Annotated in this window: 39 protein-coding genes (2 of these 39 running past the window's edge); 21 read left to right on the plus strand and 18 right to left on the minus strand. The window is 41.3% G+C overall.

The window, feature by feature from the left end; all coding sequences use genetic code 11:
* Positions 1 to 294 carry the beginning of an arginase gene (locus tag FQ608_RS05945; RefSeq protein ID WP_158856902.1) on the minus strand. It extends 657 nt beyond the left edge of the window, so only the first 294 of its 951 coding nucleotides appear in the window; the start codon lies at positions 292 to 294; the stop codon falls past the left edge of the window.
* 283 nt (positions 295 to 577) lie between these two features.
* Here FQ608_RS05945 and FQ608_RS05950 point away from each other — a divergent pair, with 283 nt between their 5' ends.
* Positions 578 to 1912 carry an aminotransferase class V-fold PLP-dependent enzyme gene (locus FQ608_RS05950; protein ID WP_158856903.1) on the plus strand — a complete coding sequence of 445 codons (1335 nt, stop codon included), beginning with the start codon at positions 578 to 580 and terminating at the stop codon, positions 1910 to 1912.
* Positions 1913 to 2034: 122 nt separating this feature from the next.
* On the opposite strand, the gene FQ608_RS05955 is transcribed toward FQ608_RS05950, so the two are convergent.
* From FQ608_RS05955 to FQ608_RS05990, 8 genes are all read right to left on the minus strand, one after another.
* Positions 2035 to 3579: a bifunctional metallophosphatase/5'-nucleotidase gene (locus tag FQ608_RS05955; RefSeq protein WP_234364085.1), complete on the minus strand. Its 1545-nt coding sequence runs from the start codon at positions 3577 to 3579 to the stop codon at positions 2035 to 2037.
* A gap of 83 nt (positions 3580 to 3662) precedes the next feature.
* Positions 3663 to 4106, minus strand: a complete 444-nt coding sequence (locus FQ608_RS05960; protein WP_158856905.1) for a hypothetical protein — start codon at positions 4104 to 4106, stop codon at positions 3663 to 3665.
* 12 nt (positions 4107 to 4118) lie between these two features.
* Entirely contained in the window at positions 4119 to 4526 is a 408-nt protein-coding gene (locus FQ608_RS05965) for a DoxX family protein (protein ID WP_158856906.1), read from the minus strand.
* 671 nt (positions 4527 to 5197) lie between these two features.
* A complete protein-coding gene (locus FQ608_RS05970) occupies positions 5198 to 5428 on the minus strand; it encodes an acyl carrier protein (RefSeq protein WP_158856907.1) in 231 nt (76 codons plus the stop codon).
* A 75-nt stretch (positions 5429 to 5503) separates the two neighbouring features.
* On the minus strand, positions 5504 to 8662 hold the full coding sequence (locus FQ608_RS05975; RefSeq protein WP_158856908.1) for an efflux RND transporter permease subunit: 3159 nt from the start codon (positions 8660 to 8662) through the stop codon (positions 5504 to 5506).
* Between the two features lies 1 nt (position 8663).
* On the minus strand, positions 8664 to 9716 hold the full coding sequence (locus tag FQ608_RS05980) for an efflux RND transporter periplasmic adaptor subunit (RefSeq protein WP_158856909.1): 1053 nt from the start codon (positions 9714 to 9716) through the stop codon (positions 8664 to 8666).
* 130 nt (positions 9717 to 9846) lie between these two features.
* Positions 9847 to 11217, minus strand: a complete 1371-nt coding sequence (locus FQ608_RS05985) for a TolC family protein (protein ID WP_158856910.1) — start codon at positions 11215 to 11217, stop codon at positions 9847 to 9849.
* 70 nt (positions 11218 to 11287) lie between these two features.
* Complete coding sequence (locus FQ608_RS05990) at positions 11288 to 11758, minus strand: GbsR/MarR family transcriptional regulator (RefSeq protein ID WP_234364086.1); 471 nt, start codon at positions 11756 to 11758, stop codon at positions 11288 to 11290.
* 319 nt (positions 11759 to 12077) lie between these two features.
* On the opposite strand from FQ608_RS05990, the gene FQ608_RS05995 reads away from it, so the two are divergent.
* Both FQ608_RS05995 and FQ608_RS06000 read left to right on the plus strand, forming a co-directional pair.
* Complete coding sequence (locus FQ608_RS05995) at positions 12078 to 13310, plus strand: MFS transporter (RefSeq protein WP_158856911.1); 1233 nt, start codon at positions 12078 to 12080, stop codon at positions 13308 to 13310.
* Positions 13311 to 13360: 50 nt separating this feature from the next.
* Positions 13361 to 13699: a n-acetylglutamate synthase gene (locus FQ608_RS06000; protein ID WP_158856912.1), complete on the plus strand. Its 339-nt coding sequence runs from the start codon at positions 13361 to 13363 to the stop codon at positions 13697 to 13699.
* Positions 13700 to 13830: 131 nt separating this feature from the next.
* On the opposite strand, the gene FQ608_RS06005 is transcribed toward FQ608_RS06000, so the two are convergent.
* The 3 genes from FQ608_RS06005 to FQ608_RS06015 form a co-directional block, all read right to left on the minus strand.
* Complete coding sequence (locus FQ608_RS06005; RefSeq protein WP_158856913.1) at positions 13831 to 15210, minus strand: serine hydrolase domain-containing protein; 1380 nt, start codon at positions 15208 to 15210, stop codon at positions 13831 to 13833.
* A gap of 21 nt (positions 15211 to 15231) precedes the next feature.
* Entirely contained in the window at positions 15232 to 17601 is a 2370-nt protein-coding gene (locus tag FQ608_RS06010; RefSeq protein WP_158856914.1) for a PAS domain S-box protein, read from the minus strand.
* A gap of 572 nt (positions 17602 to 18173) precedes the next feature.
* Positions 18174 to 19538: a M20/M25/M40 family metallo-hydrolase gene (locus tag FQ608_RS06015; protein WP_158856915.1), complete on the minus strand. Its 1365-nt coding sequence runs from the start codon at positions 19536 to 19538 to the stop codon at positions 18174 to 18176.
* 293 nt (positions 19539 to 19831) lie between these two features.
* On the opposite strand from FQ608_RS06015, the gene FQ608_RS06020 reads away from it, so the two are divergent.
* From FQ608_RS06020 to FQ608_RS06075, 12 genes are all read left to right on the plus strand, one after another.
* Positions 19832 to 20290, plus strand: coding sequence for a hypothetical protein (locus FQ608_RS06020; RefSeq protein ID WP_158856916.1), 459 nt, complete (start codon positions 19832 to 19834; stop codon positions 20288 to 20290).
* A gap of 444 nt (positions 20291 to 20734) precedes the next feature.
* Positions 20735 to 22129: an arginine decarboxylase gene (locus FQ608_RS06025; protein ID WP_158856917.1), complete on the plus strand. Its 1395-nt coding sequence runs from the start codon at positions 20735 to 20737 to the stop codon at positions 22127 to 22129.
* A gap of 244 nt (positions 22130 to 22373) precedes the next feature.
* Positions 22374 to 24332, plus strand: coding sequence for a hypothetical protein (locus FQ608_RS06030; protein ID WP_158856918.1), 1959 nt, complete (start codon positions 22374 to 22376; stop codon positions 24330 to 24332).
* Positions 24333 to 24343: 11 nt separating this feature from the next.
* Complete coding sequence (locus tag FQ608_RS06035) at positions 24344 to 25168, plus strand: DUF2490 domain-containing protein (RefSeq protein ID WP_158856919.1); 825 nt, start codon at positions 24344 to 24346, stop codon at positions 25166 to 25168.
* A gap of 21 nt (positions 25169 to 25189) precedes the next feature.
* A complete protein-coding gene (locus FQ608_RS06040; RefSeq protein ID WP_158856920.1) occupies positions 25190 to 25660 on the plus strand; it encodes a hypothetical protein in 471 nt (156 codons plus the stop codon).
* 79 nt (positions 25661 to 25739) lie between these two features.
* On the plus strand, positions 25740 to 26990 hold the full coding sequence (locus FQ608_RS06045) for a porin (protein ID WP_158856921.1): 1251 nt from the start codon (positions 25740 to 25742) through the stop codon (positions 26988 to 26990).
* A gap of 1505 nt (positions 26991 to 28495) precedes the next feature.
* A complete protein-coding gene (locus tag FQ608_RS06050; RefSeq protein WP_158856922.1) occupies positions 28496 to 31657 on the plus strand; it encodes an AsmA family protein in 3162 nt (1053 codons plus the stop codon).
* A gap of 148 nt (positions 31658 to 31805) precedes the next feature.
* Complete coding sequence (locus tag FQ608_RS06055; protein WP_158856923.1) at positions 31806 to 32006, plus strand: hypothetical protein; 201 nt, start codon at positions 31806 to 31808, stop codon at positions 32004 to 32006.
* Between the two features lie 231 nt (positions 32007 to 32237).
* Entirely contained in the window at positions 32238 to 33614 is a 1377-nt protein-coding gene (locus FQ608_RS06060; protein ID WP_158856924.1) for a sigma-54-dependent transcriptional regulator, read from the plus strand.
* Positions 33615 to 33717: 103 nt separating this feature from the next.
* Positions 33718 to 34470: a sulfite exporter TauE/SafE family protein gene (locus FQ608_RS06065; RefSeq protein WP_158856925.1), complete on the plus strand. Its 753-nt coding sequence runs from the start codon at positions 33718 to 33720 to the stop codon at positions 34468 to 34470.
* A 10-nt stretch (positions 34471 to 34480) separates the two neighbouring features.
* The gene (locus FQ608_RS06070; RefSeq protein ID WP_158856926.1) at positions 34481 to 35884 is read left to right on the plus strand and encodes an ATP-grasp domain-containing protein; all 1404 of its coding nucleotides are present in this window, start codon (positions 34481 to 34483) and stop codon (positions 35882 to 35884) included.
* The gene (locus FQ608_RS06075) at positions 35874 to 36236 is read left to right on the plus strand and encodes a response regulator (RefSeq protein WP_158856927.1); all 363 of its coding nucleotides are present in this window, start codon (positions 35874 to 35876) and stop codon (positions 36234 to 36236) included. The genes FQ608_RS06070 and FQ608_RS06075 overlap by 11 nt, the downstream gene beginning before the upstream one ends.
* 100 nt (positions 36237 to 36336) lie before the next feature.
* On the opposite strand, the gene FQ608_RS06080 is transcribed toward FQ608_RS06075, so the two are convergent.
* Entirely contained in the window at positions 36337 to 38874 is a 2538-nt protein-coding gene (locus FQ608_RS06080; RefSeq protein ID WP_158856928.1) for an ATP-binding protein, read from the minus strand.
* A 181-nt stretch (positions 38875 to 39055) separates the two neighbouring features.
* On the opposite strand from FQ608_RS06080, the gene FQ608_RS06085 reads away from it, so the two are divergent.
* Positions 39056 to 39793 (plus strand): NYN domain-containing protein, encoded by a 738-nt coding sequence (locus FQ608_RS06085; protein ID WP_158856929.1) that lies wholly within the window; start codon positions 39056 to 39058, stop codon positions 39791 to 39793.
* 36 nt (positions 39794 to 39829) lie between these two features.
* Here the strand turns inward: FQ608_RS06085 and FQ608_RS06090 are convergent, their stop codons facing one another.
* The 5 genes from FQ608_RS06090 to FQ608_RS06110 form a co-directional block, all read right to left on the minus strand.
* Positions 39830 to 40411 carry a DUF4136 domain-containing protein gene (locus FQ608_RS06090; RefSeq protein ID WP_158856930.1) on the minus strand — a complete coding sequence of 194 codons (582 nt, stop codon included), beginning with the start codon at positions 40409 to 40411 and terminating at the stop codon, positions 39830 to 39832.
* Between the two features lie 373 nt (positions 40412 to 40784).
* The gene (locus tag FQ608_RS06095) at positions 40785 to 42458 is read right to left on the minus strand and encodes a ribulokinase (protein ID WP_158856931.1); all 1674 of its coding nucleotides are present in this window, start codon (positions 42456 to 42458) and stop codon (positions 40785 to 40787) included.
* A gap of 123 nt (positions 42459 to 42581) precedes the next feature.
* Entirely contained in the window at positions 42582 to 43955 is a 1374-nt protein-coding gene (locus tag FQ608_RS06100; protein ID WP_234364087.1) for an MFS transporter, read from the minus strand.
* A 23-nt stretch (positions 43956 to 43978) separates the two neighbouring features.
* Positions 43979 to 46393: a glycoside hydrolase family 31 protein gene (locus tag FQ608_RS06105; protein ID WP_158856932.1), complete on the minus strand. Its 2415-nt coding sequence runs from the start codon at positions 46391 to 46393 to the stop codon at positions 43979 to 43981.
* Between the two features lie 207 nt (positions 46394 to 46600).
* On the minus strand, positions 46601 to 47623 hold the full coding sequence (locus tag FQ608_RS06110) for a LacI family DNA-binding transcriptional regulator (protein ID WP_158856933.1): 1023 nt from the start codon (positions 47621 to 47623) through the stop codon (positions 46601 to 46603).
* Between the two features lie 349 nt (positions 47624 to 47972).
* Between FQ608_RS06110 and FQ608_RS06115 the strand changes: the two genes are divergently transcribed.
* The 5 genes from FQ608_RS06115 to FQ608_RS06135 form a co-directional block, all read left to right on the plus strand.
* The gene (locus FQ608_RS06115) at positions 47973 to 50921 is read left to right on the plus strand and encodes a SusC/RagA family TonB-linked outer membrane protein (protein ID WP_234364088.1); all 2949 of its coding nucleotides are present in this window, start codon (positions 47973 to 47975) and stop codon (positions 50919 to 50921) included.
* Positions 50922 to 50939: 18 nt separating this feature from the next.
* Positions 50940 to 52529 carry a RagB/SusD family nutrient uptake outer membrane protein gene (locus FQ608_RS06120; RefSeq protein WP_158856934.1) on the plus strand — a complete coding sequence of 530 codons (1590 nt, stop codon included), beginning with the start codon at positions 50940 to 50942 and terminating at the stop codon, positions 52527 to 52529.
* Between the two features lie 17 nt (positions 52530 to 52546).
* Positions 52547 to 53590, plus strand: coding sequence for a SusE domain-containing protein (locus tag FQ608_RS06125; protein WP_158856935.1), 1044 nt, complete (start codon positions 52547 to 52549; stop codon positions 53588 to 53590).
* 62 nt (positions 53591 to 53652) lie between these two features.
* Positions 53653 to 56436, plus strand: coding sequence for an alpha-amylase family glycosyl hydrolase (locus FQ608_RS06130; protein ID WP_158856936.1), 2784 nt, complete (start codon positions 53653 to 53655; stop codon positions 56434 to 56436).
* A 13-nt stretch (positions 56437 to 56449) separates the two neighbouring features.
* Positions 56450 to 57671: the 5' portion of an alpha-amylase family glycosyl hydrolase gene (locus tag FQ608_RS06135; protein ID WP_158856937.1), read on the plus strand. It continues 371 nt past the right edge of the window; the window shows 1222 of its 1593 coding nt (coding positions 1-1222); its start codon is at positions 56450 to 56452; the stop codon falls past the right edge of the window.

Below are 57671 nucleotides of genomic sequence, written 5' to 3' on the forward strand. Positions count from 1 at the left end.
AGAGTGGTCACCGGCTAAGATAATGGGGAATTTTTTATTTAGACGTAAGTCTTTTATCGTCTGATGGACGTTTTGAAGAACCTCATAGACACCATCTACATATTTGGCATAGGGGTGGTCGTTTCCTCTCCAAAGATAGTTGTTGGCATCGGGCACATTTATTGGGTCAAACCGGGAAAAGAAATTTGACTTTTTGTCCAAGCTTGCCACTTTTAAGGCATCAATGCCCATGCTTGCACCCCGTGTTCCTGCCGCAAGTTCTGAACGTACTTCTACCAATTTTATATCCCGCATAGCAGTGAAACATGAATTTGAAAACAAAATTGACATTTTTCCCGCAGACCTACAATGGAATTCGCAAAAGGTTAAATCATCCGTTCGTAATGAATTATTTCCTTACATCGAAAAATTCAGATTGATTCCTGAAAATTACACGTTAAAACGGTGGTATTGTTGTGAAACCATGGATTTTGGTTTATTTTTAAGTCCTTATTTAAATTATTGAATACTTTTGTCATAGAAACCGAATTCCTTCTTTAGTACCCTCAAACTTGACCACTAACCAAATAAAAACATTATGAAATCAAACGAAAACCGTCGTTCGTTCGTCAAGAAAGCATTGGCGCTAACTGGTGCCTTTTCCGCTACGAGCATTTTCTCCGAACTTCATGCCGAGGAGTGGAAAAGTCTACATCGGAAACTATCTGGAGATTCTGCACTTAAGGTTGCGGCAAACGAGGACTATTGGTCTGTAGTCCAGCGTGGATACACCGCCAGTTCATCCCCCGTGATGAATCTCAACAACGGTGGTGTGTCCCCCTCACCCTTGGTCGTACAGCAGGCAGTAGAAAGATACAATTTGCTTTCCAACCAGGCACCTTCCTATTATATGTGGCGGATTTTGGATCAGGGAAGGGAACCTTTGCGGGAAAAACTAGCCTTACTTGCGGGATGTGATCCGGAAGAAATTGCCGTCAACCGAAATGCGACAGAAGCGTTGAACACGGTTATTTTTGGATTGGACCTCAGCAAGGGTGACGAGGTTATTGGTTGCGAACAGGATTATCCCAATATGATGCAGGCCTGGCGTCAGCGTCAGCAGCGGGAAGGTATTGTATATAAGCAGTTGAGCTTTGATTTTCCACTCGAAGACGAGGAGGTAATTGTGGAGGCTTATCGCTCTGCCATTACCTCCAAGACCAAAATCATTCACGTAACTCACGTGATCAATTGGGTGGGACAAATCATGCCAGTTCAGAAAATATGTCGCATGGCCCATGAACGGGGCATTGAGGTGGTTGTAGATGGTGCACATTCATTTGGACTACTGGATTTTAAAATTCCGGAATTGGAAGGGGATTACTTTGGCACCAGCCTGCACAAATACCTCTCTGCACCAATTGGCAGCGGAATGCTTTGGATCAAAAGGGATAAAATCTCAAAGGTATGGCCGCTACTCTGCAACGGGGACCCCAAAAGCAGTGATATTCGGAAATTTGAAACTCTCGGTACCCGTAGTTTTCCAATAGAGCAGGGAATAGGAGAGGCCTTAAACTTTCACAACGCCATTGGAGCCAAACGGAAAGAGGAACGCGTACGCTATCTGAAAAACTACTGGGCGGAGAAGGCAAGGGAAATTCCCGGCGTAATGCTTCATACCTCACTGCAACCTGCCTATAGTTGTGCCATCGCCGGTGTATCCATAGACGGCATAAACCCACAGATGTTGGGGAATACATTGTTAGAGAAATATAAAATTCATACCACCTCTATTGTATATGGCAATATTAATTGTGTCAGGGTGTCGCCTCACGTTTATACCAGTTTAGATGACTTGGACAGGTTTGTGTATGCTTTGGAGAAAATAGCTGTGGAAAGTGTTTTGCCAGGGTTAAGTACGGTCGGGGGATAGATTAGAATAGTGCTGACAAAATTCATAATCAAAAAAAACACACAATATAAAAGCCGCTCCATGTATTTTGAATGCATGGAGCGGCTTTTTCAATTTATTAGGCAAGCACTTGCTTAAGCAAACTACCTAAATTCATAATCTCCTTCCTTCATTTGGGAAAAAGCTCCCGGACCTAAGTCGGTTGCAATCGATCGGCCATCCAGTTTTGGACTAACCGTATCGACTTCCTTTAAATAAGCTTCAACCGCATCATGGAGCGTATAAGACTCTATAGTAACCTCTGAAGCGTTTTTCAGCCGACACATGGTTGTCAATGGTTCACCTGTCCGGTTGCAGGAAGCCATGGTGTATGTTTTATTTAAATCAAGGGGTATTCCTTGTATTCGGATTTCTTGAATACGTTTACCCGCTTCTCCAGAGCTGTCGAATTTTAATTCCAACCCGGAAAAACGGACTAACCACCCTCCAAATCTCTCTGTATAGTCACTTGCAAAAACGTTGTTGATTTCTTTTTCCAGCCACTCCTGTATTTGAAGACCTGTTACCTTTCCGATTTTCATGTGTTCGTCTACAGGAAGCATTCTCCATAAGTCCGCTTTCGTTATGGCTTTCTTGCCACTTTCATCAGGGAGGATCGGAACACCAAATCTAAACCCGTTAGAGGTCGCGAAATCGACTCCCGTCTTCCAAAGCAGGGCATCCGTAATAAAATTGTCCATGGGATTTTCAACTACCAAATACCTATATATAGGTGTAGAAGTATAGCCCAATACCCTTTCCATTTCCTCTTCGTACGGAAGCATTTCAGCGTCTATAATGTCCTGTACGATGGGGTCTGCGCTATATTTATCGGGAGAAACATCCAATAAATCGTATGTGTAGTCCACCATACGCTTGTCCCTGACTTTAATATCCAATTTACCCAGAAACGAACCAAAAGCCCCCGGTTCGACCACCAAGGTGTATTTGCCTTGAATGGGCTTTCTGATCCGCTCGTGGGTGTCACTCCCTAAGATGAAATCAACACCTTCAACCAAGGGGTTGTTGGCCAGCATAACCTGCTTGGAAATGCCTATGTGGGTGACCAAAAAAAGGATATCAACCTGTTCTTCATTTTTAAGTTGTGTTATCAACTGTTTCAGATTTTCCTCTACGGGTTGAAATTTAATCCCCTTACTATACTCCGGGTTTTGACGCTCAGGTATCTCCGGGTCATTGTAGGAAATAAAACCTATTTTCACCCCTTTCTTGACGGTAGTCCAGTAGGGAGGGAATAGGGTTTCCTGTGTGTCGTCATCAAACATATTTGCGGCAATAACATTTGTGCCGTACTTGTTCATCACCTCCGTCATGATCTGCCTTCCATAAATTACCTCCCAGTTACCGGGAATAAGTAAGTCATACTGCATGGCGGTGACGATAGGGGGGAAAATACTGCCTTTGGACAAAACGCTTGCTCCACTTCCCTGAATTAGATCCCCACCGTCAATAAACAGGGTGCCGTCGGGGTTGTTGTTCCGGATACTGTCGACAAGGGTTTTAATATGTGCCAGCCCACCGGCTTTTCGAAAATGGATACTGTCTCCTTCCACGTATAATTCGTCATGTGGATTCAGATAGGCATGAATATCCGCTGTCTGTAGTATGGTGATAGTTTCCTCACTCATGGTGATTGGATTACTTTGGCATGAGTTAAGCCAAATTAAGGTTAAGATAACTAAAGCTGTTATTCTCATTGTATGTTTTTTTATTAAAGTATTACTGTTTTATACCCCTGCTCCTGTAAACCGAACATATACAGAAGACCATTTTCAGTGATGGAAGCTTCCTTGGGTAAGTTGGTTGTATCTACTTGGAATTGGTGAATGGACAATCCGCAAACCAGTATTTTTAGACCCTTTTCAGCTACTGATTCTCTGATGACCTTTTGGAGGTCTACTTCATTGGAGATTTCTTTAACCAATTCACCACAAACCAATATTTGAAAATCAATTAGCTGACTTTTATCTTTTAACTGCTTTCCTGTTAAGATTGCCGCTTTCAGGTGCTGAGCTTTCATAACTAAAATACCATATTTACCGTCCATTTTGACTGCCTGTTCGGTTTGTTGGACCTCGCTTTTTGATTGCCCGTAGATATTCCCCGCACCAAGAATGGCAATTGTCATTGTAATCAAGATTATATATTTGTACATGATTGTTTTGGTTTATTTGTTGTAAATGCTGAAAACTTTTGGATTGTTGACTATAAAGAAGACCAGTCCTCCGAATATGGCTATGTTTTTCCATAGTGGCCCGTGTAATATCCCATTGCCCAATTGAATGGTGACTGTAATAGGGATTAGCAGCATAAAAAGGATTAATGCTGACCAACGGGTAAAGACGCCACTAAAAAGGAGCAGTCCAAAAATTAGAAGGAAATACCCTGTAATTAGACCTAAGAAATAGGGGTCGCCAATACTCCCTGCAAATTGGCCAAATGCCGCAGAATTAATTCGATTTGCAACCTCCTCAGGGTGCATAAGATGGGAAATACCGGCTGTAATAAATATGCCGCTAAGACTCATGCGGAAAATCAGAACTGAAATTCCGTTCACTAAAATTTTGTTGTTCATTGTATTCTAATTTTTTGGATACGTTTCTTGGTTATCAAAAGTTGATATTTATCAAATCAGAAAGCGTTGATTCAAAATGTATGTGGGAACACGTTCTTTTTGTGCGTTGAATAAGTCAAGAACTGAAAGTTTTATTACACTTTCGAATGAAAAAATGTTTTTTGAGTCAGTTTTAAAAGAATCTATATGTTTTTTTGCTACAAATTTTTTATAGGACCGTTCAAAATCCCTTACGCTTTGGCAGGAAGTTTTATCTATGGTTGTTCTTTGTTGGTTTTTACTGGCAGAGTTTTGTTTTATGTCCTGCTTTACCGAACAAGGTATTACCAGCATCAGAGCTAAGCCCAGAATGATCAAATAGTAATTCTTTTGTTGGAATAAGAACATAAGCTGCAATTTAGGATGTTTTGGTAAGGTTGTAGGTGACTTTTGTTACATATAGTAAATATTCCACCTTCCATTGCGTGGCAATTTTGTGGTTATTTAACCCGGAATAGGCACTAGGATTTCTATTGCGGACTTAAAACGCTAAAAAATCAGCCGCTACACCTCACTTTTCGAGTTCACTGTAGGAGTTAAAAAAACACAAATAAGGGGGAAGTTGACTACTGGACCGAACGCCGACCATCAACAATCGTAAAATAACCAGTGGCTCTTCCCCCTCAATTTTATCAAGCAACTAATTTTTGTATAAGAAGGGCGGGTATTTGAGCCCCGTAAGCCGTGTCATCATCGAGCTGGGTTTGTAAGGCGAGTTCCAAATCAAAGATTAGTCCAAGGACAAATGCCTGATCCATGTTGAGATCCTTGTAAAGGTTATCGTATTTTCTTTTGCCGGATAGGCTTATTCCGTACAAATGAAAGATGGCGGCAATTTTTCGAAGTTTTGAATAATGGTTCATTTTAGAGTATGTTAAATTAATGATGGTTCCCTGGTGCCGGACGCCAGTACTCGACTTCCGGCAAATTCCAGGGACTTACACATAGGCAGCAGCTTCTGATTCAAATTCCTCAACAGGTGTGTCTTCGAGTGCAATTTCTTTTTTCTTGTCGAGACCGAGTTTTTCCAATATCCGATCAAAGACATAGTATATGACAGGCACTATAATTAAGGTTAGAAACATAGATGAAATAAGTCCTCCGATAATAACCCAGGCCAAGCTGTTTTTCCACTCAGCCCCTGCACCACCCGCCAACGCAATCGGCATCATACCGAAAACCATCGCCAAAGTGGTCATCAAAATGGGTCTAAACCGAATTTTAACGGCCTTTTCGAGGGCAGTTTTTACAGGGACGCCGACAGCTTTGAGTTGATTGGTAAAGTCCACCAATAAGATTGCGTTTTTGGCTACCAAGCCCATAAGCATGATCATTCCCATGATACTGAAAATGCTTAAGGTGCCTTTAGTTAATGCAAGTGCCAGAAGTGAACCGATAATGGCAAGGGGCAGAGAAAACATGACCACCAACGGATAGATATATGAATCGTAAAGGGCGACCATGATTAAATATATCATAAGCACAGAAGCTAGCAGGGCAAGCCCCAAACTCCCAAAACCGTCACTTTGGTTTTTCATATCCCCTTCATAGGCTATCTGGACTTGTTCGGGAAATTCCATCCCGTTTATTCTTGACTGCAATTCCGCACCTACAGTTCCGGATGGAATACCTGCCACTTGGGATTGAATCTTGACCGAAGCCATCCGGTTTCTGCGTTCCAGCTTGCTGGGGCCCTCAGATTGGGTCACAGTGGCAAATTGGCTGAGTTTTATCAATTCGCCTTTGTTGTTTGGTAATGAAATGCTTTCCACATCTGCCAGTGACTTCCTGTCAAACTCATTCAATTGTACCAAGATGTCGTACTCAAACTCACCATCTCTGAATTGGGAATTGTCATCACCGTTGAAGGCGATCTGCATGGTGCCGCCTACAACATCCAGAGACAGGCCAAGTGCGTTCATTCTGTCCCGGTCTACTTCCACCCGGATTTCCGGATTTCCTTCCTCAATGGAACTTTTGACCTTTCTACTTCCCGGGATTTGCTCCAATGCTTCGTAGACCATAATTGCGGCCTTTTGTAGGTTTTCCTGATCTGGAGCGGAAACGATCACTTGAATTGGTGCATCATTGGCCGTTCCTAAAATGGATATGGGCACAGCCGTATATTCTGCCCCTATCAGGTTTTCCTGTAGATACCTTTCCACATCACGGGCTAGGGATGGTCCATCCTGAGCCCGATCTTTTTTAGGAACTAGCTTTACAGCCACTTCCGCAGTATAGGGGACGGACTGAGTTCCCGATATAGCACCACTGGTAACTCCCACAGTGGTAAAGATTTCGGTAACCTCAGGCAGGCTACTCAGATAGTTTTCCACTTCCTGGGTTTTGAAATTCGTTTGTTCCAAGGTGGCATCCTTGGGCAGCTCTATCCTTACTATAAACTCTCCCCGGTCTCCTTCAGAAATAAATTCACTTCCCACATATCCTTGGCTAACTAAAAGAAATGATGAAATAAACAAAACTAGTGTAGCAACAAGAACGATAGATTTATGCCCAAAACTCCATTTTAGCATGTCAATGATTCCATCTACAAAGGAGTCCAGACTATGTTCAAACCCATTTACAACTTTTCCAAAGAAGCTGGAAGGATTAATATGCTCAAGTTTTGAAAAGCGGGATGTAAGTAGGGGAATAAGCGTAAATGCTACCAATAGACTAATCAATGTCGCTGAGGCCACGGTGATACTAAACTGAGTTAGGATGCCGGAAATCAATCCTCCTGTTAGGGTTAGAGGTACAAAAACGACCACAATTACCAAGGTGATAGATACAACAGTGCCGCCAATTTCCCGAATGCCGTCATAGGAAGCTTGTGCAATAGTTTTGTCCATTTCCAAGTGACGGTAAATATTTTCAATCACAACAATCGCATCATCCACTAGGATACCCACTACCAAAGAAAGTGCAAGCAAACTCATTAGGTTGAGGGTAAACCCCGCAAGGTACATAATGGTAAACGTGGCTACGATAGAGGCCGGTACGGCTATCATTACAATAACGGCATTTCGGATACTGTGCAAAAACAGCAGCATAATCAAGGCCACCAAGACTACTGCAATCAACAAATCCTTGATCACATCATTGGCAGCTTCCAGCGTAAACTCCGAGCTGTCTTGAGAAATTTGGAAACTGATCCCCTCTGCCTGGTAGGAATGTTCGATCTCTCCGATGGTTTCCAAAACTTTTTCAGCTACTTCTACCGCATTGGCATCGGATTGTTTCTGGACCGTTAGACCTATGGCATCTTTACCGTTCAGCCGGTTTATTATACTACTTTCTTTGAAGTCATCCTGTACTTCAGCGATTTCCTTTAACCGGATTGGTGATTGATCTTGTCGATAGGCCACTACCAGTTCTTCGATTTCCCTCAGAGATGTGAATTTTCCAGCTAATCGGATAAGTGCTTGGCCCTCCTGATTTTTGATTCTTCCTGTGGGGAAATCCAAGTTGCCTTTAACAAGTGCTTGAGAAACAGCAATGGGGGATATACCGTAAGCTTCCATTTTGTTTCTATCCAGATTAATTTTTATTTCCCTTTCGTTGCCCCCCAAAATATTGATTTGAGCTACCCCGTCTATTTGTGCAAGTGAGGGCTGAATTCGGTTTTTTATCAAATCGTAGAATTCCGCCGTCTCCAATCCGGAGTACACAGCCATCTGCATGATGGGTAAATCACCCAAGTCAAACTTACCTAAGCTTGGAGGATCTGTCTGGTCCGGTAAATCTCCGAGTATGGAATTGATTTTTCGCTGGGCGTCCTGCAAGGAAAGATCCACATCGGCGTCGTTTCCAAGTTCGATCGTAATGATGGATATACTTTCCATCGAAGTAGACTGGATACTTTTGATTCCCTCCAATGAAGCAACAGCATCTTCGATTTTCTTGGTTACTGAGTTTTCCACCTCCGAAGGGGAAGCCCCAGGATACACGGTAGAAATGGTGATGATGTTGGGGCTGAACTTTGGAATCAGCTCATAAGAAAGCTGGAAGTATGAAAACAATCCAAGTAAGGTCAGTACCGTGAACGTGACCACCACCATGGATGGCCGTTTGATAGATATTTTTGTCAGTTGCATATTATTGGACCTTTACTTGGATGCCTTCTTTCACGTTGATCAAACCCGTTCCAATAATCTCATCACCCGCACTCAATCCTTCAGTTACCTCAACTAATGAAGCGTTTAGTGGCTTTACTTTTATGGGATGAAATACAGCTCTGTCATTTTCCACTTTGAAAACACCCGGATCTTTCAATCCCCCTGTTAGGGATTTTCTATTGATCACGATGGATTCTCCAGTGGATTTGGAGGAAAAGGTGGCTGTCCCAAACATACCCGGTTTAAGTAGACTGGTGTCCTGATTTTTAATGACCAATACTACCTCATACTTAAAGGAAGCATCACCAGTATCAGAAATAAAAGTTACCTCCCCTTCAAATTGCTGATTTGGAAGGGAATTGATTTTGACGGGGAATTTGTCGCCTTTGTTTATCTGAGTGATTTCATACTCTGATACATGAATCGCCAATTGAAGAGGGCTTTTGTTGATTATATGTGCCAATGGCATTCCGGGGCTTACCAGTGTTCCAGGAACATAAAAGTCATCATTTATATATCCGGATATCGGAGCTTTTATCTTAGTATCATCCGTGCGCTTCTGGATCGCCTTCAATTGTGCCTCGGCAATTTGGTAAGCGACATCCACATCTTCCAATTGTTTTTTGGTGATGGCGTCGGTTTCGGAGAGGTTGCTGAACCGTTGTAAATCCTTAGCGGATTTCTCTTTATTTAAGGTTGCAATAAGTAATTCAGCTTGTATGAGTTGGTCATCTATACGAAGGATTAGATCCCCTTTGTTTACAAAATCCCCTTTCTTTTTCAGAATTTTTACAACGCTACCGCTTGTTTCGGACATTAGGATAACTTCCTGAAATGGCTCCAATACGCCGTTGGCTTCGTAAGTTCTGTCAAAGGACTGTAGACTTACTTTTTCAAGTGTAACCGGAATATGGTTTGTTGGCTGCATGGCTTTGGCGGTTGTTTCTTCCATCTCTGCCTTGTTGTTATACAGGGTAAAAGCTACCGCTCCGCCTCCGGCAATGAGCAATAAAACGAGGATTAGTTTTTTCATTTCAGATGTGATTTTATTTTTTAAGTGTCGATTTTGAGCGCAAATGTGCACCTAGGAACTTTTTAAAATTCTCTATAAGCAATTGCAAATCGGTAAATTGGGCTGGTATTGTATTTTGAAAGGTTCTTTCCTATAAAAGGAGGTTTCTGATTTTTCCCGTTGCTTTGAGGATTTCCACTTGGCCAAGTTGTACTTGAATCAGTTGATTGTTATAGTTTGCCTGGGCACTGCGTTGCACAGATTCTGCTTCCAGAAGGTCAGTGAGCGGACTAAGATTTTCCTTATAAAGCATTTTGGTTTCCGACAGGATTTCATTGGATAATGAAAGATTATCTTCCGTCGCCCGCAGCGTTTTTAGCGAGTTGAAGTATTTTTTGGATGCATTTGAATACTCCATGGATGCAGCATCCTCAGCAAGCCGTCGGTCCTCTTCCAACTGTCTGGATCTAACCTTGGACTGAGCCGCCTTGGATTTAGATACAAAACCATCAAAAATGGGAACTTCCAACTTCAGACCTATCAAAGAACCCTGGTACCAAACTTTTCCTTGGTTCAAAAAATCAAAACTTGTAGAGAAGGCATTTCTATTAATATCACCGAATGCAATAAGAGAAGGATGTTTTGCGGCACGGGCATTTCTAAACTCCTGGTTCAAAAGTGTTTTTTGTATGTCAAGGAGTTGGATATCCGTTCGGTCCTGAATATCCAGGGCGGAAATCTGAAATGAGCCGAAGTACATGTCAGTTTCCCCTTGAGCAACATCAAGCGAGATGTCATCCCCCATAGGCATTCCCATGAGTAATTTCAGGTAACTTAAGCTTTGGAATATACCGATTTCCAAATTCTCCAGTTCGCTTTCCAAGGTTGAAAGGTTTACTCTCACCCGATTCAGGTCGATCTTTCTAACCATATCATTAGCCACTTGAGCCTCCAGTATCGTTTTCAGTCCTTGGAGTTGGTCGATATTGGCCAATAAGTTTTCTTTTTGCAATTCAAGCTGGATACTTCCCAAATAATTCACTGCAATTTCGTAAATAACTTCCTCCTCCGTTTTCGATGATAGAACCTTATAAAACTCTTCCGATGTTTTGGCTGCTTTCAGTGCGATTAGATAAGAACTGCTAAACAGCAATTGATTTACTTGTACCCCGGCCTGTAAAGAATGGGGGACACCCAAGGCTATTACATCCACCCCTCCAGGTTCACTGGGTCCAAAGAGTCCACTTGGCACAGCCTGGGGAAATACCTGCAGGAAATTATTGTAGTTCCCATATGCTTTTAATTGAGGCAATCCGGAACCTCTGATTTCCTCCCGCTGATACTTGGCGGCTGTTTCGTCGAGTAGGGCTTTCTTAATGTCCCTGTTGTTTTTCAGTCCAATTTTTAGGGTCTCTTTGAGGGTAATGGTTTGGAGGTTAGAAGCTGAGCTTGGGTCCAATTCTTGACCGAGCGCCGGTAGGCTAATAAGTATTATATAGCCTATTATCAAAACTTTGTACATAAGAGTATGTTGTGATTTAAATAGTAAATTCATTTAGTTCGGTAAAAAAAGAACTATAAAGATAAATTTTTTAGTTTTTCTTATTTTTAAATTTTTCCAGCAGTACTGGGACCTGTTCTTTAAAGAATTCCAAAAACTCCGATATGCATGTAAGATTTTTGTTGAATTCAGGATGTTTATTACTCCTTAATTCCAAAACTTCTTTAAAGAAATCATTTATTTTGGTAAGTTCCATGATTTCATGTGTTAAATCTGTCTCCCAGTTTTCTCCCATTCTAAGGTAAAAATACCGTTTTCGGTCACCTATTTTTGTACGGTAGGCAATGAAATTTTTTACCTGCATAAAGTTGAGCGCATTGCTGACAGCACTTTTGCTGACCTGGAGTTTTTCCACTATTTCGTCGAAGGTTGCTTCCGCATCTTCTAAAACCATTAAAAGCCCCAATATTCGCCCCATCAAAGGTTGCATGCCCCGTTGTTCGTGGAACACTCCTATTTTTTCTATGAGTTCTTCTTGCTTTGTAGTGAGCGAATTCGACACAGTATTCAGATTATTGTAAGCACTAACGCCACAAAGGTAAAAAGGTTTTTCTAGTTCACCAAAAAAAGAACCAAAATAACTATTTTAATTTCACTTGTAACTATTTCAGAGTGAATATTGCCTTTTAATCTATTGTGAGACAGGTATCTAGGAGTATTTATACAAACAATATATTTGTGTACTTTTAAATACAGCAAAATTGATCCAAGAATGAAAGATTGGTATCAATATAACACTAAAATTTACTCCCTATTGTTAATTGAAAATTACCAGAACTTTTAGCAGTAGGCTAAGGTTTTGATTGGGAGATTTTGAAAGCATGTCAAAGGAAAAACTTTTGCTCTGGACGCTGGCGGCCATCAATTTTACGCATATTGTAGACTTTATGATTCTTATGCCGCTTGGGCCACAGCTTATGCGGATCTTTGAAATTACACCAAAGGAATTTGGATTGCTGGTGTCTTCCTATACCTTCAGTGCCGGGGCAAGTAGCTTTCTGGGGGCATTCTTTTTGGACAAATACGACCGCAGAACCATATTGATGTGGGTGTTTCTAGGCTTCTTGATGGGAACCCTTGCCTGTGCCCTTTCACCCAATTATTTCGTGTTGCTGATTGCCAGAATAATCTCCGGGGTGTTTGGAGGCCTTACTTCCGCACTGGTACTTGCAATAATTGGAGATGCCATACCCGACAATAGAAGGGGAAGGGCTATGGGCTTGGTGATGGCTGCCTTTTCGGTTGCTTCGGTGGTGGGAGTTCCTTTTGGATTGTTTATCGCAAGCCTCTCCTCTTGGCATGCTCCTTTTTTCTTCTTGGCTATATTGTCCGTGGTGATTTTGGGATTGATCTACAAATACGTACCTTCCATTACATCCCATTTGGTATCCAAGGAAAACAAGCCCAGTCCCATGCTGGTCATTCGCCGGGTTACGGGTAATGCCAATCAGATGCGGGCTATCTTACTCACAGTTCTGATGATGTTGGGGCAGTTTACGGTAATTCCATTTCTTAGTCCATTTATGGTTTCCAATGTGGGATTTTCCGAAATCCAGTTGACGTATATTTATATGGCGGGAGGCTTTTTCACAGTATTTACCTCTCCTTGGGTCGGAAGGCTTACGGATAAATATGGGAAGATTCGGGTATTTACGATTTTCATGAGTTTAAATGTGATTCCTATCGGAATCATCACCAACTTGGGTGTAACTCCAATAGGGTTTGCCCTGCTTGTTTCCACCATTTTTTTTGTTACTTCCAATGGGAGGATGGTTCCGGCCGCAGCGTTAATTACCGGTACCGCCAAGCCGGAGAACAGGGGCAGTTTTCTAAGCTTTAACTCGGCCGTTCAGCAGTTTAGCGCAGGTGTGGCGTCTTTTATGGGAGGAATGATATTGGTGGAGAGTGCTGACGGAAGATTACTAAATTTCGAGTGGATTGGTTATTGGGCCATTTTGATCAGTTTACTATGTATTCCGCTTATTCGAAAGATAAAGGTAGTGGATACCGACGCAAGCTTGTCCGGGGATTTGGTAAAAGACAAAAGTTCTTAAACTGCACAGCCAAATTTTAGAAAATAGATTTAAAGAAAAGAACGCTAAAAATGATGAATTACCATAACCGAAAATTCAAGCCTACAATCAATTCCGAAAATGGGGAAACCTCCAGTGATACTATTTTTCATTATCTACAGGATGGCAATATTTTGACAGCCTCCTATTCCGGAGGTGCGATAAAGAAAGGTCAGCTTATTGGGTTGGTAGATGAGAAAGGCAATATTGACATGCGGTATCACCAAGTTAATATAAAAGGAAAACTAATGACCGGAATTTGTCGGTCAAAACCGGAAATAATGACAAACGGGAAAATTCGCCTTCATGAAACCTGGAAGTGGACATCAGGGGATGAAAGTAGGGGTAGCTCAATTATCGAGGAAATATAGTTGTTAGGGTTTCAAAGTTGAAGTAGGATAGGAATATGTAATGTTATTGAAAAGTTAAAAATGAAAAGGTTGGAAATAGGTGTCAGAGAACTGGAAATTCAACTAAATTTTATCCAGATCAACATGGGTCTTCAATTATTTTTGGGTAGTTCTTCTATGACCGATAACGTAAAATCTTCGATACTAAATTCTTTCTTGGGAGTATAACCTAACCGCACGATAACTAAGTCCTCCGAGGGGATCACCAGCACCCATTGACCCTCAAATCCGCCTGCATAGAAAGCATCATTGGGTAGTTTGGGTATGAGTTTGTTTTCCGGACTATCCACCTCACCCGCATTCAACCACCATTGGGCTCCATATTCGCCTAATGGTGCAACCGAAGTAGGGGTAGTGACAAAGTTCACCCATTCCTCTGACAAGATTTGCTTTCCCTCCCAATTCCCCTTGTTCAGCATCAATAGTCCAAATCTGGCCCAGTCCCTTCCCGGTGCAAAGATAAAGGAGGAGCCTACAAAAGTTCCAGAGGCATCTTTTTCCATTATCGTGTTATGCATGCCGATCTGATAGAAAAAATCTTCATAGGGCATTTTCTGATACCTTTCGTCTCCAAGCTGGTTGCGAAGGAATTTTGAAAGTATATTGGTGGTTCCACTGGAATAATAGAACACGGATCCGGGCTTGTATTTTAAGGGTTTGGAGGCCGCCACTTTTGCCGCATCCGGTTTGAGAAAAAGCATATTCGTAGCGTCTGAGACACCACCATAATTTTCAACCCAATCCAAGCCATTCGTCGCCTGAAGCATATGGGTAAGGGATATTTGGCTTCTATCATCCGTCCAGTCCGGATATATTCCCGTTTGGTCCAAACTTAGCATGCCTTTGTCCACTTGCAATCCGATCAGAGAAGCCATTACGCTTTTGCCCATAGACCAAGAGGTATGTTTGGTATGAATTTCATGGTCATTGCCATATCCTTCCGCCACCAGTTCCCCTCCATGAACGACCAGTATCATATGGGTGAGCTGGGATTTTTTAACCGGATCTTCAAATTCAATATCAATAAGTTCTTGTATCCGTTGATATCGCAATTCGCTTCGAATGATCACATTTATTTTGTTTCCCGATGGCCAGGAAACAGTATCCTGATCCCATTCAGGCGTATTTGGAACAAAATATGGCTGGTTTCTGACTGTACTTTCATCCAGACCTGCCAATAGGGTACAACCTTGACCTGGCCGGAATATGGCGATTCTTTGGGCTGTTCCAAATATGGATCCGGTTACTTTGTTGCCCGTCCGATCAACATCAAATGTTCCCAAGTTGATGGGGAATGCATCCAACTCCTGCCGATTTACCGAGCTTTCCGTCCGTTCGGCTACAAACACACAGCTGCACATGATTTTGGCCCCATAGGCGCTAATTAGGGGAAAGGATTTCCATGCATACCTGAGTCCGAAACTGAGGCCAATAAGGCACCCAATTAGAATAATAAAGACTATTTTCCGCATTAAATATTGGTAGTTTACATCCTATCCTTGGGTTTTTGGTAGGTTAAAATGAAACTGACTGCCTTCGTTGGGCTGGGATGTCACCCACATAGTACCTCCTTGATAATCCACTATTTTCTTACATGTTGCAAGACCTAAACCTGTCCCCTCAAATTTTTGGCGGGTATTAAGGCGGCTGTATGGCTTAAACAAAAGTTTGATGTGATCCGGGTCGATACCTATACCATTATCCGACACTGTAAATTGATATTGATATTCGTCTTGATCTAATACAATGCGTATTTCCGGCTTCTTGCCGTCCGGGGTGAATTTTAACGCATTGTTGATCAGGTTAAGGAATAATCTATAAATGGCGTTTTTATCGCCAAATAGGAGTAAATCTGATTCAGGAAGATGAATAGAAGCTCCGCTGGATTGAATGAGAAGTTGCAGGTCATTGATCACAGTTGCCAAAACGTCCAATAGATTAAACGTTTCCGAGTCTTCGGCCTTTGTCGTGGCCCTGGAATATTCCAAAATGTCTTTGATCATTTGCTGCATCCTTACAGATCCGTCACTGGCAAACCGAAGATACTTTAGTCCTTTCTCATCCAACTTATCGGCATATTTTTTTTCAAGCAGTGAAGTAAACCCCGATATCATCCGCAAAGGTTCCAACAAGTCGTGGGCGGTAATTGAGGCAAATTGCTCCAGCTCGTCGTTGCTTTTTTCCAGCAGTTGGTTTAATTCCTGTAATTTGTTTTCAGAAGCCTTTGCTTCAGTTATGTCGATGATTATTGCCACAAATGCAGGCTGGCCTTCGTACCACATTTTCTGTAAATGAACCTCTACTGGATAGGTGGACCCGTCTTTACGTTCGTGTTTTGTGACAAATACCAGTTGTTCTTTCTGATCATTCAGTAGAGGAACTAGGTAATCTCTAAATTTGAGCTCGTCAAACTCAGGTTTAATTTGATATGGGGTAAGTTGTTTGAGTTCTTTTAGTGAATACCCAATGTTCAGAATTGCCCCTCTGTTGACGTATAAAAACCGTAGTTCTTTAGTGTCAAAAACATAGATTTCATTAAGGCTATTTTCTAAAATATTAGCCATTTGAGATCTAATGGAGGCGGTTTTGAGATGTTCTGTTTGGTCATTGAGGACAGTTAGAAAACAGTTTTGCCCTTCGAAATAAAGTTCATGGACCAGCATTTCCCCCTGAATCAATTCCCCATTTTTTTTACGGTGGACAATGTTTTCCAATTTAGTTTCAGAATTCCTTCCCCTTAGCACTTGAATGGATTCGAAAAAAGGTATTACATCTTCCTCCCTGAATAGCTTCCCGATACTTTTCCCCAGAAGTTCCTCCCTTTTGTACCCATACTTGCTTACGGTTGCTGTATTGACTTCCAAAATATGAAGGGTATCAACGTCCAGCAGCATTTTAGGTACTGGGCTACTTTCAAACAACATCCTGTAGTTGGCCTCTGATTGTTGAGTTTTGAGTTCTGCCTGCTTACGTTGGGTAATGGTCCTTGCAAAAAACGCAGCCCCGGTGATTTTTCCGTTTTGATATATAGGATTGCCGTTCAACTCTATCCAAATATCAAGTCCAGTGTCAAACTTTTCCCGCCGGCAATATTCATCACGGAAGGATTCACCGGACAATGCCCTGTCAAAGTAGGATTTGAACTGCAAGTGCATGTCCGCTGGAATTTTGTCGGCAAAGAGAGCATACTGTCCATTATAAACTTTCTTTCCTGTCAAAATCTCCATTTTATTTGAAAAGGCTCGATTGAAAGAAATTAATTTATATTCGGTATCAATGCTCCAAATGTCATCTGAAGTAGTGTTGATTAGTGCCTCAAAATTGACATTTTCCAATTCCGTCTTTTTTTCTATTTGCTTGAATAATCCGTACTGATGATGCATAACTTGGTGCCTTTTATGTAATTCCAGCATGCATACAGCTTGATTGCCAATAATTTGCAACGTATTTAATTGCCCGCTGTCTAAAGTAGAAGGCTTATAATCCAACACACACAGGGTTCCAAAGGAGTCTCCGGAGGCAGAAATTAGCGGAACTCCCGCATAAAAATGAAAGGCATGTTCTTGAATAAAGGGATGGTTTATAAGAAAGGACTTATTTTGGATGTCATTAATTATTGAAGGTTCACTCTCTTTCTGATGTAGGATGTGAAAAGGTAGAGAATGCATCTTCGTTTTTTGCTCTTCTATTCCGAAAACAGATTTGAAGCATGACCGTTCTTTGTCTGCTAAAGAGAGAATCGCGACAGGAGTTTTACAGATTTGTGCTGCCAAAGTGGTAATGGTGTCATATTCTTTTTCAGGCAAATAATCCAAATCGTTATAGTCCTCTAATTGGTCAGGTGTTTCCTTTTCCACTGTCATTTTGTTGCTGTTTTGTTCATGCTCAAAAAATCGGTCGCAAAATTTACTCTATATGTTTTCAGAAATTTGAATCAATGCGGACCATAGGATGGGGTCAAATATAAAGGAAATTATCGTAGACACGATATTATCCGTTGAATAGATTTTTGTTTCGGATTTATGATTTATGATTTGTAAAATGAAATATAGTAGAAATATTGGGGAATAGATACTTATTGATACTGGAAATTGGTTGATATTAGGGAGAATTGAAATATAGTGGAAATACGATGGAAATATGGCCTAAGGCCGAAATATTAGGTGCTCTGAAAATTGGAGCGGTGCGGTTATGAGGTATTTTGGATTTATGAAAGAATTGTGAATTAAAAATTGCGGATTTTTAGTTAATTATGAGTTTTGAATTATGAGTTTTTTTAACGGTAAGAGTTGAAGACGCCAATCTTTCCCGCCAAAACCCGATTCTGTCAAGTTCTGCCTATTCTCGGATGACGGATTCGATTAATTGGATGTTCCCGACACAGGACGGCAGCCCAACCATTCATGGGAATTTGAAAATAGCATCCCCTCCCATCCTACCTAATCGGCTGCGGAAACACAGCCAAGCTTTCTACCCCGGATTCTCCTACGGCCTGAACGGCAAAGAAATAGTTGTCCTTGGAATAGGGGAGGCGCAAGTCGGTATTCTCTGTATAAAACTTCTTTTCCCATACCGGCGAAGCCGTTTCCCGCATCAGTACATAATATCCTTTGGCCTTACCTTGAGCCGGAGCCTTCCATTTTATAAGCGTATGGTTGATATTGGTGATATTTACGGCTGTTGGGCTCAGATCCAATGCCACTTCCTCAGGAACGGATGGAGCGGAGGCAAGACTTGCAAGCACAGCCACGTTAACCGCTGTGTTTTTGCGCAGATACTCATAATCGATATGTTCTGGAAGATCACCATAAAGTGCGCCGTCTTCTTCCCGGATGTCTTGGTGCTGTTGATAGTAATTCTCGTTGTATTCGCAGAGCCGGATGGCAGTAAATCCTTCCCTGCAAAATGGGGTATGGTCACCTCCCCGCATAAAGCGGTCATTGCGGTAAACCAACCTTATTTCCAGTTGATCCACATAACGCTCTCCGGTTTCTTTGATATAACGGGCAAGTTGCCTGGACTTACTGTCATTTTCCCCATTTGTTGCCCTGCGGATGGCTTCCATCTGCTCTGTTTCGGCGAGGGGAATGCCTTCTGAAAATACCCGTAGCCGGGTATTGTCCCGGAGGTTGGTTCCGTTGGAGGTACTGTTGCCTATCATATCATTGTTAATCATGGCAGCGAGATTCCAGCCTTCCGCCTTGGCCTTTTTGGCCAGGTGGGCGGCACCAAGCAAGCCCTGTTCCTCGCCGGATACAAGTGTGAAAATAATAGTTGCCGGAAAAGAGCTTTTACTCATGATACGGGCCATTTCCATTACGGCCACTACGCCGGAACCGTCGTCGTTGGCACCGGGAGAGTCCTGTTTGGTATCCATCACATCCGATACCCGGGTATCGATATGCGCACTTACCAGGAAAATCCGGTCATCGGTCGGATCAGTCCCTTTCAGCGTGGCCATAACATTACCCATACGGGTATCCTTGTCCACCCTTCTTCCGTCCGCAGGCTGGGTGTAATAATCTATCTCTGCAACTAGCCTTCCCCCGGAAGCTTCCGCATACGCTTTAAACCTGGAAAGCACATATTGTCTAGATGCTTCTATACCTCTATCTTCCTGATTTGGGCTAAGTGAATTCCGGGTACCGAATCCTACCAAGCGACTCATATACTGCTCCAAGCTATCGGTGCTGATTTCAGCAATCATGGTTGAAATTTGAGGATTCCGGTGGACGGCGGGAATCTGACTAAGGGCAGTGAAGGGTATGGCAATGATCAAAATAAGCAAAAGACGTAGCATGTGGTTGTTTGTTAGGTTGGCGGTGAAAGTAAGATGAAATGGGGAGACATAAAAGCAGAACGGTAGGAAAACCAAGTTTGAGCGTATAAAGGGCCACATTTCAACTAAAAAGATTAGTCTAGTCTAACAGCGAAAAAATAATTTTGACAAAAATTCGAATATGAAATAATGTTTAATTTATATTTTCCCTACAAAATCTATAGGGTAATTAGCACATTAAATATTCTTTCGTATATTTGTCGAGTAAATGAAACATTTATAGCAAACATCAAGTACACTAATACGGATTATATATGTTAACAGCCTTGAATACTACAATAGAAAGTGAAGATAATTTCCCCGTATCAAATTTGCGACTGAGTAGGCATGAGCCAACACAGTATGTGCTGGGGCCGGGAGAGGCGTTGCAGCAGCAGGGGGTAAAATTAATTGGTCGGCAGGCCGGGGATACAGAACGGTTTGCTGAGGTTTCCTTTGAGCTGTCAGAGAAATTGACCAGCCTATATGGAACCTTGCGCGGATTGAGTGATTTATACAGGTCACCATCTGCCTATATTAAAAGTAACCATGCCGCAAGAAGTTTTACTCTATACTTTAAAGCGGATGCAAAGCAGGAAGTAAAATCGTTTTTGGAGTTGATATTCAATACATTGGATAAAGAACTACATTTCAAAAAGGTATTGCACCAAATCCTGTCCATACAGCAAAGGCAGGAAAAAGAAAATGAGCTTATCTACAAGCAGTTATTTTAAGAAATTAGAAAAAGACCCTCAAAACATTGTTTTGAGGGTCTTTTTCTAATTTCTAATTTTAATTATTAAAGGTGTTTTTTTTTGGTTTTGTTGGCTTTTAAACTGTTATCCTTATAGATTTTTTTAACCACATAGGAGTTCACATAGAGTTTTTTTTAATATTCTTAATGGCCAAAAAAGAAGACTTCATCCTCTCTTTTACTATGTGTACTTTTTTACTATGTGGTAAAAGTATTTGGTCGGATTTTAATAGAAAACTTCGTGCCCTTTGTGCCTTCTTTGAGGCCTCTGTGGTTAAATTTTGACCTAAACTCATGGAATGGATTAGGACAAATTTGAAAGATTAAACTACAATTTGTCCTGAGATACGTTTGAATATTCAATATTTAATGCAAATTTTGACGTTAATTTCTAACTTCCAAGATACGGGACCAAATGGGCTACATGAACCAATACATAGATCTTATCAAACAGACCTTCGATTTTCCGACAAAGGAATTTTCCGTAGAGAACAACGAGCTGCATTTCAACGGGGTGAATTTGATGGAAATCATTAATACCTATGGAACACCGCTGAAACTTACCTACCTTCCCAAGATTTCTGAGAATATACAAAACGCCAAGACTTATTTCAACAATGCCATTCAGGCGCATGATTATAAGGGAAAGTACACCTACTGTTATTGTACCAAGTCCTCCCATTTTAGTTTTGTCCTTAATGAGGCGCTTGCCAACGACATTCATATAGAGACGAGTTCCACCTTTGATATCCCGCTGGTGAGAAACTTGTATGCATCTGGCAAGATCGCTAAGGAAACTTTTATAGTCTGCAACGGTTTTAAAAGAGACCTATATAAACAATACATCTCGGAGTTGCTCAATGACGGCTTTGTGAATTGCATTCCGGTGCTGGACAATTTGACGGAAATTGATTACTATCTGGAGCATGTCAAAGTGCCTTTTCAAGTGGGTATCCGGATAGCTTCCGATGAAGAGCCGAAATTCGGCTTTTACACATCCCGTCTGGGTGTGAGGTACAATGACATATTGAAATTGTACGAGGAAAAAATCAAGGATAACCCACAGGTTAGCCTGAAAATGCTTCATTTTTTTATCAATTCAGGCATTCGGGACACGGCTTATTATTGGTCGGAACTTACCCGCTTTATCCAAAAATATGTGGAGCTGAAAAAAATTGCTCCCGAACTGGATACCATGGATGTGGGTGGCGGTTGGCCAATCAAGACTAATGTGTTTTTTGACTATGATTATCAGTATATGGCGGATCAGATCGTGAAAAATATCAAATGGATGTGTGCCAAAAACAATACGGTAGAGCCGAATATATTTACGGAGTTTGGCAGCTACACAGTAGGGGAGAGTGGGGCAGTGCTATACTCGGTGCTCTCCGAAAAACTTCAAAACGACAAGGAATTGTGGTATATGATTGACGGCTCATTTATCACCCAACTTCCAGATAGTTGGGGGCTAAACCAAAAATACATCATGCTTGCGGTCAATAACTGGGAAGAGGAATACCACAATATTTCCCTTGGTGGCCTGACTTGTGACAGCATGGATTACTACAACTCAGAGGCTAACCAGTACAATATCTATTTGCCCAAGGTTCAGGAAGGGAAGAAGCAGTATATCGGTTTTTTCCATACCGGAGCCTATCAGGAGTCCTTGGGAGGGTATGGGGGCATACAGCACTGCCTGATCCCCGCACCAAAGCATGTGATAATCGACAGGGATACGGATGGATCGATCAAGCACTGGCTTTTTGCCCCTGAGCAGACCCATGATAGTATGATGAAGACGTTGGGGTATAAAGAGTAACGGGGGAATTCAACTGAAATAAAATCCAATACTATTGCCAAAACGCTAGTATTATAGGCCTATGTATACAATTAATCCAGTTTATTAGATTTTTACTTAGCACAAATTCGGTTTTGGCAAACTAGTTGAGGGAAAGGAATCCAATGTTTATCCCAATATAATGGTTCCTTACCCCGTTGTGATATAATGAAACATGAATTACTGATGAGATAATTCGTCTTGTATTCATCCTTAGAAGGAAGTTATGAAAATATATTTATCTCTTTTTATTACTGTTATTTTTAGGTTTTTTGTATTCGGACAATCCGAGTCCGTTTATGATGGGCCGTACGAATTTAAGGGAAAGTCAGGTCAAGCCACTTTCGAATTCAATGAAGGCACAGACGGGGAAATCATTCTAAACGGTTTTTTTAGTTTTGACCGAAAAGAGATAGATTCGTTGGATCAAACCTTACTTACCAAATTTCAGGTGAAGGGTTCCTACAAAAATAATATTAAAGAAGGTAGCTGGTTCTATGATCAGGAGAGGCACAAAATAACTTTGGAGGATGTGATTGAATTCAAGGTGCTTTCCCAGTTGGAAAGTGAGGATTTAGAAATCAAAGCTAACTACAAAGATGGGCTGCCCCATGGAAGTTGGGAACTCAGTGAGCACAAATTTTCAAATAATGAAAAAAGCATCAGGGCAATAGCAGAGAAAATTAATTTTGAGGAAGGGGTGATGACTGGTGAGATATCCTACCGCAATTTTCTAGGTGGATATACTCAATTTTTAAGGGGGAAGGTCAATGAGCGTGGTTTTATGGATGGGGAATGGTCTTTAACCTATTTGAAGGATTCCATGCTCATTTCTGAAGTTAGAAAATATGAAAATGGTTTTTTGTTGGGAGTAGTCCGACGGAATCTGGACTCGGGAGACCGTATTGACGAGGCTATTTTTTACTCAACTATAGAAAAGCTCAACCAAGTTAACGACGGTCTTAACAAAACTTTTAGCATTTCAGAGAAGGTTTTTGACTACAATTATAATGATGGGTTTCGAACAGGAAGTTTGGAGAGGCAGATACAGGTTTCCGGGAACGAGTTTTTATCAAATTTCTTGAAAGACCTTCTCCAATTTGATGATTCGATAGATGAAGATGGCCAATTGGAACGATATCCTTTCTATACAAAACGATTTGAATTTGATATTTCCAGCGATGATATGGATTTGCTGGTAGAGATCCCCGTTTTATTTGATCAGATCATGGACTCGGTTGAAAGGTATAGTGAAATGAATTCCTTGTCACTAAATCGAACAAAAACGGATTCATTGGCATTTTCGCATGCTTATTTTGCAAATAGGGTGGAAAAATTGCACCTGATGGAAAATTTTGTCAATCTTTTAAGAACTGGAGAAATTGTCCATTACGATTTGTCCAACTATGCCAAAGATGGCGTAGACTTTATGTTTCAGGAAGATTTGGTGACCTATAGTTATCAGGATATTACACTGAATAAATTACTGCCCAGACAAGTGTTTTATGATGAATCTGAAACATTCCTCCCCAAATTTAAAACCTATCTCGATGAGGAATTAAGGTTTATAACTGATATTTCAAACTACGTAACTAGTGAGTTGTTTGAAATTGAGATCAATTCCCGTCTAGTTGCGTTGGAAGCTAGTATAGTACAACGGAAAATCGAGCTGGATTCCATATATGCGAACCACCTGGCTAAATCCGATGCGGAAAAAGCGTTCATTGAAGATTTTGCCGTTAATTTCCTGGTTAATAGATTTGATGAATTGAGTGAGGTCTATGCGTCAAGCATTGATTTTGACAATAAATTTGATCAAGGTAATGTGATGTTGGATCTTTTGGGAGAATTGGAGAAGCGATTACCCTCAATAGCCATGTTATTCGAGCGACAAATTGCGATTGACGAAGTGTATATGGAAGAAACTTTTAATCCATTTACCTACAGCAGATATGACCAACGGGCCAAAGAACGTTTGTTCCAAGCAGGAGAAACCCTATTCTACCATTACATGGATCAGTTAAAAGCAGAAAACGATTATACCCAAATAAAAGACCATATCAATAATATTGAAAAACTTCAGGACAGAATGTATGAATTGAGAGATCAAGATACAAGAACTATCGAAAGGAGGTTAGGTAAAAGGACCTCTGCTACCCGTATAGCTTCTGCACTTGGGCTTTAATAAATGTTGATATGAAAAAAGAGACTTTCGTAAGAAAAGTAAAGTTAATAGGCTTTTTCACTTTTATTTGGATGGCGAATGGGTATGGCCAAGATCTAGATGAGCCAGTCAGGACTAATTTGGCTCCAACGACAGAAATGTGGAATGGGTTATATTTGAAACTTAGGCTTTCGGATAAGATTTTCTGGTATCAGGAAAATCATTATCGAAGAAGAGCTAGTGCAGATAACCGTAGTGATTTTGTCGGACGGATGGGACAGATATATAATCGGGCCGGTTTGGTTTATTTATTTAACGATCAATTTGAAGTTACTGTCGGTCCTACACTGGTTTTTAATTTCACACCAGACCCGGAAAATCTTGAATATCTAAATTCTACTTTAGAACCTCGATTATGGCATCAGTGGTTGTTTACACAATCAATTGCAGGAATAAAAATACTACACCAATTCAGGTTTGAACATCGGTTCAAACGGGATAATTTGATTGGTGCGGACTACAAATATACAGATAGGTATAGGTATAAATTTGTAGCGTATATTCCGCTCAATAAACCAAAAATGGAGAATAAAACCTTGTTTTTATCTCCCTCGAATGAAATATTTTTTCAGACAGGTAAATACCAACGGGAAATATTTGAGGATAACCGAGTCTATACCGCTATCGGTTACACATATAATAATTTTATGTTCTTTGGTGGGCATATGTGGACCTATGGATCTACCAATAATCCCGGCACATACGCCAATAAACATATAATTCGATTGAATGTCATGTATACCTTAGATTTCAGAAATCGAAGAAGGCCAGTGACAAGAAGTTTACCAGCCTTGTAATTTCAAATGATAGAAGAATAAATGAAAAAACTTATTTTATTTTTTGCGTTGATCCTAATTGGAAATCTAGCCTTGGCTCAATACCAAGGGCAGTTTAGGCTACAATATGGTAATGATATGGGTTTCTCTTCAGGGTTATTTGGAATGAACATTGGAGGTGAGTATTTTCCAGTTGATCAAATTTCGTTTGCGCCAAACCTAAGTGTGCTTTTTCCGGAGACTGGAAAAGCAAGTAATCTTCACTTAGATGCAAGATATTATTTCACGGATGACAAATTAGAATTATATGCTTTGTTGGGGTATGCCAATTTCAGAAGAAGGTATGAATTTAACCCAGAGAAAACATACGAAAATACAGGTACTATGAATATCGGGGCGGGTGTTTTATACAAGTTTATTGAAGAATTGGGATTAAACGCAGAAATTAAACTACAGCCACAAAATTACAACGAATTTATTATCAAGCTGGGAATTTCGTATTTTATAAATTAACCACTTTCTAGGTAGCTTAAAAAAACCTTTTTTTATCTATATTTGACGTTTAAATCTGTTGCTAACCTACGAGGACAATATGTCTAAACTCTTTTCTATTCCTACCCAGGCTTTGATATTTCTGTATTTTGCTGCTTTTTTATCCGCAAAAGCTCAAGATACCCTATCGGTAGAAGAAAATCAGTTGATGATTGCCGCCCCGTCACAGTTTACCCAAGTGCCATATGTAACATTTGGAAAAGGAGTGGGATTAGTTTCGCCGGATAGCATTTTTTCGTTAAACATCCGTTTCAGAATTCAAAACAGGGCGGTTTTCAATTTTAAAGAAAAAAGTCACAATACTATAGAAGGGAAAGTTCGGCGACTTAGGCTTCGATTTGATGGTTTTGTCTATAGCCCGAAGATTTCATACGTTATCCAGTTATCCTTCACGCCTGAAGACATGGATTGGGAAAGGACGCAATTCCCCAATATATTGAGGGATGCCATGGTATTTTATCAGGTAAATGACAACTTAACCCTTGGAGCGGGACAAACTAAACTACCTGGAAATAGACAGCGGGTAAATAGCTCCGGGGATTTACAGTTTGTGGACAGAAGCATTGTAAATGCCACCCTCAATGTGGACCGTGACTTTGGCGTGCAGGCGAAATACACCCGCAGGCTGGTAAATGATTTTCACTATGTGTTGTTGGGGGCCATCAGTACGGGACAGGGGCGGAATTTTTATAGGGCGGTGTCCGAACTTTCCTACACGGGAAGGCTGGAACTGCTACCCTTTGGAATGTTTGAGGCCTTTGGAGATTATTTTGAAGGAGATCTGATGCGGGAGAAAACCCCAAAATTGTCGATAGGGATGACCGTAAACCAAAATTACAATACGCTTAGAACTGGAGGTCAAATTGGGGAACTCTTATATCAGCCCCGAGATATGGCTACCTATATGAGTGATTGGTTGTTTAAATATAGGGGCTTTGCATTTGCCAGTGAATTTTTATATCGAACTACTGACAATCCCTTAACCTTTAACGAAGAAAATGACATAAGGTACGTTTTTAAAGGACTGGGCCAAAACTATCAGGCAAGTTATATTTTACCCAATGACTTAGAATTTGCAGGAAGGTATACCAGGCTGGATCCCGGAGAAAGAATTAGGCAATATGAGCCTTCCGTACAGCATTTTACAGCAGGACTTACCAAGTACATCCGTGGTCATCGGCTAAAGCTGCAAAGTGATCTGACTTATGAACTTCTTCAGCCACATATGGAAATTGCAGGTTCGGATCGGAATACCTTCATACTAAGGTTTCAGGTAGAGTTGGGGATATAATAGGAAAGATTTCTTTTTCATAGTGTTATTATTGAGTATGTCCTCAAGAGAAAAGTAAATATTTCAATTCTACTCATCTACCATTGAAAAACGTATAAAAAAACTAGGATAGTGAATTTAAACTTGGAATATCTCCAAAACAAAGACGGATTTAATTAACGCTTAATTGTACGAGATACTATTCGATTGATTGGAAATATTAATCCTCACTCATTTTTTTGTTACATTTTTACATCCGGCGTATACTAATAATTATAGAATAGCCGCTCTCCAAATATGGAGAAATCCCTAAGTTGCGTGGATTGTTTTTATTTAGTGGAGTTTGAAATGCCGCCAATTGGGTAAGCTAATCCACCTTTAGTTAGTAAAAATAATCATATAAAAATATAATTTTCAGATTCCCATGATAAATTTATTTTAAATAATAGGTGGATATTTATTCATATTATGATACTGATAAAAAATATTAATTTTATTTTATGTTTAGCCCGGTTTTTGTAAAAGTTGTTTATTGAAATTTGACTAAAATATTGTCGCCTACATATGAACGTATTTGAAACATCAAACCAGATATTGCGTCTAAATAAGATAATAGATAAAATAGAAATTGAAATTAATTCCATCCGACAATCCATAGCGGCCTTGATGGCACGAATGGAACAAAATGAACGAACTATTTTCAATTGTCCCAGAGCTAGACTGAATACCCGACGTCGAATGGAAATCAATGAAATGAAAAGGGAGGTCTTGAAATATAGGCTGAAGATTATGGAATATGAGCGGAAATTAACAAAAAACAATTTCCTTAGACAGAGTAAAATTTCCACTCTTCCCATTCCTTCAACTACTCATGCCCCAAATCAGGAAAATTATTATTCTTTCGATTGGGTCGCTATTTTAAAGTTTGTTAATTAACAGGAGAACAATCTTGCCTGTCAAGATCTAAAGAGAAAACCTAACAGGTTTTCCATAAAACTAAATAAAAAAAGCCACCGAGCGTCTTTTAGAGAGCGGTGGCTTTATCTTTTAACAAAGCAACGTGTATATTAAAAAGGTTGGTGGTTAATAGATTATTACCTAAGATCGCAGTGTTTGCCTGCAATAGATGAAGAAAAATCCTTCAGGTTTTACCCGATCAATTCGGCAATTGACTGATTTTCAATAAATCTTGAGGGGTTGCCCATTGAAGGTATTGATTAAATATCACCTTATTCCCAACTGCATCGGCTACAAGTGCCTGAAATTTGCAGCACGGGTAAAGGTCTCACTGGGAACCTCTCCTGATGCTGGGTTTAGTTGGTTTTGACTTTTATAGACCGCAGTTTTTTGTACCTTATTTAAACAAGTTGTTGAAAGGAATCCACAGGAATAAATGATATTTGATTTGTAGAAATTGTCGATTCCTATGTGGCTATTGAGAACTGCGTGTTTAAACCAGGCGAAGGGTCATTTCGTAATGATATTTAGACCGAATTTTGTTTTTGTTACAGATTAGATACTTAAGCATGACGAAGAAAAAAAAATGGGTTATTGCGTCCACCTTGCTGCTCATTCCACTTTTTATTATGGGGGGTGCTGTTATAGCTGTCTATAAAAATCAGCGCTCGCTAACCCAAAAGGCAATAGAAAAGGTGAATGAGCAATTCACTGGGAAGTTGGTAGTAAACGATTCTTACATTTCACCTTTCGCCCAATTTCCCTATATCTCAATAGATCTTCGGGGAGTTCAATTTTTCGAAGATAAAGATATGCAGGCCCCTCCCATTTATGAGGCAGGAGATGTTTATCTAGGATTTGATTTGTGGGATATATTGCAGGGTGACTATCAAGTTAAACGCGTAAAAATCGCAAATGGACATCTTGACCTTATCAAATATGAAAATGGGGATATCAACTTGTTGCTGGCGAAAAATATCGTTGCGGATTCCACCGCTCAGGAATCAGAAGAATCGCTGGAATTTAATTTAAACGAACTTTCTTTAGTCAATTTTAACCTTTTTTTTGAAGATCATACGATGGACCAAACTCTTTCGGCAAACTTGGATGGGCTATCTGCTGCAATTCGCCTGACGGCTGAAGATATTTTTTTGGATTTAACGGCTAAATTAATTTTGGACTTGTATAGGGGAGATCAACCCACTTTTTTCTCCAATAAATCAATTGAACTGGACTGGGTAATGGATTTTCATCGGCTTGAGCAGGTATTGGAAGTGTTTCCGTCCAAATTACTTTTGGAGGAGTCATTATTTACGTTGGAAGGGAGTGTCGATTTGCGTAATGATCTTTATATGGATTTCAAATTATATGGAGAAAAGCCTGACTTTAATATTTTTGCAGCTTTTGCTCCAGCGGAAGTCGCCGGGACACTCAAAAGATATCAAAACGAGGGGGAGATATACTTTCTAGGGACGATAGAAGGAAAAGCAGGGAATGGCAATATGCCGGCTATTGCCGTGGAATTTGGGTGTGAAAATGCCTATTTTGTAAATATAGATATGGAAAAGCGTGTAGACGATCTGCGTTTCGCCGGATTTTTCACGAATGGGAAAGAGCGAAGCCTTCAGACCTCTGAGTTCCGGTTGACAAATTTTTATGCCAAACCGGAGGAGGGACTTTTCCAAGGACAGCTAGTGGTCCGAAATTTTGAAGACCCGTATATAAAAGTTAGTTTAAATGCGGATTTGGACTTACAGTTTTTGGGGCAATTTTTTGAAGTGGAAGGCTTACAAAGGATAACCGGGCAGATCCGGTTGGACATGGACTTTGATGAATTGATAGACATGGATATGCCTACCGAGGGACTGTCCCGGTTAAAAGAAGGCATCGACAGCGAATTGACGATATCAAATTTAAGCTTTACCATCCCGGATTTCCCGCTACCAATTACGAAAGCCAACGGGCATGCCGTCATGGAGGCAGGTAGAATCACCCTGGACTTCTTGAGGTTTACTGTTGGGGAATCTGATTTTGATTTTTCAGCAAGTCTCAGCGATTTTCCCTCCATTTTTCATAAAAAAAATAATGACGTAACGCTTACACTTAGTGCCAAATCTGACAAGATTGATGTCACACAACTCCTATCTTACGATTCTTTGCTTTCTAAATCCTTCGACGAGGAGATCACCCAATTTCAACTTAATTTGGGGCTTGATGCAAATGCCAGAGAGTTCACTTCTTTTAAGTATTTACCGGAAGGTGAATTTAGAATCGAAGATTTCTATGCCAAATTAAAGCATTATCCCCACCTTTTTCATGATTTTGATGCGCTAATCACTATTGAAGAAAACAACCTTAGTATCCAGGATTTTTCGGGTGAAATAGACGGAAGTGACTTTCACTTTTCAGGGCTAGTCCGTAATTATCCCAAATTGTTTCAGGATGTAAAAGTGGGGGATTCTACCATTGAATTTGACTTTGATTCTAAGCTTCTTAAGATGAAGGACCTACTATCCTACAAAGGTGAAAACTACTTGCCGGACGATTATAAGGAGGAAGAATTGACGGAAGTGGAATTAAATGGACGTTTAGAACTGCATTTTGACTCCGTATTCCAATCAGCCGATTTGACCGTGGAGAATTTGCAGGCGAAACTAAAAATTCATCCGCTTAAATTGGAGGACTTCAAAGGAAGGGTGCATATGGAGCAGGGAAACATCCTTGTCGAGGATTTTGGGGGCAAGATGGGTCAAAGTGACTTTGCAATTGATTTGGCTTATTTTTCGGGTACTGATGAAGCGTTGAAAAGTAGAGGCAATTATTTTGGATTGCGGGCAAAGTCCTTAGACCTTGATGCCCTTTTGAATTATAATCCCCAAGAAACCTCCCCAGTTTCGCATGCAGACACCTTTAACATCTTCGAACTGCCTTTTTCTGATATGCGCTTTGAGGCTTCGATTGGGCGACTTTATTACCATACCTATTGGCTGGAAAATGTACATGGAGGGATGAAAACGACAGCGGATCATTATCTTTATGTCGATACTTTACATTTTAACCTGGCAGAAGGGAGTTTGGGCCTGAATGGGTATTTCAACGGATCTGACCCATCCCACATCTACTTTAACAGTACCATGAAAGCGGAAAATCTTGATATCGATAAACTCATGATTAAGTTTGACAATTTTGGACAAGACGTCATGGTCAATGAGAACCTTCACGGAAAAGTAAGTGGAACCATCACCAGCAATTTTTTGGTCCACCCGGACTTAACTCCAATTATCGAAAAAAGTGATGCTGTCATGGATTTAACTGTTACTCAGGGAAGTTTGGTGAATTTCACGCCGCTGGAGGCAGTCGCTTCTTACTTCAAAGACAGAAATCTTCGCATGGTTAGATTTGACACCTTACAGAATACTTTTGATCTCAAAGATGGGGTTTTGAATATTCCCAAGATGAATATCAACTCCAGTCTGGGTTATATAGAACTCTCCGGAAAGCAAACCTTGGATTTGAAAATGGATTACTTTCTCCGAATACCGTTGGGTTTAGTTACACAGGTTGGATTTCGTTCACTTTTCCCGGGAAAGGAGAGAGAAGAGGTGGATCCTGAACGGGAGGACGCCATTGTTTTCCGGGACCAAAATCGAAGGGTTCGTTTTGTAAACCTAAACATTTCTGGAGATCCGGATAATTTTAATGTTTCATTGGGAAGAGACAAAGGCCAATAAATTCCGCCAAGATTGTGGATCACATCTACAATGTGTAGAATACATTCAACACCTCTAAAAGATTAGTAAACATTAACTATCTAAAAAACAACATGTTGTGATTCGGAATGTGGTTTGAATAAGGTTTATCAAATTAAAATCTACTGCCATGATCACACCTAATATACATATTGATAAAATAGACATAAAAAAATTCATTGTTGTTTTGATGCTAATGATCAGTTTTCTCGTTACCATATTGATTACTTGGACTAGGGTTCAATTTATTTATATCAATAATGGTCCAGAGACCGACAGTGTTTACATGGAAATGGTGGAGGATTGGAAAATGGCTGAAATGATGGAATAACGGAATTTGACTAATTTTAAAGCTTTCAGCTTTCTATAGGTGAAAACATAAATCATTTTGATTGCGAGGAAAATAAGGTAAATAGAAAGGATCATTTTGGTTATAGGGTTCTTCACTAAAAGTTAATTTAAGAAAAATTTGGGGGGTATTCATCGCATTCAACAAAATATTGGTATATTGATTTGGAAAAATCATTATTTAACCAGTTAACTTTGTATTAAAAATGCACTCATGAATAAAATTCTTTTAATAGAAGACGATTTAACTTATTCAAAAATTATAAAAAATTTTTTAGAGAAAAATAATTACGCAGTACATCAGGCATACAGTGTTTCTGATGGCTTATCGGCTCTCTCTCAAGGCGCTTATGATTTGATTATAACCGATTACAGACTTCCCGATGGTACCGGCATGGATATTTTGGAACGAACCATCAAACAACAAACCAATGTACCAATTATTTTGATAACAAATCACTCCGATATTAGAACTGCTGTCAAGTTCATGAAATTGGGTGCTTATGAATATATCACTAAACCCATTCAACCCGATGAACTGCTTCTGACCGTTAACAGTGCACTGTCCCAGCCGACGAAGGGAACAAATAAAGTTGAAAATCCCGAAGAATCTGATTCAGCAGGATTTAGTCCTTCGAATTTGGCCAATGTGGAGTATTTTGTGGGAAAAAGTCAGCTGTCAAAAACATTGGAATCCCATGTTGAACTTGTAGCACCTACTGACATGAGCGTTTTCGTATTTGGAGAAAGCGGTACCGGCAAAGAATTTATTTCCAAACGTATACATGAATTATCGGGAAGGAAGCATGGGCCATTTGTAGCCGTAGACTGCGGCTCGCTATCCAAAGAGCTTGCGGGAAGTGAATTATTTGGTCATGTCAAAGGCGCTTTTACAGGTGCTATTGATAATAAAAAGGGGCATTTTGAATCAGCTGAAGGGGGGACGTTGTTTTTAGATGAGATTGGCAACTTAAGTTATGAGATTCAGATCAAACTATTGAGAGCAATTCAGGAGAGGAAAATCCGAAAAATCGGAGGGAATAAAGATATTAGCGTAGATGTACGTATTATTGCTGCTACCAATGATGACCTTCTTGATAGTTCTAGAATAGGCCATTTCAGAGAAGACCTATATCATCGTCTGAATGAGTTTAGCATAAAGGCATTGCCACTTAGAGAGCGGCAAGAAGATTTACTATATTTTGCGGCATTGTTTTTAGCCAAAAGCAATGAGTTGCTCAGCAAGAATGTCGCTGGGTTTAGTAAGGAAGTCGTGCATATTTTTAAAACTTACTCTTGGCCTGGTAACCTTCGTGAATTGAAAAATATCATTAAGCGTGCAGTGCTATTGACGGGCGAAGGGTTTGTCCAACCGTCCGCAATTCCAGAGGAACTAGCCCAGCAGGAAATGGTGGAAACGGAGGGGGATTCTACAATAGGTCTAAAGCAATCCTTTGAGGAGAAAGAAAAAGCACTTATTGAGAAAGTGCTTATAGAGACTAAATTTAACAAGTCCAAAGCAGCCAAAATTTTAAATATGGACAGAAAAACCTTATACAATAAATTAGATAAATATCAGATAGCCTATTGATAATTATATTGATAAAATCCTTGACATAATGTTTATTAGGCTATTATAATTTTTGGCATAGATTTTCGTCCAAACTATCATTCACCAGTAACAATTAATATTCATGACTTTGTTTTTCGTTTTACTTGGTGCTTTCGTCGTTTTTGTGTTGAGTACACTGAGTGGAGGAGGAGCCAGTTTATTGTTGATGCCATTGGTGGCGGTAGTGGTTGGCGTAAGGTCTGTTGCGCCTGTAATGACCATCAGTATTGGGCTGGGTAGTATTTCAAAAGTGGCTCTGTTTTGGAAACATATAGATTGGAAACTATTCCGATGGCTTTTCCCATCTACTATAATTGGATCCATACTGGGTGCAAATATGTTTGCCATACTTTCTACGGAGTATCTACAATTGTTGATTGGTTTGTTGCTGATTTCGACTGTCTTTCAATTCAACCAAAAAGACACCCCGTCCAAGTTTGAAATTAAAGCTTGGCATTTCGCTCCTATGGGCCTTGTAGTTTCCTTCTTATCCGGCCTAATAGGCGGGGTAGGGCCGCTGATGAATTCCGCCTATCTTAGCTATGGGATCTCGAAAGAGTCGCTATTGGGAACACGCTCTGCCAATGCCATTTTGCTGCATTTGACCAAAATCGTCAGCTATGCGTATTTGGGGTTTGTCAATGCTGAAGTTATAAAATACGGGGTTATGATAGGGCTAAGTTCTATTGTGGCTGTTTATGTAGGCAGAATTATTCTGGGAAAAATGTCACCCCTTATTTTCCGGAAAATTGTCGTAGTCAGTATGGTCATAAGTGGCTGCCTCATGTTATGGAAGAATATTCCCTTTATTCAAGAATTATTACACAACGTTTGAACATAAAAAAATGAAATTATCCATATCACCAAAAGTTCACCTGGTAGAGCCAGGGGATTTTGAACCTACTGATCATTGGTACCCACGGGTGCTTAATTCTGCCATTCATCCGCTAGTTGCCTATTTTTTGAACCTTTCTAACCGTCAAATTCAGGAGCGATATTGCCGGCTAAATCCCGGATCCAATGCCGAATCGGTAACCAAATTGCTTGCTTATCAGCCCAAATATTTCCGTTGGTCCGGTACGGATCTGATGCATGTTACAAACCACGAGGGCAACCGGAAATTGACTGTGATAGAAACAAACAGTTGTCCTTCCGGCCAAAAATCCATGCCCATCTTGGAAATGAATGCTACAGAGGGCGGTTACAAAAGGTTGATTGAAATGACTTTCAAACCCATGGTAGATGCTCATCGGGAAACTGGTGCATTGGCTGTCATCTATGACAAAAACCCCATGGAAAACATTGGCTATGCAGCCACTATTGCCGATGTTTTTGGTGAAGATGTGTATTTGGCCAAATTTGACGAAAAAGACCCGGAGCCGCCAGTTAAATTTAAAGATGACAAATTGTACATAAGTGGTGCAGGTGGAGAATGGATGGAAATCAGGGCTGCATTCCGGTACGTAACCCAAAACCCCTGGAATAGAATTATAAAAAATAGCCGTACCTTGTTACTGAACCCCATAGAGGCCTGTTTGGCAGGAGGTAGGAACAAAGATGTAGCAAGTGTGGCTTATGATCGGTTCAATGCTGAGTTTGCCGATAAAGGACTTTCCATCTTCACGCCTACTACCTACCGTGGCGTTCCATACGAGAAGTTGGAAGACTCCTTTCATACCCTTGGAGGATCTATGGTAATCAAGGTTCCAGACAGTAATGCCGGACAGGGCGTGTATACCATCATTAATGAGGAAGAGTTGAAGAAAGCACTGGAAGAACTTGGGGAAAATGCAGGCGACCCGTATATTGTCCAGCAGTTGATCGCCAGCAATTTTATCGAAGGTACTGATCCGACAAAAAACTGGTACCATGTGGGTACTTTGCCGGATACGAAAGGTAGGAGCTATGCCTTTGATATCCGAATGATGATGCATTCAACGAGTGAAGGAATGCGTCCATTGGCAGCATACTCAAGGAGGGCCAAAATCCCCTTGAATCAGCCCATTCCAGAAGGTATGGATTCGTGGGATATGTATGGCACGAATCTTTCCGTCAAGGGAGAAGACGGCTGGACCTATGCGGATGAACGGTTAATGCTGTTTGATCTTCGCAATTTTGGGCTTTTGGGATTGGGAATTGATGAGCTGATCCAGGGATTTCTGCAAAGTGTCATGGCCGTCTATGCCATCGATCAACAAGCTATTCGAAAATTTGAACCAACCTTAACGAAAATATCCCATGGACAATAAGATAAGTAAAATCCTCATCGTAGAAGATGACGTCGTATTTTGCAAGATGCTAACTAGATTTTTGAGCAAGAATGGGTTTGGAGTTTCTGATGCCCAAACTGCCAAATCTGCTTATGGAATCCTTGAAGAAGACTCTTTTGATTTGGCCATTTTGGATTATCGGCTTCCGGATGAAAATGGAATCGATATATTAAAGAAAATCAAAGCTTCCTATCCCGAAACCAAAGTAATGCTAATCACCAGGTTTTCGAATCAGGAAGTTGCTAACGAGGCACTTCAGGAAGGTGCGGATGCCTATGTAAGCAAGCCCATAGATCCAAAGGAGCTACTTGAACAAATTAGAATGATGTAAAAATAAAAATAGGAAAACAAAAATAATAAAGGGAATGAACTCATCAACTGATGAACTCATTCCCTTTTTTTTGGCTATTATAATAGCCAAAACTATGAAATCATTCTGAGATGAAGGGAACTGAATTATTGCTATCCATCACCATCTGATCCAAAACAACATTAGTTTCTAAAACGATTTCAGTCACTAAACTTCCAACATTTTCTCTATTATTCGCCTTCAATTGATCTTCTAAATGGCGTGCTTTAGAGCCAGACTCAATTTTAAACTGCGATAATCTGCTTGCTAACTGATGGGCAATTTCCCGAACTTGATCATAATCGCCGGATCGAGAGGAGCTGTCTAGTCGTTTTAAATCAGTACGTGTATGCGTATAGAAATCTTCCACCAATTCTTGTAACATCTCATCATCACCCATGCAAAATTTTGCGATTTCAGCCAAATCATATGGTCGATTCTCCATTCGCTTTTTTGTCATTGAATGTTGATTTAAGTTTGACAGCTTTTTATTCACAAGATTTACATGGGACATCATTTGCTTTATGAGTTGTTTTTCTTTAAACGGCTTCAGGATCAGTCCGGTAAATCCTACTTCCTGAAGAGATTCTCTTTCTTTTGCATAGACATTTGCTGTCAGAGCCAGTACTGGAAGATCCTTATACGCTGGTTTTTTCTTGATCCAGCGAAGCGCATCGTATCCACTTACTTCCGGCATTTGGATGTCAAACATGGCTAAATCGTAGTGATCTTCCTTGAAATTTGCTACAAGTTCCGAACCTCCTAGATGGCTACTAACTTTTGCACCAAGTGAACTGAGGAGGTGCCTGGTGAATTTGAGCACAATAGGATCGTCATCTACCAGAAGGATGTGCAGACTATCCAACGAGTAGTCATCAATCTCCCGCACATCTTTTTTGTATTCAGGTTCGACGGTTTCCATGGGCAGGCAGACCTCAAAGGTTGACCCTACACCAACCTCACTTTTTAGATTCAACTTACCATGCATAATTTCAGTTAATTTTTTAACAATCGTTAATCCCAACCCGGTGCCGCCATATTTGCGGGTGATGGCCCCGTCCCCTTGGTTGAATTCAGCAAATATTTTTTCCTGAACTTCCGGGCTCATCCCCATACCCGTATCGGTAACTTTTATCAACAGCTCGTTTTCCGGATTGTAGGAGATTGTCAGAGAGACTTCTCCCTCCTCTGTAAACTTCAACGCATTGGAGAGTAGGTTATTCATAATCTGACGGATACGCAATTCATCTCCCAATAGCCACTTCGCTTGAGGCAAATCCATATAAAGTGACAATGCCAAGCCTTTGTCCATCGCTTGATTATTGTAAAATTCCTTAGTTTTTTCGAAAAGTTCTTTTGGATCAAAGGGGGCTTCATGGACATTGATTTTCCCTGCTTCCAATTTTGAAAAATCCAAAATATCATTGACTACTCCCAAAAGAGTATCAGAAGCAAAATTGGACATCTTTAGGTATTCGCGTTGTTCTTCATTAAGCGGGGTTTTCTCCAAAACCTCATGATATCCCTGAATGACGTGAAGCGGATTCCTGATTTCGTGACTCATATTTGCCAAAAATTCCTGCTTTGCTTTAGCTAGATTATCAGATTTTATTTTGGCTTCTTCCAGTTTGGAATGATAGGTTTCCGCCTTGTTTATTTCCTTGATAATGCTGAAAATAAAGGCGGCAGAACCTATTACACCCAGAAGAGTGAGTACGGCCAATAAAATAGACAATTGATAGGTTAGGTCATAAGCGGCACTATTTTCTGCTCTTGATGTCCTTAGTGCCTCGTTTTGCAGAGATGTAATGATATCCTGAATAAAGAATATCAACTCTCTATTCTTTGCGGTAAGTTGTTGCTCTAGATTCGCAAGGCGTGACCGAAGTTGACGCTCTTCATTGGTAAGCTCCAAAATATAGTTTTTTACCACTAATAGAACAGAATCAGCAACCGAGGTTTTTTCCGCTTTGGCAGTATCCTGAGCTTCTAAGTTAGTCTCTAAATAGTCAAAGAAAGCTTCGAAGTTTCTTCTCTCAGAGCGGGAAAGCTCTAATTTACCAGCGGAAGGTTGTCTACGGATATCAGTAAAAAGAGGTATGGTGTCGGGAGATCGATTTGTGGGGTTAAGTCTGGAATACAGATTATCAATATCCTGTAATGAGCGGCGTTCTTTTTGTCGTTGGATTCTACGCTCTATATTGTCAAGTGCTTCTTTGCTAAAATCTCTTCCGCTTAAGCTCCCCTTGACTTCTGATAGATTGTTATGAACTTCCAGTAACTCCTCAATATTGTAGCGAATGCCAGTCAACTTATAAATCTCTATCGGATCCTGAGAGTTTTCCTCCAACTGGTCAATTCGTTGTTCAATTTTTTCCAAATAATTCAGGGAGTCAGGTATAACTTCATTCTCTCCGATCAAATAGCCGGTTCTGTCTAATCTATAGACATCAGAAAGTAGGCGGTTGTACTCGATCAAACGTTCATTAGGCTCGGAAAGGGTGTCTACGGATTCGAGCAGATTTTTCACACTGAAGTAAGTGAGTGTACTTACTCCAGCGATAAGTGAAATGGCCAAAATAAAGCCGGTTACCACTTTCTTACGGGTATCGAATTTCATTGCGTATAAATTTATATTACTCAGTCAAAAATTATACCACCCATTTACTTCCAAATTGAAAATTAGTAATCGTAGCTTCGATAGGCTTCTTTTGAATCAAATGATGGCCCTAGTTATAAGAAAAACGGCTTCTATTTAATACCTTCGTGTTCAACACCAAAAAGCGATCAGCGCATTACCTATGAAGACAGATCATAATTTGGCCGTTTTAATAGACGCAGACAATGTGCCGGCCCAGCAAATAAAGGAAATGATGGAGGAGATTGCCAAATATGGCAATCCGACAATCAAGCGGATTTATGGTGACTGGACAAAGCCGAACTTAGGGAAATGGAAAGGGGTGCTTTTGGAAAATGCCATCAACCCGATTCAACAATATGGGTATACAGTGGGGAAAAATGCCACAGACTCTGCTATGATAATTGATGCGATGGATATTCTGTATGCGGAAAAAGTTGACGGGTTTTGTCTGGTGTCAAGCGATAGCGATTTTACCCGTTTGGCGACCCGCCTTCGGGAGGCGGGAATGCTTGTAATCGGTTTGGGTGAAAAGAAAACCCCAGATCCATTTATTGTGGCCTGTGATAAATTCATCTATCTCGAAATCCTCCGCCAAGAGGACCCGGAGGGATCGAAACCAACGAATAGCCCTGGAAAACAGGTGGATAAAATAAACATGAAAGTCATTCGACTAATCACCGCCACTATATCCGACTTGGCGGATGATGACGGTTGGGCGTTTTTAGGTGAAGTAGGAAATTTGCTTCAAAAAAAGCAACCGAATTTTGATGCAAGAAATTATGGGTTTCCTAAACTAACCCCGCTTATCGCTTCAATTGGCAAATTTGAAGTGGAAGAAAGAGAACAACAAAAAGGCAGGCATAAATTAATTTATGTGCGAAACAAAGTTGCCCAGTAAAAGAAAAAAGCCCGACCAATTTGGTCGGGCTAGATATTAATTTTGTTGCGTTAGTATCTTAAATTGGTCCATTACTTTATATGTAGCCCTGGTTAGGTCTATATTGATATTTGGTGATTCGTAGTCAAAATAGGCATTCGTATAACCCTGCCAAACAGTATTGCCCTTTTTATGGTCGATAACCAATACAACAAGCATTCCATCATTTTGGGTATATTTGACAGCATTGTAATTTTCCCGCATTTTTTCTCTTGCAATGCTATCCGGTTCATCTTCAAGCAACTCAATTCCTTGTTTTTTCAACCAAAAATCAAAATCAGGTTGATTGTATCCCCTATACCTGACTTCTGATTGGTATAATTTGTAAATAATCAACAAATCTGGATTGTTGTCCTTCAATCTAAACCCCTGCGAACCTAGTCGTGAGGATATAGTTTTTTCGATAACGCCGCTAAGGTCGGAATTGTTTCTGCCGTCTTCCTCAACAAAACCGAAGGTTTTATATTTCTTGAAAGCTCCGCGATAGTTGTAATCATATTCGGCTACAAAGTCCCGTTGGGATAGACAGGCTGAACATAGGATCAGCAAAACAATGATGAAGGTGTTTAAATTTTTCATACATGTTTATTTTGAAGGGTAAATTTTATTTATAGAAAATACGTTTAAAGTTTCTTTTTTAGATTTAGCGTAAATAGGTTTTTGATGGAATTAATATTCCGGCTGTCATTTTAACCACCTAAGTTATTTTTTGTTTTAGAAATTCCCAATAGATAATATTAAGTTAATTTTAAGGAATTCCGATTCATTATGCAAATGAAATTTACTTTAATATTTATCGGAGGTTTTTTGTTTTGGATTAATCTTGTCAAAAAATGCTAAAGCGCCTATTTTGGACTTTTTTTGAATGCTTAAAATGAAATAAGCCACTAATTTTTAAATAGTGGCTTATTCTTGAACTGGCTGATTATTTTTAAATTAGAGAAAGATTCTCTTATTCGTGTTTCGTGGCATTTTCCACATAATTCCCAAATTTGAGATACTTGTTGTATATACCTGCGTAGTTATCAGCTAGTTGCCTTTCGGGTTGGTATACATGATCAAACCCGTTTCCCATGCGTAAAATGGCAGTGGCTACATCTGGATGGATGGAAGCGGCAACAGCTGCGTACATAGCCGCACCCAAGGCGGGTGCTTGCTCGGAAGTCGCAACTTTGATAGGCATGCCCAAGACATTGGACATTGTTTGCATCACAAGTGGTGACTTTTTAGCAACTCCTCCAAGGCCTACAATTGTATTAATTTCAATTCCTTCCTCTTTAAATCGCTCAACGATACTTTTAGAGCCAAAACAAATAGATTCCACCAGAGCTTTCAGTATTCTCGGCGCATCGGTGCCCATGGTTAGCCCCATGATGGCTCCTTTAAGTGACTGATTGGCATCCGGAGTTCTTCGTCCGTTGATCCAATCCAAAGCCAACGGCATCGTTTCGTCTGGGGGAAGCTGTAGTGCTTGATTGGACAGATGAATAAGGAGCTTATTTTCCAATTCCTCAACCAGGCTGGTTTTTTGAGCGGGCGAAAGAGACTGATTTTCTTCTATCAGCTGCCCAATCGGTTGGATTAGGAGGTTCTTAAACCAAGCCAATACATCGCCAAATCCAGACTGACCGGCTTCCAAGCCGACTGTTCCCGGCACAACTGAGCCGTCTACTTGTCCGCATATGCCTTTAACTAATTTATCTCCCAGATTGTCATACGAGGTGACCATAATGTCACAGGTAGAGGTCCCCATTACTTTTACGAGTGTATTGTCGGTCACCTCTCCGCCGACTGCACCTGCATGGGCATCAAAGGTGCCTACGGCAACGACAGTAGAAGTAGTTAGACCGAGTTTTTCTGCCCATGGTTCAGACAGATTGCCGGCTGGTTTATCCGAGGTGTAGGTTTCCGTATAAAGCCTGTCTTTTAAATCAGCGAGGTGGGGGTTTAGTTGTCCCAAAAATTCTTTGGAAGGAAGTCCTCCCCAGCTTTGGTGCCAAAGGGCCTTATGGCCAGCCGCACAGCGGCTTCTTTTGAAAGTCAGCGGATCTTCGGAACCTACAAGAGAGGCTGTGATATAGTCGCAGTGCTCCATCCAAGAATAGGCTGCATTGGCAATTTCGGGATCCTTTCTGGTAATGTGGAGGATTTTTGACCAAAACCATTCGGACGAATAGATGCCTCCTTCAAACTGGGTATAATCCATTCCACCCCACGATCTTGCCAGTTGATTGATTTCTTCCGCTTCCGCAATGCCTGTGTGGTCTTTCCACAACACCATCATGGCATTTGGATTTTCAGAATATGGGGGATTCATGGCAAGAGATTGGCCGTTTTTATCCACCGCCATTGGCGAGGATCCTGTGGTGTCAACGCAGATGCCTTTAATTGCTTTCGCATCTACGCCACTTTTTTCAACGACCCCTATAATAGTCACTTCTAACCCTTCCAAATGATCCAATGGATGCTGTCTAAACTGATTACTCGTAGGATCGCAATATTTCCCCTGTTTCCACCTGGGGTAAATAAATACTTCACTGGCAATTGTTTTTCCATTTTGGGCGTCCACCAGGACAGACCGTACCGAGTCTGTCCCAAAATCCACTCCGATTACATAGTTGCTCATGCTTTTTTGTTGGGCTTGATGATTGATTTTTCAGAAAGATTGCTTGTTGGCAGGTATACCTCCTAACCTGCAATTTAGGCCTATTTTACACTTTCACCCAAGGAAAAATAGATAATGTGAATTTTACAAATCTTCGATCTCTTCTATGTTATGAATATCATCTTTATCTTCCACAAAAAACACGGCTGCAGCCGCAAAAAGCAAGATCAAGCCCGCAGAAACTAGCGCAAATATGGCCTGTCCGCCGTATAGATGCTTGACCAAAAGACCACCCACAAAACCATTGATAATTTGAGGTGCGGTGATGAAAAAGTTAAAGATACCCATGTAAACGCCCATTTTCAGCATGGGTATGGATCCTGCTAATATTGCGTAAGGCATGGAAAGTATACTGGCCCATGCCATCCCGACGCCAATCATGGAAAGATTAAGCAGCCATTTCATCGAAGGATCAGTAATCAAATAAACAGACATCAGACCTAGGCCACCTGCGATAAGGCAGGTAGCATGGGTGCCTTTTCGACCTATTTTTGCTGCTATAAAGGGTAACATAAAAGCAAATACAGCGGAAACTAAATTGTATACCCCGAAAATAACGCCCACATAATTGCCTGCTTCGTTAAATTCCAAAGAGCTGTTGTCTGTACTGGGTAATCTCCAGACATGCTGCGCCAATGCGGGGGTGGTAAAAACCCACATGGAGAACAAAGCGAACCAAGAGAAGAATTGCACCAGCCCGAGCTGTTTCATGGTTCGTGGCATGTTGGCAAAATCGCTAAAAATATCGGTTAGGCCTGCTGATTTTACCGTTTTTTCAGAACTGCTATTTTTTTCGAACGTTTCAGGAGGTTCCTCAGTAGTCCTTAGAACAGTCCAACAAATAGATCCTACCAGAACAGCCGCACCTATGACAAATGACCAGATTACATTCGAAGGAACTTCACCCGTCTCCGCCAAGGTGGAAAACCCCAGCCATTCGGTCAGCACATAGGGTAGCCAAGAACCCAAAACAGCACCGATTCCTATCAAGGCGGTCTGGACAGAAAACCCCAAGGTACGCTGATCTGTGGGAAGCTTGTCCGCGACAAGTGCGCGAAACGGCTCCATGGCTACATTAAAAGAAGCATCCATGATCATCAAAAAACCTGCCCCCACCCATAAAGAAGGGATAAAGGCGACTAGTATCGACGCATTAGGCAAAAATACCAGCCCCAGAGCAGCCAAGATAGCTCCGGTCAGAAAATAAGGCCTACGACGGCCAAGTCTTGTCCAAGTCCGGTCGCTGTAATAGCCAATGACAGGTTGCACAAGCATCCCTGTGATAGGAGCGATCAGCCAGAAGAGTGACAGATGTTCTACATCAGCACCAAACGTCTGGAGAATTCTACTGGCATTGGCGTTTTGCAGCGCAAAGCCCATCTGAATACCCAAAAATCCAAAACTCATGTTCCAGATTTGCCAAAAATCCAGTCGAAGCTTCGTTGAAGATTGATGCATAGATGGTTTAAAGATATAAAAATTTATACTAACTGGATGATAACAGGTTCTTTCGAGTGTTTAATGTGGATGAAAGAAACTTGTTTACAAGTATGAAACGGATGTTTGTCACTTGGTAGCGGGTCAAAATCGCTGATTTTTTTCAAGTAAGTCACATCCTGTTTTTCCAACGATATATTTTTTCCGTCTACATTGGCCATATTTTGTTCAAATCCATGAAAATAAAGGGTGAGGTTTGCATATCGGCTATCCAAAGTTCCCTCTGAAGTGGCCACCGTCACTTCATTGGAATCGGAATTGAGTACAATTTCCCTTTTAAAATACGCACCATCTTGAAAATCCATCCCGTCACCGGCATCTTCATAGTGTGAAAAACGGGTAATCCCAGAACCTTTGTACACATGAATGTATAAAGACCCCGACTCTAAATGACCAGTGTGTTGGATGCTATCCTGAAGGGTAAGTATCGCACCCCCTTTTACAAAAACCGGTAAATAGCTTAGCGGACAGTCCACATATACTTCCTGATTTCCCGTATATAATTTGTCGGTATAAAAATAATACCAAGAGCCTTCGGGAAGATATCCTTTGGTAACTTCTTTAAAACTTGCAACTGGGATGATCAAAAGACTATCGCAGCAGAGGAATTGATTTTCATACGATTTCTCATAGATATTGTCATCAAAAGGAAAATCTATTGCTAAGCTTTTCGAAACTGGAAGTCCTGTCAGGTGGCTTTTATAGAAGGCCGAATAGAATAGGGGAAGTAATTTATACCTTAATTTAATGTAGTTTCTAGATATTTCCTCCACTTCTTCGCCAAAAGACCAGGGCTCCGAGCCTGTACTGTTAATCATGGAATGTGCCCGAAACAAAGGGGCAAATGCCGCAATACTTATCCAGCGTGCATACAAAGGGGGAGGGGTGTTGCCCTCAAATCCTCCTATGTCGTATCCTGCAAACGAGACACCGCTCAGACCCAAACTATTTACCAATCTAATACCCAATAACATGTGGTCGTTATTGGCCACGTTATCTCCAGTCCATACCGCGGCTGTTCGTTGTATGCCTGCAAATCCTGAACGGGTAAGGACAAATGGCCTCAGGCTATCCCTTAAGTCTTTTGCACCCTGTTGCGTACTTCTGGCCATTTGCATACCATATACATTTCTTCCTTTGCGATGAGTTGCTTTTTGACCCTCGTAGTCAAATTCGACTAAGTTTGGCGTATGTTGCCCCCAACAAGCGGGTTCGTTCATGTCTGTCCAGAAACCGTCTACTCCCAAATCAGTGTAGAATGCCATTTTTTCTGCCCACCATTTCCTGGTTTCAGGTTTTGTAAAATCCGGAAATGTACACCAACCCGGCCAAACATGGCCCTCATAGTCTGACCCGTCCGGATATTTTAAATATAAATCCTTTGCCTTTCCCTCCAAATAGGGAGCATAACCTGCCTCGACTTTTATACCGGGATCCAATATCACCACTATCCTAAACCCCTTGTCTTTTAATGTTTTGATCAAGGCCGCCGGATTAGGGAAGTTTTTACCATCAAATGTAAAAACTTTATAGTTTTCCATGTAATGGATATCCAGGTAAATTACATCTGCAGGAATGTCCTTATCCCGGAAGGTTTCCGCCAACCTAAGCACATCCCGGTCTGGATAGTAAGAATACCTGCATTGCTGAAAACCCAATGCCCACATAGGTGGCATTTCCATTTTTCCTGTCAGGGACGTGTAAGAAGTTATGATATCTGAGACATTTTTCTCGTGAAAAAAATAGTAATCCATATCCCCATCTTCCGCACTAAAGTAGCTGTATTTGTTATTGCTTGCTCCAAAATTGAAAACCGTTTTATGTGTATTGTCAAAAAACATCCCATAGCATCTTTCATGATGCAGGCCGATGTAAAAGGGAATGGAGATGTAAAGAGGGTCAGAGTTTTTCCCATAAGCAAAATGATCGGTGTTCCAGTTAGTGTAAGCCTTGCCCCAGCGGTTTAATCCCCCGGTCTTTTCTCCTAAACCGATAAATTTCTCCCATTGTTGCAGCTTTTTATACGAACTCACTTCTGTTCCCTGCCAGGATATGCCGAAGTTGGGGTCGTCTTCACTCAAAACTGTACCCGTTTTATCCAAAAAAGTCAGGGAAAAGTTTGACCGTCGGATTTTCACGCTGACAGTTTTTGTTATGAGATAAAGAAATTCATCCGTTTCCTCAAATTCAAAATTGGTTACCTGAGGATTTAAAATGACACTATAGGGGTTAGGAGCAAAGGACTGTTCACGGGATACTTGGACCCGAATTAGACCCTCTTGATAGACAGTTAATTTGAAACTGGCACTGGCAGTCTCTCCTTTGATACCATTTTCTGTCAATAAAAAATACTGAATGGGCCCCGCCGTTTGGGTAGTGTTTTTGGTTTGCGTGATCATGATATTTTGTTCAGATTTTCGGGAATTCTAAATGTTAATTGTCAGTGTGTTCGTACTGAAAACGAAGCCAATTTAGAAAGGAAAATGAAAGGAAAAAATTCATTGGCAAGAACGGATAGGTAGATCTTGGTTTTATTTTAGTGATATTTGGTAAAAATGTTAGCTTTCTCTACTATTCAATCGTTTGCGTAAAAAAACACGTATTTTTTATTTTTTTCTTTGGGAAGAAGCTCTAGGAATCAATGCTGTAGGCAAAACTTCGGTTGTCGGGTTATATTTTCCACTTTCAATACATTGCAGAAGAAGGGAAACTGCCCGGCTCCCCATTTCAAAACCTGGCTGCGCAACCGTAGTCATAGGTGGCGCAATCATGGAACTAAACTGCCAGTTGCTAAAACCAACAACCCCGACCGTTTCCGGAACAGAAATTCCAAGCGCTTTCAACGCCTCTATGGCCCCCGCCGCAGCCATGTCGTTGGATGCGAAAACCGCATCGGGCCTATCTGTTCCTGAGAAGAGTAGCGAACAGTGGGTTTGACTTTCTTCCAAGGTACCGTTTGGACAGGGGATAATTCGGTCTTCTCTAACGGGTAGACCGGCGTCTTGAAGGGCTTTACGATACCCGGATAATCGCTGCTCTGATATTTTCAGATTTTTTGGTCCTGCCAAATGGAGCACATCCCGATACCCCTGTAATATGAGATGGGCAACAGCGTCGTAAGCCCCCATAAAGTCATCCACAATTACACTGACTGTATTTTCAATTTCTGGTAAGCGGTCAAAAAAAACAATGGGGAAATTCCTGTCCAGTAGCCGCTTAAAATGTGAAAAATCCTTGGTCTCCCTGGAATGGCTTACCAAAAGCCCATCAATTTGACTGGAAATCATGGTGTCAACCATTTTCACTTCCCGCTCATATTGCTCATTAGTTTGGCAAAGGATGACATTGTACCCATTGACAAGCGCCCCTTCCTCTATGCCACTTATGACGGTTGAAAAAAAGAAATGCACCACTTCAGGTACTATAACTCCTAAGGTAAAGGATTTACTTTGCCGCAAACTTAAAGCAACAGCGTTGGGTCGGTAGTTTAATTCTTCCGCAAGGTCCTTTACTTTTTTCCTGGTTTCCTCGCTGATACCCGGGTAATCCTTCAGTGCCCTGGAAACCGTGGATGGAGACACGTTGAGTGCTTTGGCTATGTCTTTTATAGTTGCCTGACCTAAATTCATTTGTAGGGTTTTTCTAAGTTTTTTTTGATTTTCGGCCCTTTTCAGATCGATGTACAAGTTAGATATCTTTTCCCATCATGATGCCTTATTTTTAAAAAAGTGTTCGCCACCGGTCAAAAAAATTCCATTTACGCAAACGTTTGCGGTGACGATTGCATAAAAAAAATCGATAAAATTTTAGAATATTGAAGCTTTGAATCTTGAAAACTGAAAAAATTATTATAAACTGAATATGGAAACAGTTTTATATTATCGATAGTAAAGCTAGTTGATATAAAATAAACTATAAACAATTGTACTATATCACTTGTTCTAATTAAGAAAAATTAACAATAATCCAACGTAAACGATGATGCAAAAATTGACTATTGTAATCATGTTGACGGTTTTCAGTCTATCGGGAATAATCTCGACGGACCTGCTCGCACAAGGCAGAACCGTAACTGGTAAAGTAACAGAAGCTGGCACTGATGAGGAGTTGCCTTTTGTAAATGTAACCGTAAAAGGATCCAACCGAGGTTCCACTACAGACATAGATGGAACTTACTCCATGGATCTGAATGATGGGGATGACGTGCTGGTATTTTCATTTATAGGTTTTGAAACCCTTGAAGTACCCGTGGGGAATCGTTCGGTTTTGGATGTTTCCATTGTCGGTGCATATAAGCAACTCGAAGAAGTCATCGTGGTTGGCTACGGAACACAGCGAAAAGCCGATATCACTGGTTCTGTGGGATCGGTGACCCGGGAGGATTTCAATGTGGGTCAAGTAACCAATGCTGAACAGCTGATTACCGGCAAAGTTGCCGGCGTTCAAATTACACCAAACGGTGGACGGCCCGGATCGGGAGGCCGCATCCGAATCCGGGGAGGTTCTTCCCTTAATGCATCGAATGATCCACTGATTGTCATTGATGGGGTACCCTTGGACAACAGTGATGTATCAGGTACCTCAAACCCGCTGAATTTTTTAAACCCAAATGATATCGAAGCAATGGATATCCTGAAAGACGCTTCAGCAACAGCCATATATGGTTCCAGAGCTTCCAACGGTGTCATTCTTATTACGACCCGGAAGGGAAAGTTGGATCAGCCGACACGTATAAATGTAAGCTCTTTGGTATCCGTATCCCAGCCAACCCGAACTGTAGGCGTACTTGATGCGGAGCAGTTTCGTGAAGCAGCCATGCAGCACACTACAGTGCAGCAGCAGGAACTTATGGGTGATGAGATAACGAACTGGCAAGATGCTATTTATCAAAGTGCTGTTGCCTATGATAACAACGTCAGCATTTCGGGGTCTCTTAAAGGCCTGCCTTATCGGATAAGTGCAGGCTACCTGCACCAGGATGGTATACTCAAAACCGATAACCTTGAGCGAACCACAGCTGGGCTTTCTCTAACCCCATCGCTGTTTAAAGACAAGCTAAAAATTAACTTTAATGTAAAAGGTGTTTTTACAAAAAGCCGCTTTGCCGATCAGGATGCGATAGGGGCGGCGGTTGCCTTTGATCCCACTCAACCAATTTACGATGCTGAGGGATTGGGTGGTTTTTGGGAATGGAGAAATGAAAATGGAACTCCCCAAACCCTTGCTCCCCGCAATCCGCTCGGGTTATTGATGCAGCGGGATGATCTCGGTGAAGTAAAGAGAAGCATTGGAAACTTGCAGTTGGACTATGCGCTGCCATTTATTGAAGGGCTCAAAGCAAATCTAAATTTGGGCTATGACGTAAGCCAAAGTAACGGACGCACCTATATTCCCTCCACCTCAGCATCGGGATTCAATGAGGGAGGATCAATAGCGGTTTATGAACAATACAAACAAAATCTACTGGCTGATTTTTACCTGAATTATACAAGAAATTTCAATCAATTCGGAAGGATTGATGCGGTCTTGGGGTATTCATTTCAGGATTTCTTAGTGAAGAATCCGACTTTTGACCGGATAAATGAAGCAGAGCAAGTGCTAACCCCCGCCGGTGTAGAAACCAGGCCTCAAAACCGACTGATCTCTTATTTTGGCAGGGTTAACTACAATCTCTCTGAAAAATACTTATTGACGGCAACTGTCCGAATGGATGGTTCCTCCAGGTTTAGCCCCGAGACAAGATGGGGTGTTTTCCCATCTCTTGCCGCAGCGTGGAGAATAAGCGAAGAGGAATTCTTGGTTTCCAACCAAGTCCTGACCGACTTAAAATTTAGACTTGGCTACGGAATTACGGGGCAACAGGATATTGGCTCCTTTTTTCCCTATTTAGCCAGATACACGCTTAGTGACGATGCCGCCAGATACCGATTTGGTGATGTCTACAATACAATGCTTCGTCCCGAAGGATATGACAGAAACATTAAATGGGAGGAGACAGTCACCTATAATGGGGGTTTGGATTTTGAGTTTTTGAATGGAAAAATGTACGGTAGTGTGGATTATTATTTTAAGCGCACCAATGATTTGCTGGCTGTTATCCCTGTGCCTGCCGGCACTAACCTGACTAACTTACTTTTTACCAATGTTGGAAACATAGAAAACCATGGGGTAGAGACAGCCTTGACCTACAGTGTTTTTAGAAACCCAACTTTTAGCTGGGATTTGGGGGTTAACTTCACTTACAATCAAAACAAAATAGTCAGTCTGAGCAATGTGGAGGAAGATGCTGTGGGAATCTTGGTGGGTGGAATATCCGGTGGAACGGGAAATACCATTCAGGTGCACACAGTGGGCTTCCAACCCTCATCCTTCTATGTTTGGGATCAGGTGTATGACCAGTCTGGAGCACCGATCGAAAATTTATATGTCGATCAAACCGGGGATGGCCTTATCAATGAGCAGGACTTAGTCAGAAATGGATTTCCAGATGCACTTCACTTTTTTGGCATTAATTCTAAGATGAGTTATAAAAGTTGGGATTTGGGATTTGTAATGCGGGGTAATCTGGGCAATAAGTCTTATAACAACGTTTCTTCCGCAAATGGTGCCTATGTCAATCTGCGTTTCCCGGATTATTTGGCCAATATGACGAGGGACGTACTTCACTCCAATTTCCAAACACAGCGGTTCCGGTCTAGTTATTACTTGGAAGATGCGGCCTTTCTTCGAATGGAAAACATCAGTTTGGGTTACAACTTCGGGGATGTAGGCCAAAAGGGATATGAACTACGGGTTAACGCCACGGTCCAGAATGCCTTTATCATTACCAATTATTCGGGGGTAGATCCTGAAATACCCGGAGGCATCGACAACAATTTCTATCCGATCCCCAGAATTGTATCCGTGGGTCTAAATCTGGGCTTTTAACCTTAAATCTAAATAACTATGAATAAATCATTAATCGTCAAATTTGTTTATCTCCTCACATTCGGACTGATGGCAAGTGCCTGTAATGATCTGGATCTGGAGCCGTATAATGAGCAAACCTCACTGGAGGTTTATGAAGATTTCGCCAACTATAAATCAGTCTTAGCTAAAATTTATGGAGGTCTGGCACTGAGTGGCCAACAAGGTCCTTCCGGAAGGGGTGATATCGGAGGGCAGGATGAGGGAGCATCTACCTATATTCGTGCGCTGTGGAAACTACAACAGTTACCTACGGATGAGGCAATTATCGCCTGGAACGATGAAGGGCTTCCCGCTTTGAATACCATGACCTGGTCATCTGACAACGGGTTTATTGGTGCCATGTACTACCGTATATTCTACCAAATTACCCTAGCCAATGAATATATTAGAGAGCTGAGTGACGAAAAACTAGCTTCACGGAACATCGCAGGAAATGACCTTACAGAAGCAGTTAGGTTTCGCAATGAAGCCCGATTTTTACGTTCGCTGAGTTATTTTCACGCATTGGACCTGTACGGCAATGTGCCGTTTGTAACTGAAGAGGATTTGGTAGGATCATTTTTTCCCGACCAGATTCAGCGGGAAGACTTGTTTGAATATATCGAAAGTGAATTAACGGATATAATACCCAACTTGGCTGCACCAAGACAAAACGAATATGCTCGGGCTGACCAGGCAGCAGGATGGTTACTGTTGGCAAAATTATACCTCAACGCGGAGGTCTATGCTGGCCAAAACCGAAACAGCGATGCCATTACCTACTTAAATCAGGTCTTAGATGCGGGATACACATTAGAGCCGGTATATGACCACCTGTTTTTTGCCGATAACCATCAGTCGAATGAGATAATTTTCCCCATATCTTTTGATCAGGTAAATAGCATGTCTTGGGGTGGAGCGACCTTTTTGGTGAACGCTGCCGTAGGTGGAAGTATGAATCGGGCGGATTTTGGCATTCCAGGTGGGTGGCAAGGGCTTCGTGCACGTCCCGAATTGGTGGATCTGTATCCGTCTACTAATGGCATACCAGATGCCAGAGGAAGGTTTCATACAGACGGTCAGGAAAAAAACATCGAAACCATCAGCCAATTTACCGATGGATATGCGGTTTTTAAATACAGGAATATCACCCAACAAGGGACTAGGCCAGCAGGACCGGTTAATGACCACGTTTCCGTAGATTTCCCACTTATGCGCCTAGCCGATGCCCATTTGATGTATGCAGAGGCTGTCCTAAGAGGCGGATCAGGCGGCTCTGAACAGCGGGCTTTGGAGCTGGTCAATGCCCTACGGGAACGAGCTTATGGAAACAGATCCGGCAATATTACTGTCGGCGAATTCAATTTGGATTTTATTCTGGATGAAAGAGCCCGGGAACTGAAATGGGAGGCCCATCGAAGGACAGACCTTATCCGGTATGGCAGGTTTACGCGAACCACCTATCTGTGGCAATGGAAAGGCGGATCAATCAATGGTTCAGCCGTAGCTGACACCCGCAATCTTTATCCGTTACCCGCCGCAGATCTCACTGCCAATCCTACCTTGGTTCAAAATTCGGGTTATTAATTTCTAAACCAAAAATAATGAAAAAGTCAATCAATTATATAGGAGCTATTCTGCTTCTGTTTGGCGCAATTTCTTGTGCTGAAGAGGAATTGGTCACCATTTCTACTAATCCTCAAGGACCCACACTTGTAAGTCCAACGTCTGGCACATCTTGGACGCTTTCCGAAGAACAGACAGCAGAGATGGTGGATTTTGAATTTACTCCGGCAGATTATGGATTTAGGGCGGCTGTTACTTACACGGTGCAGATGGATCTTATGGGAAACAATTTTGAGGCACCTGTAGATGTCATTGCAGCAACCAGTTCACCTGCACGATTAACTGTAGGAGACTTAAACCAAAGGCTGCTGCAAATGGGATTGCAACCCGAGCAGTCTGAATCGGTGGAGTTTCGCTTGAAATCGTCGGTTAATCCAGCCGTCTCCGATACCTTTTCGGGGATGGTGAATGTGGAAGTAGTTCCTTTTGCCGTTCAACTTCAATTTCCAAGATTATATCTTCCCGGAGACTACCAAGGCTGGAATCCGGCTAATGAAAACACCATTATCTATTCCGAAAATTCAGACAACAGATATGAAGGTTATATTCATGTACTCGGAGGAAATGGTGAATTTAAAATCAATGAAGGACCAAATTGGGATGTGAATTATGGAGATAATGGTGCGAATGGAACTTTAGATCAGGATGGCGACAACATCAACGTGGGCACTGAGTTTGGGACGTTTTTACTACGGGTAAATATGGATGAGAAAACCTACCAGTTGGGGCCAGCAAGAAGGTGGGGGATTGTCGGAGATGCTACACCAGGAGGCTGGGATGCGGATACGCCGATGGAATTTAATGCTGACGACAACGTATTGGTACTTACTGCCGATTTGACAGCGGGTTTGTTCAAATTCCGGGCAAATAACAGTTGGGACTTTAACTATGGAGAGAACGACGGAGATGGCATGCTTCAAGCTGGAGGAAGTGATATTCCGGTCGCAGAAGCCGGAAACTATACCATTATTATGGACTGGAAGGTCCCCGGTGTGATCTCCTACACTATTACCAAAAATTAATTTAATACCGATAAAAAGGGGCTCCGACGGAAATCCTTTTTATCGGTTTTTTTATTTATCCCATGCGAAATTATCTACTATTTTTAGGAATTCTATTTGGTGGTTTTAGTCCTCTTTGGGCCCAGGTCACCACGATTCCTGCTGTTCCCAGTGCCATTCAGTCCTTTACTATCCGATATGATGCCAAACTGGGTTCCGGAGGTCTAGTGGGAGAAGAACGAGTGTTTGTTCATTTGGGAGCGGTTACAGGGGGGGCAACTTCAACTACATGGGAAGTTGTTCCATTTTCCTGGGGAACGGACAATCCCTTGGCATTAATGAAGGCCGTACCCGGTGAAAGTGACCTTTGGGAATATGAATTGAATCCGGAAGAATTATTTGACCTTGATGCGGCTGAAATTGATCGAATCGGAATTGTATTCCGAAATGCGGATGGAACGAAAGAGGGCAAGACCAGTGCGGGAGGTGATTTTTTTATTGATCTCGTTCAGGGATTTGAGGTGTTATTTTTGGAGCCAAGTTCCAATTCCGTTATCCTCAATGTCGGTGAAGAGCTAATTATAACAATAGCCGCTTCCGGTATTTCCCATCTTTCCCTGATACTAGATAGTGAAGAAATAGCCAAAGATCTAGCAGCACCCACACTTGAATATAGCTTTGTTGGGACTGTACCGGGTACATACCAAATAGTAGCAACCGCCGTTACGGAAACCGATTCCGCTGAGCGGTCTTTGTCCATTTTAGTTGTGGATTCAAATACAGAGCAGTTGCCTTTAGGCGTCAAAATGGGGATCAACTACCTTTCGGATACATCGGTTGCACTGGTGCTTCAGGCACCGGGAAAACGAAATGCTTTCGTCCTCGGCGATTTCAACGATTGGGAATTGCATGAGGGGTTTCATATGAAGCAAACGCCCGATGGAGAGTACTTTTGGCTACAAATAAATGACCTGAATCCAGGAGAAGAATATATTTTTCAATATCTGGTGGATGGACATATTCGAATAGGGGATCCCTATGCCGACAAGATCTCTGATCCACATCACGAAGCAGAAATAATTGATCAGGGTAGGTACTCCGGATTGAAACCATACCCCACTGGTAAAACAGACTTTCAGGCCACTTTTCTGCAAACTGCTCAAGAACCCTATGATTGGAAATACAACGATTATATCAAGCCCAAAACCGAGGAGTTGGTAATTTATGAATTGTTGGTTAGGGATTTTGACGAAAGAAGAACGTACGAAGCTGTAACGGAACGATTAGATTATTTGAAGGAATTAGGCATCAATGCCCTACAGTTGATGCCGATTCAGGAGTTTGAGGGAAATCTATCTTGGGGGTATAATCCAAGTTTTTTCTTTGCCCCGGACAAGTATTATGGGACCAAGAACGAACTAAAAAACCTGATTGATGAAGCCCATAAACGGGATATGGTGGTATTGTTGGATATGGTTTTGAATCATACATTTGGACAGTCTCCATTTGTACGTCTGTACAATGAGGGAGATTATGGTGCCCCCACGGAAGACAACCCTTATCTAAACCCAATAGCTAAGCATCCCTTTAATGTAGGCTATGATTTTAACCATGAAAGCCCTTATACCCAAGCCTTGGTCGATTCAGTAAATGCTTATTGGCTTTCGGAATATCATGTGGACGGGTTTAGGTTTGATTTAAGCAAGGGTTTTACCCAAGTGAATTCCGGATCTAACGTGGAGGCGTGGAGTAGTCGGGATGAATCCAGAATCGCTATTTGGAAACGGATTTATGATCAGATTAAAACACAGTACCCGGATTTCTATGTGATTTTGGAACATTTTGCGGCAAATGATGAGGAAAAGGAATTGGCTGATTACGGCATGGTGCTTTGGGGAAATATGAATGGAGTGTTTCGTGAAATGGGAAAAGGAGGCTCCCGTAATTTTGAAGGAGCATTTTATCAGAACAGAGACTGGACAAACAACCACCTGCTGGCTTATATGGAGAGCCATGATGAGGAACGTATCATGTTTGATATGTTGAATTATGGGGCTAGATCCCCAGTAAATCTGACCAACTTACCAGAAGCCATAAATCGAAACCAGCTTTTGACGGCCTTTTATTTTTCCATTCCCGGACCAAAAATGATTTGGCAGTTTGGAGAATTTGGATATGACCTTGAACTCAATGATGATCGCTTGGGTATAAAGCCTACCCGATGGGATTACTTGGATGACCCTCATCGTATCCGCCTTTGGAACTTGTATCAGGCATTGATTTCATTGAAAGCTGAACTCCCAGTTTTGAACCAACCCCAAGAAGTTGACTTGGATTTGGCAGGGGATATCAAACAGATAACACTCCGGGAAGATGGGATGGATTTGGTTTTGGTCGGGAATTTTGCCCTATCTGCGCAAAATAACCGTTTCATTTCATTTCCTTCCTCCGGAACCTGGTACAATTTCTTCACGGGTGAGGAAATCCGGCTTTCCTCCCAATCTAGGGCTTTTGATTTCGATGTAAACGAATTTTACGTTTTCACTTCCAAACCCTTACCTAAACCTGAGGCGATTATCTTCGAAACTGATCCAATAACGTCTATTTTGCGGAAACCGAGAGCAGAGGAAAGCTTGAAACTCTATCCAGTGCCTGCCGGAAAAGAACTTCATATAGGAATTCCTTTTTTCCAAAATGCAACAAACTTCCATGTTTACGATGTTCAGGGAAGATCACATATTTCAGGAACCTTTCCACAGGGAGAATCCGTGCAGACTCTGTCAACGGGAAACTTATCTCCTGGAATATATGTCCTTGAAATCGAAGGTCAGTTGGCTCCGTGTCGAAAAATGTTTATCAAACAGTAAAACGTCTACCATTATGAATAAGCAATACATAAAAACCCTGGTATTCAATTTTAGATTTTTCACTTGGTTTTTTATCGGGGGAGTTGGATTTCTTTTTTGCTGTAGTCCCAAACTCGCAAATGAACGACCAAATGACTTGGAGGATCATTGGCCTAAGGCTGGAGTGACGTATGAGATTTTTGTCCGGTCCTTTTATGACTCTGATGGAGACGGAATAGGTGATATCAACGGTGTCCGGGAAAATCTTGACCATGTTTCCGATTTGGGGGCAAATGCCATTTGGTTTATGCCGATCATGCCCTCTCCCAGCTACCATAAGTATGATGTCACAGACTATAAAGCCATCCACCCTGATTATGGCACTTTGGAGGACTTTAAAGCCCTGATTTCCGAAGCTCATGCGCAGGATATCCGGATAGTCATTGATTTAATCATCAACCATACGAGTAGTGAGCATCCCTGGTTTTTGGAGTCAAAGAAAGGCAGAGATAATCCCTACAGAGATTACTTTGTTTGGGCTCAAAAAGATACATTGGAAGATTATCTTGAGAAAAAAACCATCACACTGGATTCGGACAATATCCGGCAATGGCATGATCCGGGGTTTGGGGAAGATTTCTATTACGGTTTTTTTTATGGAGGCATGCCTGATCTAAATTTTGACAATCCGAAAGTTAGGGAAGAAGTGTATGAAATTGGCAAGTTTTGGTTGGAAGAAGTAGGAGTGGATGGGTTCAGGTTGGATGCTGCCAAGCATATTTTCCCGGATGACAGACCAGACGACAACCATGCGTTTTGGAAAGAATTTAGAGAAAAAATGGTGGAGATTAAATCCGATATATATTTGGTGGGTGAAGTCTATGACAGCAAGGAGATCGTAGCTCCTTATCTTCCGGGATTGCCGGCCTTATTCAATTTTGATTTTCACTATACGCTATTGGAAGCATTGCGAACAGCGGACGGAAGTCTTTTACCTACCAAGCAAAAGCAGGTATTGGACTATTATCAGGGCATTACGGATGAGTTTATAGATGCAACCATCTCTTCCAACCATGATCAGCCCCGGATATTATCGGATTTGGATGGTGATGAAAGAAAGGCCAAGCAGGCTATCGCCATTCTGATGACTATGCCAGGTGCGCCTTATTTGTATTATGGAGAAGAAATCGGAATGTTGGGTAAAAAGCCGGATCCAAATATCAGGGAACCATTTTTATGGGATGTTTTAGATAAAG

It is taken from the genome of Lunatibacter salilacus, from assembly GCF_009797935.1.
Classification (GTDB): Bacteria; Bacteroidota; Bacteroidia; order Cytophagales; family Cyclobacteriaceae; genus Lunatibacter; species Lunatibacter salilacus.

Coding starts and splice junctions, on each gene's coding strand:
- FQ608_RS06130 (WP_158856936.1), top strand. CDS start 53,653: ATGCGAAATTATCTACTATTTTTAGGAATTCTATTTGGTGGTTTTAGT.
- FQ608_RS06030 (WP_158856918.1), top strand. CDS start 22,374: ATGAAAATATATTTATCTCTTTTTATTACTGTTATTTTTAGGTTTTTT.
- FQ608_RS06125 (WP_158856935.1), top strand. CDS start 52,547: ATGAAAAAGTCAATCAATTATATAGGAGCTATTCTGCTTCTGTTTGGC.
- FQ608_RS05995 (WP_158856911.1), top strand. CDS start 12,078: ATGTCAAAGGAAAAACTTTTGCTCTGGACGCTGGCGGCCATCAATTTT.
- FQ608_RS06010 (WP_158856914.1), bottom strand. CDS start 17,601: ATGACAGTGGAAAAGGAAACACCTGACCAATTAGAGGACTATAACGAT.
- FQ608_RS06090 (WP_158856930.1), bottom strand. CDS start 40,411: ATGAAAAATTTAAACACCTTCATCATTGTTTTGCTGATCCTATGTTCA.
- FQ608_RS06015 (WP_158856915.1), bottom strand. CDS start 19,538: ATGCTACGTCTTTTGCTTATTTTGATCATTGCCATACCCTTCACTGCC.
- FQ608_RS05970 (WP_158856907.1), bottom strand. CDS start 5,428: ATGAACCATTATTCAAAACTTCGAAAAATTGCCGCCATCTTTCATTTG.
- FQ608_RS06020 (WP_158856916.1), top strand. CDS start 19,832: ATGTTAACAGCCTTGAATACTACAATAGAAAGTGAAGATAATTTCCCC.
- FQ608_RS05950 (WP_158856903.1), top strand. CDS start 578: ATGAAATCAAACGAAAACCGTCGTTCGTTCGTCAAGAAAGCATTGGCG.
- FQ608_RS06075 (WP_158856927.1), top strand. CDS start 35,874: ATGGACAATAAGATAAGTAAAATCCTCATCGTAGAAGATGACGTCGTA.
- FQ608_RS06040 (WP_158856920.1), top strand. CDS start 25,190: ATGAAAAAACTTATTTTATTTTTTGCGTTGATCCTAATTGGAAATCTA.
- FQ608_RS06025 (WP_158856917.1), top strand. CDS start 20,735: ATGAACCAATACATAGATCTTATCAAACAGACCTTCGATTTTCCGACA.
- FQ608_RS06035 (WP_158856919.1), top strand. CDS start 24,344: ATGAAAAAAGAGACTTTCGTAAGAAAAGTAAAGTTAATAGGCTTTTTC.
- FQ608_RS06055 (WP_158856923.1), top strand. CDS start 31,806: ATGATCACACCTAATATACATATTGATAAAATAGACATAAAAAAATTC.
- FQ608_RS05985 (WP_158856910.1), bottom strand. CDS start 11,217: ATGTACAAAGTTTTGATAATAGGCTATATAATACTTATTAGCCTACCG.
- FQ608_RS06045 (WP_158856921.1), top strand. CDS start 25,740: ATGTCTAAACTCTTTTCTATTCCTACCCAGGCTTTGATATTTCTGTAT.
- FQ608_RS05980 (WP_158856909.1), bottom strand. CDS start 9,716: ATGAAAAAACTAATCCTCGTTTTATTGCTCATTGCCGGAGGCGGAGCG.
- FQ608_RS06085 (WP_158856929.1), top strand. CDS start 39,056: ATGAAGACAGATCATAATTTGGCCGTTTTAATAGACGCAGACAATGTG.
- FQ608_RS06050 (WP_158856922.1), top strand. CDS start 28,496: ATGACGAAGAAAAAAAAATGGGTTATTGCGTCCACCTTGCTGCTCATT.
- FQ608_RS06005 (WP_158856913.1), bottom strand. CDS start 15,210: ATGCGGAAAATAGTCTTTATTATTCTAATTGGGTGCCTTATTGGCCTC.
- FQ608_RS06115 (WP_234364088.1), top strand. CDS start 47,973: ATGATGCAAAAATTGACTATTGTAATCATGTTGACGGTTTTCAGTCTA.
- FQ608_RS06105 (WP_158856932.1), bottom strand. CDS start 46,393: ATGATCACGCAAACCAAAAACACTACCCAAACGGCGGGGCCCATTCAG.
- FQ608_RS06000 (WP_158856912.1), top strand. CDS start 13,361: ATGATGAATTACCATAACCGAAAATTCAAGCCTACAATCAATTCCGAA.
- FQ608_RS06110 (WP_158856933.1), bottom strand. CDS start 47,623: ATGAATTTAGGTCAGGCAACTATAAAAGACATAGCCAAAGCACTCAAC.
- FQ608_RS05975 (WP_158856908.1), bottom strand. CDS start 8,662: ATGCAACTGACAAAAATATCTATCAAACGGCCATCCATGGTGGTGGTC.
- FQ608_RS06070 (WP_158856926.1), top strand. CDS start 34,481: ATGAAATTATCCATATCACCAAAAGTTCACCTGGTAGAGCCAGGGGAT.
- FQ608_RS05965 (WP_158856906.1), bottom strand. CDS start 4,526: ATGAACAACAAAATTTTAGTGAACGGAATTTCAGTTCTGATTTTCCGC.
- FQ608_RS06100 (WP_234364087.1), bottom strand. CDS start 43,955: ATGCATCAATCTTCAACGAAGCTTCGACTGGATTTTTGGCAAATCTGG.
- FQ608_RS05960 (WP_158856905.1), bottom strand. CDS start 4,106: ATGTACAAATATATAATCTTGATTACAATGACAATTGCCATTCTTGGT.
- FQ608_RS06080 (WP_158856928.1), bottom strand. CDS start 38,874: ATGAAATTCGATACCCGTAAGAAAGTGGTAACCGGCTTTATTTTGGCC.
- FQ608_RS06120 (WP_158856934.1), top strand. CDS start 50,940: ATGAATAAATCATTAATCGTCAAATTTGTTTATCTCCTCACATTCGGA.
- FQ608_RS06065 (WP_158856925.1), top strand. CDS start 33,718: ATGACTTTGTTTTTCGTTTTACTTGGTGCTTTCGTCGTTTTTGTGTTG.
- FQ608_RS06095 (WP_158856931.1), bottom strand. CDS start 42,458: ATGAGCAACTATGTAATCGGAGTGGATTTTGGGACAGACTCGGTACGG.
- FQ608_RS06060 (WP_158856924.1), top strand. CDS start 32,238: ATGAATAAAATTCTTTTAATAGAAGACGATTTAACTTATTCAAAAATT.
- FQ608_RS05955 (WP_234364085.1), bottom strand. CDS start 3,579: ATGAGTGAGGAAACTATCACCATACTACAGACAGCGGATATTCATGCC.